This is a genomic window from Streptomyces sp. NPDC059828, assembly GCF_042731955.1.
Lineage (GTDB): Bacteria > Actinomycetota > Actinomycetes > Streptomycetales > Streptomycetaceae > Streptomyces.
Map to the genome: position 1 here is coordinate 81531 of NZ_JBHWIW010000003.1, position 57671 is coordinate 139201.

At 70.0% G+C, this 57671-nt stretch carries 50 protein-coding genes and 1 riboswitch (1 of these 51 only partly in view); of the genes, 36 read left to right on the plus strand and 14 right to left on the minus strand.

Features of this window, described 5'->3' with window-relative positions; translation table 11 throughout:
- Positions 1-108: 108 nt before the first annotated feature.
- Complete coding sequence (locus ACFV6V_RS02695; protein ID WP_385558045.1) at positions 109-1662, minus strand: MFS transporter; 1554 nt, start codon at positions 1660-1662, stop codon at positions 109-111.
- 126 nt (positions 1663-1788) lie between these two features.
- Here ACFV6V_RS02695 and ACFV6V_RS02700 point away from each other — a divergent pair, with 126 nt between their 5' ends.
- From ACFV6V_RS02700 to ACFV6V_RS02710, 3 genes are all read left to right on the plus strand, one after another.
- Positions 1789-2448, plus strand: a complete 660-nt coding sequence (locus ACFV6V_RS02700; protein ID WP_385558048.1) for a TetR/AcrR family transcriptional regulator — start codon at positions 1789-1791, stop codon at positions 2446-2448.
- A gap of 53 nt (positions 2449-2501) precedes the next feature.
- Entirely contained in the window at positions 2502-3212 is a 711-nt protein-coding gene (locus ACFV6V_RS02705; protein ID WP_385558051.1) for a ribonuclease HII, read from the plus strand.
- A gap of 103 nt (positions 3213-3315) precedes the next feature.
- The gene (locus tag ACFV6V_RS02710) at positions 3316-3948 is read left to right on the plus strand and encodes a hypothetical protein (protein ID WP_385558053.1); all 633 of its coding nucleotides are present in this window, start codon (positions 3316-3318) and stop codon (positions 3946-3948) included.
- A gap of 144 nt (positions 3949-4092) precedes the next feature.
- On the opposite strand, the gene ACFV6V_RS02715 is transcribed toward ACFV6V_RS02710, so the two are convergent.
- Together ACFV6V_RS02715 and ACFV6V_RS02720 are read right to left on the minus strand one after the other, a co-directional pair.
- Positions 4093-4719, minus strand: a complete 627-nt coding sequence (locus ACFV6V_RS02715) for a hypothetical protein (protein WP_385558056.1) — start codon at positions 4717-4719, stop codon at positions 4093-4095.
- Between the two features lie 207 nt (positions 4720-4926).
- Positions 4927-7098 (minus strand): RecQ family ATP-dependent DNA helicase, encoded by a 2172-nt coding sequence (locus ACFV6V_RS02720; RefSeq protein ID WP_385558059.1) that lies wholly within the window; start codon positions 7096-7098, stop codon positions 4927-4929.
- Positions 7099-7209: 111 nt separating this feature from the next.
- On the opposite strand from ACFV6V_RS02720, the gene ACFV6V_RS02725 reads away from it, so the two are divergent.
- The 5 genes from ACFV6V_RS02725 (at position 7210) to ACFV6V_RS02745 (ending at position 13716) form a co-directional block, all read left to right on the plus strand.
- Complete coding sequence (locus ACFV6V_RS02725; RefSeq protein ID WP_385558062.1) at positions 7210-8571, plus strand: DUF4192 domain-containing protein; 1362 nt, start codon at positions 7210-7212, stop codon at positions 8569-8571.
- Between the two features lie 88 nt (positions 8572-8659).
- On the plus strand, positions 8660-9421 hold the full coding sequence (locus ACFV6V_RS02730) for an NUDIX domain-containing protein (RefSeq protein ID WP_385558065.1): 762 nt from the start codon (positions 8660-8662) through the stop codon (positions 9419-9421).
- 311 nt (positions 9422-9732) lie between these two features.
- Positions 9733-10689, plus strand: coding sequence for a FadR/GntR family transcriptional regulator (locus ACFV6V_RS02735; protein ID WP_385558068.1), 957 nt, complete (start codon positions 9733-9735; stop codon positions 10687-10689).
- 490 nt (positions 10690-11179) lie between these two features.
- Positions 11180-12739: an RNA polymerase sigma factor gene (locus ACFV6V_RS02740; protein WP_385558071.1), complete on the plus strand. Its 1560-nt coding sequence runs from the start codon at positions 11180-11182 to the stop codon at positions 12737-12739.
- Between the two features lie 146 nt (positions 12740-12885).
- The gene (locus ACFV6V_RS02745) at positions 12886-13716 is read left to right on the plus strand and encodes a S1 family peptidase (RefSeq protein WP_385558074.1); all 831 of its coding nucleotides are present in this window, start codon (positions 12886-12888) and stop codon (positions 13714-13716) included.
- A gap of 148 nt (positions 13717-13864) precedes the next feature.
- Here ACFV6V_RS02745 and ACFV6V_RS02750 read toward each other — a convergent pair whose 3' ends face one another.
- Positions 13865-14095 (minus strand): hypothetical protein, encoded by a 231-nt coding sequence (locus ACFV6V_RS02750; protein ID WP_385558076.1) that lies wholly within the window; start codon positions 14093-14095, stop codon positions 13865-13867.
- A 451-nt stretch (positions 14096-14546) separates the two neighbouring features.
- Between ACFV6V_RS02750 and ACFV6V_RS02755 the strand changes: the two genes are divergently transcribed.
- The 4 genes from ACFV6V_RS02755 to ACFV6V_RS02770 all read left to right on the plus strand — a co-directional run bounded on the left by ACFV6V_RS02755 (position 14547) and on the right by ACFV6V_RS02770 (position 20259).
- Positions 14547-16664 carry a type IIA DNA topoisomerase subunit B gene (locus ACFV6V_RS02755; protein WP_385558079.1) on the plus strand — a complete coding sequence of 706 codons (2118 nt, stop codon included), beginning with the start codon at positions 14547-14549 and terminating at the stop codon, positions 16662-16664.
- Positions 16665-16914: 250 nt separating this feature from the next.
- Positions 16915-17463, plus strand: coding sequence for a DUF485 domain-containing protein (locus ACFV6V_RS02760; protein WP_385558356.1), 549 nt, complete (start codon positions 16915-16917; stop codon positions 17461-17463).
- Positions 17460-19052 carry a cation acetate symporter gene (locus ACFV6V_RS02765; RefSeq protein WP_385558082.1) on the plus strand — a complete coding sequence of 531 codons (1593 nt, stop codon included), beginning with the start codon at positions 17460-17462 and terminating at the stop codon, positions 19050-19052. Before ACFV6V_RS02760 ends, ACFV6V_RS02765 begins: the two co-directional genes overlap by 4 nt.
- A gap of 67 nt (positions 19053-19119) precedes the next feature.
- Positions 19120-20259 (plus strand): CobW family GTP-binding protein, encoded by a 1140-nt coding sequence (locus ACFV6V_RS02770; RefSeq protein ID WP_385558085.1) that lies wholly within the window; start codon positions 19120-19122, stop codon positions 20257-20259.
- 111 nt (positions 20260-20370) lie between these two features.
- On the opposite strand, the gene ACFV6V_RS02775 is transcribed toward ACFV6V_RS02770, so the two are convergent.
- On the minus strand, positions 20371-22824 hold the full coding sequence (locus ACFV6V_RS02775) for a DNA topoisomerase (ATP-hydrolyzing) subunit A (RefSeq protein WP_385558087.1): 2454 nt from the start codon (positions 22822-22824) through the stop codon (positions 20371-20373).
- A 237-nt stretch (positions 22825-23061) separates the two neighbouring features.
- On the opposite strand from ACFV6V_RS02775, the gene ACFV6V_RS02780 reads away from it, so the two are divergent.
- The 4 genes from ACFV6V_RS02780 to ACFV6V_RS02795 all read left to right on the plus strand — a co-directional run bounded on the left by ACFV6V_RS02780 (position 23062) and on the right by ACFV6V_RS02795 (position 28001).
- Positions 23062-24432 carry a M16 family metallopeptidase gene (locus ACFV6V_RS02780; RefSeq protein WP_385558090.1) on the plus strand — a complete coding sequence of 457 codons (1371 nt, stop codon included), beginning with the start codon at positions 23062-23064 and terminating at the stop codon, positions 24430-24432.
- Positions 24429-25832 carry a M16 family metallopeptidase gene (locus tag ACFV6V_RS02785; RefSeq protein WP_385558092.1) on the plus strand — a complete coding sequence of 468 codons (1404 nt, stop codon included), beginning with the start codon at positions 24429-24431 and terminating at the stop codon, positions 25830-25832. The genes ACFV6V_RS02780 and ACFV6V_RS02785 overlap by 4 nt, the downstream gene beginning before the upstream one ends.
- Before the next feature lie 272 nt (positions 25833-26104).
- A riboswitch (cyclic di-AMP (ydaO/yuaA leader) is annotated at positions 26105-26273 on the plus strand.
- Between the two features lie 12 nt (positions 26274-26285).
- Positions 26286-27059 (plus strand): M23 family metallopeptidase, encoded by a 774-nt coding sequence (locus tag ACFV6V_RS02790; protein WP_385558095.1) that lies wholly within the window; start codon positions 26286-26288, stop codon positions 27057-27059.
- Positions 27060-27314: 255 nt separating this feature from the next.
- Positions 27315-28001, plus strand: coding sequence for a GntR family transcriptional regulator (locus ACFV6V_RS02795; protein ID WP_385558098.1), 687 nt, complete (start codon positions 27315-27317; stop codon positions 27999-28001).
- Between the two features lie 128 nt (positions 28002-28129).
- On the opposite strand, the gene ACFV6V_RS02800 is transcribed toward ACFV6V_RS02795, so the two are convergent.
- On the minus strand, positions 28130-28411 hold the full coding sequence (locus ACFV6V_RS02800) for an HPr family phosphocarrier protein (protein WP_385558100.1): 282 nt from the start codon (positions 28409-28411) through the stop codon (positions 28130-28132).
- A gap of 87 nt (positions 28412-28498) precedes the next feature.
- On the opposite strand from ACFV6V_RS02800, the gene ACFV6V_RS02805 reads away from it, so the two are divergent.
- The 4 genes from ACFV6V_RS02805 (at position 28499) to ACFV6V_RS02820 (ending at position 34076) form a co-directional block, all read left to right on the plus strand.
- Complete coding sequence (locus ACFV6V_RS02805; RefSeq protein ID WP_385558103.1) at positions 28499-31516, plus strand: GNAT family N-acetyltransferase; 3018 nt, start codon at positions 28499-28501, stop codon at positions 31514-31516.
- Between the two features lie 39 nt (positions 31517-31555).
- Positions 31556-32152 carry a DUF5998 family protein gene (locus ACFV6V_RS02810; protein WP_385558106.1) on the plus strand — a complete coding sequence of 199 codons (597 nt, stop codon included), beginning with the start codon at positions 31556-31558 and terminating at the stop codon, positions 32150-32152.
- Positions 32152-33363, plus strand: a complete 1212-nt coding sequence (locus tag ACFV6V_RS02815; RefSeq protein ID WP_385558109.1) for an alkaline phosphatase family protein — start codon at positions 32152-32154, stop codon at positions 33361-33363. The genes ACFV6V_RS02810 and ACFV6V_RS02815 overlap by 1 nt, the downstream gene beginning before the upstream one ends.
- Positions 33364-33425: 62 nt before the next feature.
- Positions 33426-34076: a thymidine kinase gene (locus ACFV6V_RS02820; RefSeq protein ID WP_385558111.1), complete on the plus strand. Its 651-nt coding sequence runs from the start codon at positions 33426-33428 to the stop codon at positions 34074-34076.
- A 159-nt stretch (positions 34077-34235) separates the two neighbouring features.
- Here ACFV6V_RS02820 and ACFV6V_RS02825 read toward each other — a convergent pair whose 3' ends face one another.
- Positions 34236-35012, minus strand: coding sequence for a VOC family protein (locus tag ACFV6V_RS02825; protein ID WP_385558114.1), 777 nt, complete (start codon positions 35010-35012; stop codon positions 34236-34238).
- Positions 35013-35250: 238 nt separating this feature from the next.
- On the opposite strand from ACFV6V_RS02825, the gene ACFV6V_RS02830 reads away from it, so the two are divergent.
- On the plus strand, positions 35251-36105 hold the full coding sequence (locus ACFV6V_RS02830; RefSeq protein ID WP_385558116.1) for a sulfurtransferase: 855 nt from the start codon (positions 35251-35253) through the stop codon (positions 36103-36105).
- Positions 36106-36205: 100 nt separating this feature from the next.
- Here the strand turns inward: ACFV6V_RS02830 and sepH are convergent, their stop codons facing one another.
- Positions 36206-37255, minus strand: a complete 1050-nt coding sequence (sepH, locus tag ACFV6V_RS02835) for a septation protein SepH (protein ID WP_385558119.1) — start codon at positions 37253-37255, stop codon at positions 36206-36208.
- Positions 37256-37719: 464 nt separating this feature from the next.
- Between sepH and ACFV6V_RS02840 the strand changes: the two genes are divergently transcribed.
- Positions 37720-38565: a hypothetical protein gene (locus ACFV6V_RS02840; RefSeq protein ID WP_385558122.1), complete on the plus strand. Its 846-nt coding sequence runs from the start codon at positions 37720-37722 to the stop codon at positions 38563-38565.
- A 31-nt stretch (positions 38566-38596) separates the two neighbouring features.
- Here the strand turns inward: ACFV6V_RS02840 and ACFV6V_RS02845 are convergent, their stop codons facing one another.
- The gene (locus ACFV6V_RS02845; RefSeq protein ID WP_385558125.1) at positions 38597-39919 is read right to left on the minus strand and encodes a D-arabinono-1,4-lactone oxidase; all 1323 of its coding nucleotides are present in this window, start codon (positions 39917-39919) and stop codon (positions 38597-38599) included.
- Positions 39876-41120, minus strand: a complete 1245-nt coding sequence (locus tag ACFV6V_RS02850; RefSeq protein ID WP_385558127.1) for an MFS transporter — start codon at positions 41118-41120, stop codon at positions 39876-39878. The genes ACFV6V_RS02845 and ACFV6V_RS02850 overlap by 44 nt, the downstream gene beginning before the upstream one ends.
- Positions 41121-41325: 205 nt before the next feature.
- Between ACFV6V_RS02850 and ACFV6V_RS02855 the strand changes: the two genes are divergently transcribed.
- Positions 41326-42477: a ferrochelatase gene (locus ACFV6V_RS02855; protein ID WP_385558129.1), complete on the plus strand. Its 1152-nt coding sequence runs from the start codon at positions 41326-41328 to the stop codon at positions 42475-42477.
- Positions 42478-42575: 98 nt separating this feature from the next.
- Complete coding sequence (locus tag ACFV6V_RS02860) at positions 42576-43376, plus strand: inositol monophosphatase family protein (RefSeq protein WP_385558132.1); 801 nt, start codon at positions 42576-42578, stop codon at positions 43374-43376.
- A 99-nt stretch (positions 43377-43475) separates the two neighbouring features.
- Here the strand turns inward: ACFV6V_RS02860 and ACFV6V_RS02865 are convergent, their stop codons facing one another.
- Positions 43476-43649 carry a hypothetical protein gene (locus ACFV6V_RS02865; protein ID WP_361281950.1) on the minus strand — a complete coding sequence of 58 codons (174 nt, stop codon included), beginning with the start codon at positions 43647-43649 and terminating at the stop codon, positions 43476-43478.
- Positions 43650-44043: 394 nt separating this feature from the next.
- Between ACFV6V_RS02865 and ACFV6V_RS02870 the strand changes: the two genes are divergently transcribed.
- From ACFV6V_RS02870 to ACFV6V_RS02885, 4 genes are all read left to right on the plus strand, one after another.
- Complete coding sequence (locus ACFV6V_RS02870) at positions 44044-44697, plus strand: response regulator transcription factor (RefSeq protein WP_361281948.1); 654 nt, start codon at positions 44044-44046, stop codon at positions 44695-44697.
- 4 nt (positions 44698-44701) lie between these two features.
- Positions 44702-45943 (plus strand): sensor histidine kinase, encoded by a 1242-nt coding sequence (locus ACFV6V_RS02875; RefSeq protein ID WP_385558137.1) that lies wholly within the window; start codon positions 44702-44704, stop codon positions 45941-45943.
- A gap of 450 nt (positions 45944-46393) precedes the next feature.
- Positions 46394-46690 carry a DUF4193 domain-containing protein gene (locus ACFV6V_RS02880; protein ID WP_338673390.1) on the plus strand — a complete coding sequence of 99 codons (297 nt, stop codon included), beginning with the start codon at positions 46394-46396 and terminating at the stop codon, positions 46688-46690.
- A 13-nt stretch (positions 46691-46703) separates the two neighbouring features.
- On the plus strand, positions 46704-47669 hold the full coding sequence (locus tag ACFV6V_RS02885; RefSeq protein ID WP_385558140.1) for a hypothetical protein: 966 nt from the start codon (positions 46704-46706) through the stop codon (positions 47667-47669).
- A gap of 65 nt (positions 47670-47734) precedes the next feature.
- Here the strand turns inward: ACFV6V_RS02885 and ACFV6V_RS02890 are convergent, their stop codons facing one another.
- Positions 47735-48214 (minus strand): DUF3093 domain-containing protein, encoded by a 480-nt coding sequence (locus ACFV6V_RS02890; protein WP_385558143.1) that lies wholly within the window; start codon positions 48212-48214, stop codon positions 47735-47737.
- Between the two features lie 58 nt (positions 48215-48272).
- On the opposite strand from ACFV6V_RS02890, the gene ACFV6V_RS02895 reads away from it, so the two are divergent.
- The 7 genes from ACFV6V_RS02895 to ACFV6V_RS02925 all read left to right on the plus strand — a co-directional run bounded on the left by ACFV6V_RS02895 (position 48273) and on the right by ACFV6V_RS02925 (position 54936).
- Entirely contained in the window at positions 48273-48848 is a 576-nt protein-coding gene (locus ACFV6V_RS02895) for a PaaI family thioesterase (protein ID WP_361281940.1), read from the plus strand.
- The gene (gene dut, locus ACFV6V_RS02900) at positions 48848-49375 is read left to right on the plus strand and encodes a dUTP diphosphatase (RefSeq protein ID WP_385558146.1); all 528 of its coding nucleotides are present in this window, start codon (positions 48848-48850) and stop codon (positions 49373-49375) included. Before ACFV6V_RS02895 ends, dut begins: the two co-directional genes overlap by 1 nt.
- Position 49376: 1 nt before the next feature.
- A complete protein-coding gene (locus tag ACFV6V_RS02905) occupies positions 49377-50144 on the plus strand; it encodes a DUF3710 domain-containing protein (protein WP_385558149.1) in 768 nt (255 codons plus the stop codon).
- 234 nt (positions 50145-50378) lie between these two features.
- Complete coding sequence (locus ACFV6V_RS02910; RefSeq protein WP_385558152.1) at positions 50379-52928, plus strand: ATP-binding protein; 2550 nt, start codon at positions 50379-50381, stop codon at positions 52926-52928.
- A gap of 67 nt (positions 52929-52995) precedes the next feature.
- A complete protein-coding gene (locus ACFV6V_RS02915; RefSeq protein ID WP_385558155.1) occupies positions 52996-53682 on the plus strand; it encodes a response regulator in 687 nt (228 codons plus the stop codon).
- A 78-nt stretch (positions 53683-53760) separates the two neighbouring features.
- Positions 53761-54168 carry an OB-fold nucleic acid binding domain-containing protein gene (locus tag ACFV6V_RS02920; protein ID WP_385558158.1) on the plus strand — a complete coding sequence of 136 codons (408 nt, stop codon included), beginning with the start codon at positions 53761-53763 and terminating at the stop codon, positions 54166-54168.
- Between the two features lie 3 nt (positions 54169-54171).
- A complete protein-coding gene (locus ACFV6V_RS02925; protein ID WP_385558161.1) occupies positions 54172-54936 on the plus strand; it encodes a DUF3159 domain-containing protein in 765 nt (254 codons plus the stop codon).
- Between the two features lie 187 nt (positions 54937-55123).
- Here the strand turns inward: ACFV6V_RS02925 and ACFV6V_RS02930 are convergent, their stop codons facing one another.
- Entirely contained in the window at positions 55124-55804 is a 681-nt protein-coding gene (locus ACFV6V_RS02930; protein ID WP_385558164.1) for a potassium channel family protein, read from the minus strand.
- Complete coding sequence (locus tag ACFV6V_RS02935; RefSeq protein ID WP_385558167.1) at positions 55804-56472, minus strand: potassium channel family protein; 669 nt, start codon at positions 56470-56472, stop codon at positions 55804-55806. Before ACFV6V_RS02935 ends, ACFV6V_RS02930 begins: the two co-directional genes overlap by 1 nt.
- A gap of 317 nt (positions 56473-56789) precedes the next feature.
- Between ACFV6V_RS02935 and ACFV6V_RS02940 the strand changes: the two genes are divergently transcribed.
- A protein-coding gene (locus ACFV6V_RS02940; RefSeq protein ID WP_385558170.1) for an APC family permease crosses the window boundary here: on the plus strand, positions 56790-57671 show its beginning. 1167 nt of this gene lie beyond the right edge of the window; the window shows 882 of its 2049 coding nt (coding positions 1-882); its start codon is at positions 56790-56792; its stop codon lies off the right edge, out of view.

Sequence of the window (57671 nt, forward strand, 5' to 3'; positions counted from 1 at the left end):
TGTACTCCCCGGGCACGGGAACGTAATGATTCCGCGGCCGTGGGCAGCACCTGGGGTTGCGGTCCGCCACACCTCGGCGGACCGCACACACCACGGGTTCCTGGACCGCTAGGCGACGGGCCCCGCACCACCCGCGGCGCCGCTGAGCGCCTCGAGGTCGCTCTTGCGTACGCGTACCACCACGACAGCCGTCAGCAGGGCAATGAGCACCATCGCCACGGCCGCCACGAACGAGGTGGAGATCCCCTCGGCCAGCACCTCGTGCCCCCACGGCGCCGGCAGGTCGCCCGTCTTGGCGAACTGCGCCTTCTGCTCCGGAGACGACTGCGCGAGGAACGACGGCACCTGCTTCTGCGCCTCGTCCCGGCTCGCCGTACCGAACACGGTGACCAGGATGGACAATCCGAGCGAGCCGCCCACCTGCTGAGTCGCGTTGAGCAGCCCCGATGCCGCACCTGCCTCATGCTGTGCGACACCCGACACAGCGGTCAGCGTGAGGGTCACGAAGTTGAGGCCCATGCCGAAGCCGAAGAGCACCATCGGCCCCAGCACCCCGCTCGGATAGGTGCTGTCCGAGCCGATCAGGGCCAGCCAGAGGACACCGCTGCCGGTGATCGCGGACCCCGCGACCATGAACGGCTTGGGGCCGAGAACGGGCAGCAGCCGCTGGGCGGTTCCCGCGCCGGTGACGATGGCGATGGTGACCGGGAGGAAGGCCAGACCGGCCTTGATCGGGGAGTACCCCAGCACGTTCTGCACGAAGAGCACGATGAAGAAGAACATGCCGAACATCGCCGCAGCCAGGCTCAGCATGATGACGTACGAACTCGAGCGGTTGCGGTCGGTGAACATCCGCAGAGGGATGATCGGCTCCTTTGCCCTGGACTCGATGACCCCGAAGGCGCCGAGCAGGACGACCGCCGCGCCGAAGGACCCGAGCGTGAGCGAATCCCGCCAGCCCTCCTCCGATGCCCGGATGAATCCGTAGACCAGAGAGGCCATACCGGCCGTTGAGGTCAGCGCACCGGATATGTCGAAGCGGCCGGGGTGGCGCTCGGATTCACCGATGTAGCGGGGTGTGAGGAAGGCGATCAGGATGCCGATGGGGACGTTGACGAAGAGAACCCATCGCCAGTCCAGCCACTGGGTGAGCATGCCGCCCGCCAGCAGCCCGATCGCACCCCCGCCCGCGGATACCGCGGAGAACACTCCGAAGGCCCTGTTGCGCTCCGGCCCTTCGGGGAAGGTCGTGGTGATCAGGGCGAGTGAGGTGGGTGAGGCGATCGCCCCGCCGACCCCCTGGAGCGCCCGTGCGGCGAGCAGTTGCCAGGGTTCCTGGGCGAGCCCGCCGAGCAGTGAGGCGAGGGTGAAGACCAGGATGCCCGCCATGAAAACCCTGCGGCGGCCGAGGATGTCGCCCGCCCGGCCACCGAGCAGAAGCAGGCCCCCGAAAGTCAGGGTGTAGGCGCTGAGCACCCAGGACAGATCGGTGGTGGAGAAGTGGAGCGCGCCCTGGATGTGCGGCAGCGCGATGTTCACAATTGTCGCATCGAGTACCACCATGAGCTGGCAGGCCGCGATGACGGCGAGGGCGACTCCCGGACGCCCCTCGCGCCGGGCCTCGCCCGGCTTGTGCTGTTGTTCTAGCTGAGAGGTTGTCACTATGAGTCCCCCACGCATGAGTCAGTGAACGGATGCGTTCACTGTCCCGTCAAACGGTAGTGAGTCCCCAACAGTGAACGCAAGCGTTCACTGGAACTACCGCACCGCTTCAACGGAGAGTTTCCGATGGCTACTTCACGCTCTGCGGCCACCGCTCGGCCGCAGCAGGTGACGCCGCGCCGCCGCGGTTCCGTGCTCGAACAGGCGATTCTCGCCGCCGTGCTCGACCAGTTGAGTACGGTCGGCTGGAACGGGCTGACCATGGAAGGCGTCGCGGCCGGTGCCCAGACCGGCAAGGCCGCCGTCTACCGGCGCTGGTCGTCCAAGGAGGAACTGGTGGCGGACGCGCTGCGCGCGGGACTGCCGAAAGTCGGTGACGCGCCGGATCACGGCAGCGTCCGCGAAGACCTTTACCAACTCTGCCGCCGTATCCGCGCGGCCATGTACTCGAAACCGGGCTGCGCTCTTCGCGCGGTGCTTCACGAGTGCGATGACGAGACCACCGCTGAACGCTTTCGCGCCCTGATCATCAGCGGGGTCGCCGAGCCGGCGACCCGACTCTTCCTCGAAGTGGTCCGCCGTGGAATCACGCGAGGCGATGTGCGGGCGGATGCCACGGGAAGCCTCGTCGGCGATGTGATGCCGGCGATCCTGATGTACCGCTCGAAGGTGTGCGGAAGTGAATGGCCCGATGCCGAGATCGGTGAGATGGTCGACCAGATCATGGTTCCCCTGCTGCGGCCGGCGCCCCCTTCGCGGCTCAGTGGGTCCCGGGACGGCTCGTAGATCGACATCCGGGGTGTCGTCGCCGGCCGGAGCGGCGTACCCTGACTGGCGCCATGCCGTACGAACCACCCACGCACACCGTTGAGCGCTCGCTCCGGGCCACCACCGGTTTCAAGATCATCGCCGGAGTCGACGAGGTCGGGCGCGGAGCCTGGGCCGGGCCCGTCACGGTATGCGCCGCCATCACGGGGCTGCGCAGACCCCCCGTCGGTCTCACCGACTCCAAGCTGATCAGCCCCAAGCGCCGTACGGAGCTTGCGGAGCAGCTGGAGGCGTGGGTCACCTCGCACGCACTCGGGCACGCCAGCCCGCAGGAGATCGACGAACTCGGGATGACCGCGGCGCTCCGGCTCGCCGCGCTGCGTGCCCTGGACGGGCTGCCCGTGCGACCTGACGCGGTGATCCTCGACGGGAAGCACGATTACCTCGGACTGCCCTGGCGCGTCCGTACGGTCATCAAGGGTGACCAGTCCTGTGTGGCGGTCGCTGCCGCCTCGGTGATCGCCAAGGTGCGCAGGGACGCGATGATGGCCGAGCTCGGGATGGATCCGGTGTGTGAAGGCTTCGGATTCGCCGACAATGCGGGCTACCCCTCGCCCGTGCACAAGGCCGCGCTCGAGGAGCGTGGCCCCACGCCGTACCACCGGGTGTCATGGGCATTTCTCGACGGGCTGCCGCAGTGGCGGCACCTGAAGAAGGTTCGCGTCCCGGTGGGGGCGGCTGCTGTTCTGGAGAGCGAGGGCCAACTCGGCTTCGACTTCTGAAGACCGGTCGGTGACCGCTGTGCGGTACGACCGGCCTCACAGATCGCACTCATGTGCCCACCCGCCGATGTCAGTCGCATCGGCATTTGATAGATATCCATACATGCCTCTCATCCCCGAGGAGCCTCAGATTCACGAGAGCGCCCAGGGTCCCCGCGCGACTACGGCCACCGGCCGTACCGCGCCGACCCCCCGTCCCGTACCCGGTCCGCGTAACGCGGCCACGCCCCGTCCCGGACGTCCCGGTCCAGGCCAGGCCAGGCCCACGCCGCCGCCCGCACAGCGCACGCACGGCTCCGCGGCCCCGGCCAGTTCGGTGCCTTCGCCGCAGCTGGAGAATCGTTCCGTGCCGCAGATCCAGCTGATCCCGGCTCCGCCAGCGGGTGCGCTCGATGCCGCGGGTGAAGCGGTCGACCTGCTGCTCGACTCCGGGCGAGCCCCAGAGGACATCCTGGTGCTCACCACCGGCGAGCAGCACCCTTGGGCGGCACACGAGCTGTCCTTCGGTGAAGCCGCCTACTGGGCCCAGCACGACGCCGGTGACGACGTCTTCTACGCGGACGCCGCCTCGGTGGACCGCGCGGACGCCCGGCCGGTGGTCGTGGTCGCCGTCAACGGCGGCACCGACGACGAGACTGCCCGTGCCCTGCCCGGCGCGATGGACCGTGCGGGAGCGCTGCTGATCGTCTGCGGTGATGCGCAACGCATCAACGCCCTCCTCGGCGCGGGCGTCTGAACCCGCGCCGAGAACACGGCGATGCCGGTGCGTCGGGCCGGCCGTGCCAGTCACGGCCGGTCGCCACGTGCGTGCACCGGAAGGGCACCGGAAACGGAAGCAGCGGGGAGATGCGGGCTGCGCGCCGGGTGATGCCCCGTGAGCTCAGCGGGCAGCCGTCCGGCGCAGTATCTCGGCCGCCCCGCTCGCGGCGCGCAGCGGGACCACCTCCGGCTTGGTCGCGGCGTCGAAGCCATCCGGTGGGGACTCGAAGTTGGGCCGCCGCCCGCCGCGCCCTTCCCCCAGCACCTGCCACCCGCCACGTGTGAGCGTGATGTAGGCGCCGCAGCGCAGCCCGTGCAGCGTGCAGGCGTCACGCAGACCCCACATCCAGGCTCCGTCTTCCTCCGTCCACCGTTCGTCGCCGTCACGGCAGTAGAGCAGCACAGCGGTGCGGACCGGGGTGCGCCGACGTAGATCGTGTGGAATCACCCGGCGCAGATGAGCCAGGAGCGCGTTGCGGAAGTCCCAGCCGTCGGCGGGCACGGAGCGCCGGGCGAACGAGGCACTGGCGGTGAGTCTCTCTTCATGGTCGAGCACGGCCACGACCGCCGTCGCGGGTGTGGGCCGGTGGCGGGTGTGAAGGCTGCTGACCACATCACGGGGGCTGCGCAGCAGGGGGATTCCGGCAGCTGCCCATTCAGCGGGCTCCAGCATCCGTGCCAGGCGGCTGGGCGAGCCGGCCGCAGCGCTCACCGAAGAGGCTGCGGACGAGGCGAATCCGAAGGTCACGTTCCTCCCTTCGCATACGCGCGCTCAGAGCGGGCAGGGGTTGGTGGGACGCGCCACGACACAACCCATCAGGACCACGAACGGGCCGCGCGGGGACGGTTCCAATTCTTCCTGGCCTACGGGCGGGCGGCAACGAGCAATTGAGCCCGCTGACTGGAATAGGCAGGTATGACGCTCATATCCTTCGCTTGCCCAGGCCGGGCCCCCTTATGCGGATGTGGCGAGTACCAGCGGAAACACCCCCTTGGCTCCTGCACGACGCAGCAGCCGCGCCGCGACAGCGAGAGTCCAGCCGCTGTCCGAGAGATCGTCCACGAGCAGCACCGGCCCGTCCGCCGACGCGAGCGCCCCGGCCAGAGGGTCGGTCACGATCAGTGTCTCGTGCAGCCCCCGCACCCGCTGGGCGCTGTTGGTGCGTGAGACGGACCTGTTCTCGGACCCGGCGGCGTATTCGACAGTCCCGAGCAGCGGCATCCGGCCGACCTCGGCGATCCGGGCTCCGATTGAGCCGACGAGCGCCGGCCTGCCGAGCGAGGCAACCATGACCACCCCGACCGGGCGCGGCGGAGCGTCCTGGGCGCCCGACGACCAACCCCCGGGACCCTTGGCCCAGTCCGCGAGCACGGACACCACGGCGCTCAGCACATCGTCCGGCACGGGACCGTCCGGAGCCTGGGGAGCGAGCATCGGCCGGAGCCGGTTGCCCCATCCGATGTCCGACAGGCGCCCCAGCGCGCGCCCGGTGAAGGCCTGTTCGCCGACCGGGATACGGCCCTTCAGATCCACCCCCACCGCGGCGAGCCCCGTGGGCCACATCTTGCGCGGCTCGAGTTCCACACCAGGGCGGCCCAACTCCCCACGCGCCGCCTGAAGCGCGGCGTCGGACACACCTGATTCGAAACGGGCCCCAGCGCAGTTGTCACACCGTCCGCATGGCGCCGCCTGCTCGTCGTCGAGCTGTCGGCGCAGGAACTCCATCCGACAGCCCACCGCCGACGCGTAGTCACGCATTGCCTGCTGTTCGGCCGCCCGCTGCCGGGCCACCCACGCGTACCGCTCGGTGTCGTACTCCCAGGGCTGCCCCGTCGAGGTCCAGCCACCCTTCACGCGGTGTACCGCGCCGTCCACGTCGAGGACCTTGAGCATGGCCTCCAGGCGTGTGCGCCGCAGCTCGACCAGAGGCTCCAGGGCGGGCAGCGACAGCGGCCTGCCCGCCTGCGCCAGCACGTCCAGGGTCCGGCGGACGAGCTCTTCGGGGGGGAAGGCGACGGAGGCGAAGTACTGCCAGATCGCTTCGTCCTCCTTGCCCGGGAGGAGCAGCACCTCGGCGTGCTCCACGCCGCGACCCGCTCGGCCCACCTGCTGGTAGTAGGCGATGGGGGAGGAGGGTGAACCGAGATGGACCACGAATCCCAGGTCGGGTTTGTCAAAGCCCATGCCCAGTGCGGAAGTGGCGATCAGGGCCTTCACGCGGTTGGCGAGCAAGTCGTCCTCGGCCTGCTGCCGGTCCGCGTTCTCCGTGCGCCCCGTGTAGGAGGCCACGGTGTGTCCGCAGTGCCTGAGATAGGCCGTGACCTCCTCGGCCGCCGCGACGGTCAGGGTGTAGATGATCCCCGACCCCGGAAGCTCCTCGAGATGGTCCGCCAGCCAGGCCAGGCGGTGGGCGGCATCGGGAAGCCGGAGCACGCTCAGGCTGAGGCTCTCCCGGTCGAGCGGCCCGCGCAGCACGAGCGCGTCCGTGCCCGCGCCCGTGCCCAGTTGGTCGGCGACATCGGCGGTGACGCGGGCGTTGGCCGTCGCGGTGGTGGCGAGCACCGGGACACCCGGTGGCAGGTCGGCGAGCATCGTGCGCAGCCGGCGGTAGTCGGGCCGGAAATCGTGGCCCCAGTCGGAGATACAGTGGGCCTCGTCGACGACGAGGAGCCCGGTCGCACTGGCCAGCTTGGGCAGGACCTGGTCCCGGAAGTCGGGATTGTTCAACCGCTCGGGACTGACCAGCAGCACGTCGACGGCTCCGGACGCGATCTCCGCCTGGATTTCCTCCCATTCTTCCTGGTTGGACGAATTGATGCTCCGGGCTCTGATCCCCGCGCGGGCCGCGGCTTCCACCTGATTGCGCATGAGTGCGAGCAGAGGCGAGACGATCACCGTCGGGCCGGCGCCCCGCTCCCGCAGCAGAGAGGTGGCGACGAAGTACACGGCGGACTTGCCCCAGCCGGTGCGCTGGACCACGAGCGCCCTGCGTTTGTCGGCGACGAGCGCCTCGATGGCGCGCCACTGGTCCTCACGGAGCCTTGCGGCACCGGTGGCGTCCCCGACGAGACGGGCCAGCACGGCATCCGCCGAGGCCCTCAGGTCTGCGTGGTCTGTGTTGGTCATGAGCCCTATGCAACCCGATGGCACGGACATCGCGCGAACGCGCGGTCCCACCTGTGGATAACGTTTTCCACAGGGCTGGCGGCGAGAGCGTGACCACGGGACCGTCGAGGAATGCGAGAGACCAACGAACACAACCAGCCCCCTGCGTCCGGTGGCTCCGGGAGCGATGCCGGCGAGCAGTCGATCACCTTGCGGGGGCCCGCGGAGCTCGTCGACGCCCTCCCGTATCTGATGGGGTTTCACCCGACGAACTCCGTGGTCATGTTGGCGCTCCACGGCAGCCGGGGACGGTTCGGGGGCAGGCTGAGAGTGGGGATCCCCGGCTCGCGGGCCGAGTGGCCGCCGGTGGCGGACCAGCTTGCCGAATGCCTGATCGACGCATGCGGGCGGCGGGGCGCGAAGCCGGACGGGATCATCGTCTTCCTCTGCCGGGATCCTTCGGCCGGACAGACGGCTCGCGAGGTGATGGAGGAGTTGCGACCGCTGGCACAGCGGCTGCGGACCGCCTGCGGCGCTCTCGACGTGCCGGTGTACGAGGCGCTGTGTCTGTCCGACGGCCGCTTCTGGTCCTACTGCTGCCCCGATGTCCGCTGCTGTCCGGCGGAGGGGACGGTCATGTCGATGCCGGGCACTTCCGTGATGGCCGCGGCCGCGGCCTACGCGGGGATCCAGGTGAGGGGTTCGCTGCGGGACATGGAGGCGCGGCTCGAGCCGCTGCGGACGTCCGCAGCGGCCGAGCAGGAGCGGGCACTGGACGGCATCGCGTCGGCGCTGCTGGTCAGCATCGTGGATCAAGGACGCCGGGAGCAGGTCCGCGCGGACACCCTGAGGATGGCACGGCTGCTCATGGAGCGGCTCGCGGCGCAGGCGCCCGTGCGGACCGCATGGCCCGATGCCGACGCACACGACGACAAGCTGATCTCACACGACGAAGCGGCGGCGGTGATCCTCGGACTCCAGGACCGGGACACCCGCGACAAGGCCGCCGCATGGATGGAAGGGCCGGAAGCCCACCACGCATTGCGCCTTTGGCGGGCGCTGTCCCGCCGCTGCGTCGGATCGTACGGCGAGCATTCCGCGGCGCCGCTGGCGCTGACGGGCTGGGTCGCATGGTCGACCGGCGACGAATCAGCGGCGCGGGTCGCGCTCAGCCTCGCGCTGCGGGCGGATCCGGAGTACCTCTTCGCCCGGCTGCTCCATCAGGCGTGCAACGACGGCCTGGATCCTGAAGAGCTGCGACGCTGCCTGCGCGAGCACGCGGCAGCGGACCCCGGTGAGGCAGCGGGGACGGGATCCGCGCACTCGGTGAGCAAAACCGAGCGGAGGCGGGGTGGGCGCAGGAGCGGGACGGCACCTGGCCCGGGCGAGCGGCCCCGGCAGCGGCCCGCACCGGGCACCGGGCGCCGCGACCCGAGGAGCACTTCCGACCGGGGCCGCCGACGGGGCTCCGACATCGAGCCCGGCGGCGGCTGACGACCGGCGACCGGAGCGGCCGAAGAAGTCCCCGGATCTGGATCACGAAGGGAGTGTTTATCGTCAGGAAGACGACTATGATCGCGGCATGCCACCCTACGACCCGTCGGCCTTCCCGCCGTTTGCCGTCACCGTCGACCTGGTCGTGCTCACCGTACGCCGCCATGCCCTCTGCGCACTGGTGGTCCGCCGCGGAGAGCCGCCGTTCCAGGGGCGCTGGGCGCTGCCCGGAGGGTTCGTACGGGCCGATGAGGATCTCGCCGCCGCAGCCGCGCGGGAGCTTGTCGAAGAGACCGGGCTGTGCGTCCACGATCCCGCCTCACCCGACACCGGCAACGGCGCGCATCTGGAACAACTGGCCACCTACGGCGACCCGAAGCGCGACCCCCGGATGAGAGTGGTGAGCGTGGCCCATCTCGCGCTCTCTCCCGACCTGCCCGCTCCGCGAGCGGGCGGGGACGCGAACAGCGCGCGGTGGGCCCCCGTCGAATCGCTGCTGAACCCGGAGAGTGGCGGACGCGAGGACGAGCCGTCCGCCCAGCTCGCCTTCGACCACGCCCGGATCCTCGCGGACGGTGTCGAGCGAGCCAGATCGAAGATCGAGTATTCCTCGCTGGCCACGGCGTTCTGCCCGCCCGCGTTCACGGTGGGCGAGCTGCGGCGTGTGTACGAGGCGGTGTGGGGTGTCGCGCTGGACCCGCGGAACTTCCATCGGAAGGTGACGGGCACGCCCGGCTTCCTGGTGCCGGCCGGAGGCACCACGACCCGTCAGGGAGGTCGTCCCGCGCAGTTGTTCCGGGCCGGTGGTGCGAACCTGCTGAACCCGCCCATGCTGCGGCCCGAAGTCTGAGACGTACCGCTGTCCTCTTCGCGAGCGCGCCTGTTCCCTCCGGCAGGCCGTGGCCTTCCAGAAGAACTCCGGCCGGATCCGCTCCGGTTGGCCGGGTCACCCTCTCCAAGGCGTCGCCCCCGGCCTGGCGTCGTGGACGTGCCTGGAGGGCGAATTCCGGCCCCAACTCTCCGACGCTTCAATGGTGTTGCCACGATCACGTCGGAGCGAGCGTGGCTCCCTGCCGTCGTGTGTCTCGTAACTCCCCCGCAGATGACCGTTTGTGCCTGATAAGCCGTCAATTGTGGCGAGGGCGGTGATCACCCTTTCGTGTGCTTTTCACCAAAGACCTCAAGGGCTGCTCGGGGGACGCCGACAAAGGATGCGTGAGTACCCTTGCGCACACCATGATGACCGCCGCCCGCCCCGCCGAGTCCGGCCTCGTCGGCCCGGGCGAACTCGACCGATACCCCTACCCGGAGGCCCAAGGCGTCGACCGCCCCGAACGCGTGGGACCCCCAGCCGCCTGGGACACTTCGGAAGCCGATCTGGGCCGTGCGGTCGGCCGCCGCGCGGCGGGCAGCCGGGGCCGTGGACTTCACGGCCAACTCGTCCAGCAGCTCGGCCAGATGATCGTGTCCGGCGACCTCGGCGCCGACCGGCCGCTCGTTCCCGAAGAGATCGGGCAGCGCTTCGAGGTCTCCCGGACAGTGGTCCGGGAGTCACTTCGCGTCCTGGAGGCCAAGGGCCTCGTCAGCGCCCGCCCCAATGTCGGCACCCGGGTGCGACCGGTCAGTGACTGGAACCTCCTGGACCCCGACATCATCGAGTGGCGTGCCTTCGGCCCGCAGCGTGACGATCAGCGCCGCGAGCTCACCGAGCTCCGCTGGACGATCGAGCCGCTCGCCGCTCGCCTCGCCGCCGGTCACGGCAGGGAGGACGTGCAGCAGCGTCTCACCGACATGGTCGAGATCATGAACCATGCGCTCACCCAGGGTGACGCGATCACCTTCGCGCGTGCCGACGCCGAGTTCCACTCCCTGCTGATCCAGGTCGCGGGCAACCGCATGCTGGAGCACCTGTCCGGCATCGTCGCCGCGGCACTCCAGGTCTCCGGCGGCCCCGCCGCCGGATGTGAGCGTCCCACCGAGGCGTCCCTGGCGCACCACGCCCGGATCGCCGACGCGCTCGCCGCGGGCGATGCGAACGGCGCCGAGACGGCCATGCGCCAACTCCTTACCGCCCACCCCGAGGTGGACCGCGTCGTGCCCGCTCCGCGCGAGCACTGACCGCGGAGACGGCAGGGGCCCGTGTGCGCCCCATCGTGTGTCGCCGGACCCCCGGGTCCGGCGACACGATCGCGGACGCGAGAGCCGACGCGGAGTCCGGAACGACGACCGGCGCGATCACCGGAAGGGCCGGAAACGGTCGCCCGTGGGGCGTCCGGATGGTTTCCGGCACCGGCTGCGGGGAAGTGGGGGAAGGTGACAGAAGCCCCCGCACACTGTTTCAGACGAGACGATTGCCGGGTGACATACCTTTTCGGTCGTTTTGCCGAAAATGAGGTGTGACTCGGGCCACGCGAAATGGGCGTAACGCTCGTCGAAACAGTGCGATGACCTAAGAGGTGACAGCCGAGGAGGGAATACAGGCGCCGCACACGGCGCTGTTCCCGTCCGAGGTCCAAGCCCGCGCCGCCGGTACATCCCCAGCCGGTGGTCGTCGGCTCCGGCCCGAACATGGGCGGGGCCGGAAGCCGTTTTCCATCGTTCCGAGAGGTTGTTCGTGTCGGCCAGCACATCCCGTACGCTCCCGCCGGAGATCGCCGAGTCCGAGTCTGTGATGGCGCTCATCGAGCGGGGAAAGGCTGATGGGCAGATCGCCGGCGATGACGTGCGTCGGGCCTTCGAGGCTGACCAGATTCCGCCAACCCAGTGGAAGAATGTTCTGCGCAGCCTCAACCAGATCCTCGAGGAAGAGGGTGTGACGCTGATGGTCAGTGCCGCGGAGTCGCCCAAGCGCACCCGGAAGAGCGTCGCAGCAAAGAGCCCGGCGAAGCGCACCGCCACCAAGACCGTCGCGGCCAAGACCGCCACGGCGAAGACCGTCGCCGCCGCCACGGCTCCGACGGTCACCGCCGACGCCTCGGCCGACGAGACCGCGGCGCCCGCGAAGAAGGCGGCGGCGAAGAAGACCGCCACCAAGAAGACCACGGCGGCGAAGAAGACCGCCGCCAAGAAGACCACGGCCGCGGCCAAGAAGACCGCTGCCAAGAACGACCCCGACGAGCTGGCCGAGACCGAAGAGGTCCTCGACGAGGCACAGCCCGGCAAGGGTGGCGACGAGCCCGAGGGTGCCGAGAGCGCCGGCTTCGTCCTCTCCGACGAGGACGAGGACGACGCCCCGGCGCAGCAGGTCGCCGCAGCGGGCGCCACTGCCGACCCGGTCAAGGACTACCTCAAGCAGATCGGTAAGGTCCCGCTGCTCAACGCGGAGCAGGAGGTCGAGCTCGCCAAGCGCATCGAGGCCGGCCTGTTCGCCGAGGACAAGCTGGCGAACTCCGACAAGCTCGCCCCGAAGCTCAAGCGCGAGCTGGAGATCATCGCCGAGGACGGGCGCCGCGCCAAGAACCACCTGCTGGAGGCCAACCTCCGGCTGGTCGTCTCGCTGGCCAAGCGCTACACCGGTCGCGGCATGCTCTTCCTGGACCTGATCCAGGAGGGCAACCTCGGTCTGATCCGCGCAGTCGAGAAGTTCGACTACACCAAGGGCTACAAGTTCTCCACGTACGCCACCTGGTGGATCCGTCAGGCGATCACCCGCGCCATGGCCGACCAGGCCCGCACCATCCGTATCCCGGTGCACATGGTCGAGGTCATCAACAAGCTCGCGCGCGTGCAGCGTCAGATGCTCCAGGACCTGGGCCGCGAGCCCACCCCGGAGGAGCTGGCCAAGGAGCTCGACATGACCCCGGAGAAGGTCATCGAGGTCCAGAAGTACGGTCGTGAGCCGATCTCCCTCCACACCCCGCTGGGTGAGGACGGCGACAGCGAGTTCGGTGATCTGATCGAGGACTCCGAAGCGGTCGTGCCGGCTGACGCGGTCAGCTTCACCCTCCTCCAGGAGCAGCTGCACTCGGTGCTCGACACCCTGTCGGAGCGCGAGGCGGGTGTCGTCTCGATGCGCTTCGGCCTCACCGACGGCCAGCCCAAGACCCTGGACGAGATCGGCAAGGTCTACGGCGTCACGCGTGAGCGGATCCGCCAGATCGAGTCCAAGACCATGTCGAAGTTGCGTCACCCCTCGCGCTCGCAGGTGCTGCGCGACTACCTCGACTAGTCCGCACGGCTGACAACGCCAAGGGCCCGGCTTCCCCCGAAACCGACGGGGAAGCCGGGCCCTTCGGCATGGCGCAGAGGGTGCGGGCCATCGTGGCGTGGCTGACTCTGGGTGGACGGAAGCCCACCGGAGAGTCAGGAGACGTCATGCGTCGCCCCTTCGCCCGAGCACTGACAGCACCCCTGGCCCTGGCGGCGGCGGCTGTCCTGATGCCGTTCGGCCATCCCACCCCGGCGGCCGCCGACAGTGTGATCATCGGCGGCAAACCGGCGCGGTCGGTGGACAGCCCCTGGGTCGTCGCCCTGTCCAGTCGTAGCCTGTTCGGAGGTACGAGGGCCGGTCAGTTCTGCGGCGGCGCACTGGTGGCACCCACGAAGGTGCTCACGGCGGCCCACTGTCTCAGCAGTGAGGTGCTGGGAGGTCCCGTGGAGGAGATCCGCGACCTTCGGGTCATCACCGGGAGGGAGACCCTTCTCGGGCCGGGCGGCCAGGAGATCCCGGTGCGGGAGGTGCGGGTCGCGCCGGGCTACGACCCGAAGACCAACATCTACGACATGGCCGTGCTGACGCTCTCCAAAGCACTGCCCGCTGCGCAGGTGATCACCCCGGCCGCGGCCGGCGACCCCGCGTACACGGCGGGAACCGCCGCGTCGGTGTACGGCTGGGGCGACACCACGGGAGCGGGCAGCTATGCGAGCGCACTGCGTTCGGCCCCGGTGCACGTCCTGGCCGACGACGCGTGCGTCAAGGCGTATCCAGGCGTCCCGATCGGGCGCTACGAGCCCGGCACGATGATGTGCGCGGGTGATGCGAAGGGTGGTCGCGACGCCTGCCAGGGCGACAGCGGGGGGCCTCTGGTCGCGAACGGCCGACTGATCGGGCTGGTGTCATGGGGGAGCGGATGCGGGAGAGCGGACAGCCCCGGTGTCTACACCCGGGTTTCCGCGGTGATGCCCTCACTGGCCGACCGGCTGTGAGGATGCGCACGGTCGCCGAGCGGGCGCAGGGCGTCAGCACATGAGCGGGAGCGAGCGTATGAGAACGGAAGGCCGCCCCTCATCTCGAGGGGCGGCCATCCATCGGCCGGTCCTGGACCGGCCCTTGGCTCGTCGTAGGACGTGAGAGTCAGCGCTCGTCTTCGCCGGTGCTGGCCGGTACAGCCGTAAGCCGGTCGGTCTCGTCCTGTATCTCAACGGCGATCTTCTTGAGTTCCGGCTCGAACTTGCGCCCGTGATGGGCACAGAAGAGCAGCTCACCACCGCTGGTCAGGACGACGCGCAGGTAGGCCTGGGCGCCGCAACGGTCGCAACGGTCAGCGGCCGTCAGCGGGCTCGCGGGGGTCAGAACAGTAGTCACGTCGCCTCTTCTCTAGCTCGACGAGCTGTCGTACCAGGGTCAACATCCAACCAGGCCGAAAACGTTCCCGCTCGGGCCTTTCCCTCGAAACTTTTCTTCAGGGTGCTTCGAGGCGGCTGGCTGCCGACTGGCTGGCGGCGAATGTGCCGTATTGCTTCGCTTTACGGTTTCGCTTGCTTGCTTGTCTGTCTCATGTGCCCTCCCCGGCTGGCTTGCCGGTTTGTTGTTGAGGACGTGCCCGGAGCCTAAATGGTTCATGCGCCGAAGGGAACGTGATGTGCGCGTCACCCGATCGAGGGATCGAACGTGTATGCGACTCTGCACTAGCATGAACCATCACGAGGGTGGCGTTACATCGGCTCTACCAGGCCTCGGTACCCTCTGAGCGGCGAACGACGCCGGGCCTTTACCCCACAGAGGCCAGATCCAAATTCAGCGAGGAGCGAACCGCGTGACCGCCGAAATGTCAGTGCCGTCCAGTGCGCTGCTGACCGCAGACCGTGACGGTTCCAACTACACCGCGCGTCACTTGCTCGTTCTTGAAGGGCTGGAGGCGGTCCGCAAGCGGCCCGGCATGTACATCGGGTCCACCGACAGCCGCGGCCTGATGCACTGCCTCTGGGAGATCATCGACAACTCGGTGGACGAGGCCCTGGGTGGGTACTGCGACCACATCGAGGTGATCCTGCACGACGACGGCTCGGTCGAGGTCCGTGACGACGGCCGGGGCATCCCCGTCGACGTCGAGCCGAAGACCGGCCTCTCGGGCGTCGAGGTCGTCATGACCAAGCTGCACGCCGGCGGAAAGTTCGGCGGCGGCTCGTACGCCGCCTCCGGCGGTCTGCACGGTGTGGGTGCCTCCGTGGTGAACGCGCTCTCCTCCCGTCTCGACGTCGAGGTCGACCGGAGCGGCGCCACGCATGCCATCAGCTTCCGCCGCGGAGTCCCCGGAATCTTCACCGAGTCCGGGCCTGACGCCCCCTTCGACCCGGCCAACGGACTGATCAAGGGCAAGCGGGTGCCCAAGGCCCGTACCGGCACCCGCGTCCGCTACTGGGCGGACCGGCAGATCTTCCTCAAGGACGCCAAGCTCTCGCTGGAGACCCTGCACCAGCGCGCCCGCCAGACCGCGTTCCTCGTGCCCGGCCTCACCATCGTCGTCCGTGACGAGCGCGACCTGGAAGGCGAGGGCAAGTCGCAGGAGATCTTCCGCTTCGACGGCGGCATCAGCGAGTTCTGCGAGTACCTCGCCCAGGACAAGGCCGTCTGCGATGTCCTGCGCCTCACCGGCCACGGCAGCTTCAAGGAGACCGTCCCGGTCCTCGACGACCGCGGCCACATGACGCCGACCGAGGTCACCCGCGATCTCGGCGTGGACATCGCCCTGCGCTGGGGCACCGGCTACGACACCACGGTCAAGTCCTTCGTCAACATCATCGCCACCCCCAAGGGCGGCACCCACATCACCGGCTTCGAGCGCTCCGTCACCAAGACGATCAACGAAGTGCTGCGCTCCGCCAAGCTGCTGAGGGTCGCCGAGGACGACGTGGTCAAGGACGACGCCCTCGAAGGGCTCACCGCGGTCGTCACCGTGCGTCTGGCCGAGCCGCAGTTCGAAGGACAGACGAAGGAGGTGCTCGGCACCTCCGCCGCCAACCGGATCGTGGCCAATGTCGTGGCCAAGGAGCTCAAGGAATTCCTGACCTCCACCAAGCGCGATGCCAAGGCGCAGGCCAGGGCGGTCCTGGAGAAGGCCGTCGCCGCCGCCCGTACGCGGATCGCGGCCCGCCAGCACAAGGAGGCTCAGCGGCGTAAGACGGCCCTGGAGTCCTCCTCGCTGCCGGCCAAGCTCGCCGACTGCCGCAGCGACGACGTCGACCGCAGCGAGCTCTTCATCGTCGAGGGAGACTCCGCGCTCGGCACGGCCAAGCTCGCCCGGAACTCCGAGTTCCAGGCGCTGCTCCCGATTCGCGGCAAGATCCTCAACGTCCAGAAGTCGTCCGTCTCCGACATGCTCAAGAACACCGAGTGCGGAGCGATCATCCAGGTCATAGGAGCGGGCTCCGGCCGCACCTTCGACATCGACGCCGCCCGCTACGGCAAGATCGTCCTCCTGGTGGACGCGGACGTCGACGGCGCTCACATCCGCTGCCTGCTCCTCACGCTCTTCCAGCGCTATATGCGGCCCATGGTCGAGGCGGGACGCGTCTACGCCGCCGTACCGCCTCTCCACCGGATCGAGCTCGTCCAGCCCAAGAAGGGCCAGGACAAGTACGTGTACACGTACTCGGACAACGAACTGCGTTCCACGCTGCTCGAGTTCCAGCGCAAGGGCGTTCGCTTCAAGGACTCCATCCAGCGATACAAGGGTCTCGGTGAGATGGACGCCGACCAGCTCGCGGAGACCACGATGGACCCGCGCCACCGCACGCTGCGCCGGATCAACATCGGCGATCTGGAGTCGGCGGAGCAGGTGTTCGACCTGCTGATGGGCAACGACGTCGCCCCGCGCAAGGAGTTCATCACCAGCAGCGCGGCGACACTCGACCGCTCGCGTATCGATGCCTGACGCCTGACGTCTGTCTCTGGACGTCCGATGCCCGACTCCGTGCCCCGGGGCGGCGCCCATGACGCGCCGCCCCGGCTTCCGAAACCCAGCGGAATCACAGCATCCGTCACCTAATGGGGTGAAGAGAAAGAGAGAAGAGTCAGGGATCTCCCCGTTCTGTCCATTCTGGTCTCGGGTCAGCGACCGCGATGGTTCGCTGACAGGGAGAGAGCTGAGCGTGGAGAAGCAGGAATGCCGGGACGACGGTGCCGTGCGCATCGACGACCCGTGGTACGACGCACTGGCCTTCGGATGGGGCGAGCTGGACGGGACAGGCATGCCCGCACCGACCCCGCTTCCGGGGGCCGCGTACCCGGAGCACCGGCAAGGGCCGTCCGACATCTATCGGGAAGTGCAACGCAGCGCGGCCTTCCAGGAGGTACGCAGCCGCTATCGGCGATTCGTCGTCCCGGCGACGTTCGCCTTCTTCACCTGGTACGTGGCGTATGTCGTCACCGCCACCGCCGCACCCGCGCTGATGGCGAAGCCGGTCGCCGGGGCGATCAACGTGGCGATGGTGGCCGGCCTCGGCCAGTTCCTCACGACCTTCCTCCTCACCTGGGCCTACGCCCGCCACGCCCGGCTGCGAAGGGACCGCGCGGCGCTCGATCTGCGCTGGACGGTCTTCGACCAGACCAGGGACGCGGGGTCTCAGGGCCTGCTGGAGCCCCGGCCCCCCGACGGGGCGGCATCCTGCCCCGTGGACCGGACGGAAGAGGTCCAGGGCGGCGCGGAGCCTTCGCGGGGGGCCGAGCGTTGAGCGGCGATCACCAGACGCTGGCGCTGCTGCTGTTCAGCGCCTTCATCGCGGTCACCCTGGGCATCACCACCTGGGTGAGCCGTCACCGGCACGGCTCGGCGGAGGAGTTCTACGCCGGCGGCCGGCTGTTCTCGCCCATGGAGAACGGCTTCGCCATAGCGGGCGACTACATGTCCGCGGCCTCGTTCCTGGGTATCTCCGGGGTCATCGCCCTCTATGGCTATGACGGGATGCTCTACTCCGTCGGATTCCTGGTGGCCTGGCTGGTCGTACTGCTCCTGGTCGCCGAACTCGTCCGCAACTGCGGCCGGTTCACCCTTGCCGACGTCGTCGCCGCCCGGATGAGGGAACGTCCGGTACGCATAGCGGCGGGCACGTCCTCGGTCACCGTCTCCGTCCTCTACCTGGTGGCGCAGATGGTGGGAGCCGGCAGTCTGGTCGCATTGCTGCTGGGCGGGACGAGTGAGACCGCGCGCTCCTGGACCGTCATCGGGGTCGGTGCCCTGATGGTGATCTATGTGTCGTTCGGCGGGATGCGGGCCACCACCTGGATCCAGATCGTGAAGGCCGTGCTCCTGATGACAGGCGCGACCGCGCTCACCGTGCTCGTACTGGCGCGCTTCCACGGAGACTTCAACGCGCTGCTCGAATCCGCAGCCCGGCAGAGCGGTCATGGAAGGGACTTCCTCGCCCCCGGGCTGCGGTACGGCGGGGACTGGACCGCACGCGTCGACTTCATCAGCCTCGGGCTTGCCCTGGTACTGGGGACCGCGGGACTGCCGCACATCCTGTCCCGCTTCTACACGGTGCCGACCGCGCGCGCCGCGCGCCGCTCCGTCGTCTGGTCCATCGGCCTGATCGGCAGCTTCTACCTGATGACGATAGTGCTGGGGTTCGGCGCTGCGGCGATCCTCGGCACGGACCGGGTGCGCGCTTCGAACCCCGCGGGGAACACGGCGGTTCCGCTCCTCGCTCAGGAACTAGGCGGGGGCGAGGGCTCCACCGGAGGCACCGTGTTGTTCGCCGTCGTTGCGGCGGTGGCGTTCGCGACCATCCTGGCCGTCGTCGCCGGGATCACCCTCGCGTCCTCCGCCTCGGTCGCCCATGATCTGTACGCCTCGTTGCGACGGAGCGGGGCGGGCCAGCGCAGCGAGGTCGCGGTGGCCCGGATCGCGGCGGCGGGTATCGGGGCGGTCGCGATCGCACTCGGACTTGTCGCCCGTGATCTGAATGTGGCGTTTCTGGTGGGACTGGCCTTCGCCGTCGCCGCATCGGCCAATCTTCCGGTCCTGCTGTTCTCGCTGTTCTGGCGGAACTTCACCACACGCGGCGCGGTCTGGTCCGTCTACGGCGGTCTGATCCCCGCGGTGCTGCTCGTGGTGCTCTCCTCGGTGGTGTCCGGAAGCCCGGAAGCGCTGTTCCCCCACGTGGACTTCCATGTGTTCCCGCTGCAGAACCCCGGGGTGGTCTCCATCCCTCTGGGCTTCCTCGCGGGCTGGATCGGCACAGTCACCTCGTCCGAGCTGCCGGACGAGGCCAAGCACGCGGAGACGGAGGTGCGGGCGCTGACCGGGGCGGGCGCGGTGTGAGCGCCGCGTCCCGGGTCGCACGAGGACCGCCCCGTATCCTGGGTGGCTCGATTGGTGCCGAAGCCTCATGGGAGCCGCGTTGAGCCAGCCTCAGATCCCCGTCGTCGTCCTCGCGGGATTTCTGGGATCCGGCAAGACCACGCTGCTCAACCATCTGCTGAGAGCGAGCGGCGGGACCAGGATCGGCGCGATCGTCAACGATTTCGGCTCGATCGAGATCGACGCCATGACGGTGGCAGGTCAGCTCGGTGATTCCACGATGTCGCTGGGCAACGGCTGTCTGTGCTGTGCGGTCGACGCAAGCGAGCTCGATGCGTTCCTGGACAAGCTCACCCGGCCCGCGGCGCGGATCGATGTGATCGTGATCGAGGCGAGCGGTCTCGCCGAGCCGCAGGAGCTGGTTCGTATGCTCCTGGCCAGCGAGAATGAGCGGATCGTGTACGGCGGTCTGGTCGAGGTCGTCGACGCGGCCGAATTTGAGGCGACGCGGGAGCAACACCCTGAGATCGAGCGGCACGTCGCCATCGCCGATCTGGTCGTCCTGAACAAGGCGGACCGCGTCGGTGACGAGACGGGGGAGCGGCTGCGGCAGCGGATCACCGCTCTGGCCGACGGCGCAGCCGTGCTCCCGGCGGCCTACGGGCGCATCGATCCGGATCTGCTCTTCGAGTGCCGCCCGCGCGGAGAGCGCGTGGGACAGCTGTCGTTCGAAGACATCCTCGACGACATCCATGGCGATGACTCCGCACAACCCAGTCATGACCGTGACGACGCCCACGGTCATGGCACCCATCTCCATGCCGCCTACGAGACCGTCTCCTTCACCGCTGCCGAGCCGCTCCACCCACGCAGACTGCTGGACTTCCTCGACGCACGGCCCGAAGGGCTCTACCGGATCAAGGGTTTCGTGGACTTCGGCCCCGCCGACCCCGCCCACCGCTACTCCGTCCACTCCGTCGGCAGATTCCTGCGTTTCTACCCGGAGCCCTGGCCGGGGACCGAAGCCACCGGTCGGGGCACCCAGTTGGTCCTCATCGGGTCCGGAATAGATACGGGGTCCCTGATCGAGCAACTCGAGGCCGCCCGCGTGCGCGGTCCTGAGGACTTTCCGGAGGAGCACGCCCTGTGGGGCGTGCTCCGGTACGTCCCCAGCCCGGCGAGCGACTCCGAAGCCGAGGAAGGCGAACCGGACGACTACCTGACGTAATCCGTTGCCCGCTGCCGTGCGAAGCGCGCCCGCATCGCGGCGGGCGCGCTGCACCGGTTTGCACGAGGGGCTGCTCCGGGCTGAACCAGATGCCCGTGCGGGGGACCGTGGCTAGGACACAGGACCTGCCAGCGCCGCCACCGGCTTTGCCAGGGCCACACCGGAGCCGTCGCGTCGGGGATCGGTGTCCGGCAGCTCGGATGGGCTGCCGTTCTTCTGCGCTGCACGGGCGGGTGCCGGGCCGGCCCAGGCCAGCAGCAGCACGTCCTCACCCTTGAGGAAGCGCTGGCATCGCACACCGCCGGTCGCCCGGCCCTTGCGCGGGTACTGGTCGAACGGTGTCAGCTTCGCCGTGGTGACCGAGTCGTCCAGCGCGCCCGTCGAGCCCGCCGCGGTGAAGACCACCGCGTCGGCCGCCGGGTCCACCGCGGTGAACGAGAGCACCTCGGCGCCCTCGGTGAGCTTGATGCCCGCCATGCCGGCGGCGGCTCGGCCCTGTGGCCTGACCTGCGCGGCCTGGAAGCGCAGCAGCTGGGCGTCGGAGGTGATGAAGACCAGGTCCTCATCGCCCGTGCGCAGCTCGATGCCGCCGACGATCCGGTCGCCTTCCTTCAGGGCGATGACCTCGAGCTCGCCCTTGTTGGCCGGGTAGTCCGGCACCACACGTTTGACCACTCCCTGGAGCGTGCCGAGTGCCAGCCCCGGTGATGCCTCGTCGAGGGTGGTCAGGCAGATCACCGACTCGTCGGGCTCGAGGGACAGGAACTCCGACAGCTGCGCCCCGCCCGCAAGGGTCGGCGCGGACGCCGAGTCGGGCAGCTGCGGGAGGTCGATCACCGCGAGCCTCAGCAGCCGTCCGGCCGAGGTGACCGCCCCCACCTCGCCGCGCGCCGTGGCGGGGACCGCGGAGACGATCAGATCGTGCCTGGCGCGCTTGCCGTCGTCCTGCGGCAGCGGCTCGGCCGTGACCGTACGGGCCAGCAGCCCCGTCGACGAGAGCAGCACCCGGCAGGGGGCATCGGCCACCTGGAGGGAAACGGCGGCGGGAGCGGGCGCGCCCGCGGATTCCAGCAGGACCGTGCGCCGCTCGGTGCCGAACTTCTTGGCCACCGCCGCCAGCTCCGAGGAGACCAGCTTGCGCAGCTCCGCGTCCGATTCCAGGATCCGGGTCAGCTCCTCGATCTCCGCATTCAGCCGGTCGCGCTCGCTCTCCAGCTCGATCCGGTCGAACTTGGTGAGCCGGCGCAGCGGCGTGTCGAGGATGTACTGGGTCTGCACCTCGCTGAGCGAGAAGTGCGCGATGAGGCGCTCCTTCGCCTGCGCGGAGTTCTCGCTGGAGCGGATCAGCCGGATGACCTCGTCGATGTCGAGGAGTGCGACGAGCAGGCCCTCGACCAGGTGGAGCCGGTCGCGCTTCTTGCCGCGCCGGAACTCGCTGCGCCTGCGCACCACGGTGAAGCGGTGGTCGAGATAGACCTCCAGGAGCTCCTTCAGGCCCAGGGTCAGAGGCTGACCGTCGACCAGCGCCACGTTGTTGATGCCGAAGGACTCCTCCATCGGCGTCAGCTTGTAGAGCTGCTCCAGGACGGCTTCCGGGATGAAGCCGTTCTTGATCTCGATCACCAGCCGCAGTCCGTGCTCGCGGTCGGTGAGGTCCTTGACGTCCGCGATGCCCTGGAGCTTCTTCGAACCGACCAGATCCTTGATCTTCGCGATCACCTTCTCCGGGCCCACGGCGAACGGGAGTTCGGTGACGATCAGGCCCTTGCGGCGCGCGGTGACGTTCTCGACCGTCACCGTGGCACGGATCTTGAAGGTGCCGCGGCCCGACTCATAGGCGTCCCTGATCCCGGAGAGCCCCACGATCCGGCCACCCGTGGGCAGATCGGGACCCGGGACATAACGCATCAGAGTCTCGAGGTCAGCGCCGGGATGCCTGATCAGATGGCGTGCGGCGGCGATGACTTCGCCGAGGTTGTGCGGCGGCATGTTCGTCGCCATGCCGACGGCGATGCCTGACGCGCCGTTGACCAGCAGATTGGGGAAGGCGGCGGGCAGCGCGACCGGTTCCTGCTCCTGCCCGTCGTAGTTCGGTGAGAAGTCGACCGTGTCCTCGTCGATCGACTCGGTCATCAGGCTCGTCGCGTCGGCCATCCGGCATTCCGTGTACCGCATGGCGGCCGGGGGGTCGTCATTGCCGAGCGAGCCGAAGTTCCCGTGGCCGTCGACCAGCGGGAGCCGCATCGAGAAGGGCTGGGCCATCCGCACCAGGGCGTCGTAGATCGACGCGTCGCCGTGCGGGTGGAGCTTGCCCATGACCTCGCCGACGACCCGGGCGCACTTCACGTACCCGCGGTCGGGGCGCAGCCCCATCTCGTTCATCTGGTACACGATCCGGCGGTGGACGGGCTTCATGCCGTCTCTGGCGTCGGGCAGGGCACGGGAGTAGATCACCGAGTACGCGTACTCGAGGAAGGAGCCCTGCATTTCGTCGACGACGTCGATGTCGAGGATCCTCTCCTCGAAGTCGTCGGGCGGCGGCGTCTTCGTGCTGCGGCGGGCCATCGCTGCTGCGGCTCCTTCACCAACATGAACATGAACATGAACGGGAACTGATGCGGACCATTGTGGACCGTACCTCCGACAACGCGGACCGCGACCCGGGGCAGAGGCCCAAGCGGGCTTCGCGACCACACGCCGTAACCGGGACGGAACCGCCGGGAACTTCGCCAGGTGTCGGTGGCCTTGCATACAGTGGCAGGACAACCGGCAGGACTACCGAAACGCGATCGAAGGGACCACATGCCCATGGGTCACACGGCCACAGCGCAGGCCGGCTCCGGCGGCCTGACAGCGACCGAGCACCGCCTGGCCAACGGCTTGCGGGTGGTGCTCTCCGAGGACCACCTGACCCCGGTCGCCGCGGTGTGCCTCTGGTACGACGTCGGCTCCCGCCACGAAGTCAAGGGACGCACGGGACTGGCTCACCTTTTCGAGCACCTGATGTTCCAGGGCTCCGGGCAGGTGTCGGGCAACGGTCACTTCGAGCTGGTGCAGGGGGCCGGCGGCTCGCTCAACGGCACCACCAGTTTCGAGCGCACCAACTACTTCGAGACCATGCCGACCCACCAGCTGGAGCTCGCGCTCTGGCTGGAGGCGGACCGCATGGGGTCGCTGCTCGCCGCGCTCGACGAGGAGTCCATGGAGAACCAGCGGGACGTCGTCAAGAACGAGCGCCGCCAGCGCTACGACAACGTCCCCTACGGCACGGCCTTCGAGAAGCTGACCGCCCTGGCCTACCCCGAGGGCCACCCCTACCACCACACCCCGATCGGCTCGATGGCCGACCTGGACGCGGCGACCCTCGAAGACGCGCGGCACTTCTTCCGTACCTACTACGCGCCCAACAACGCCGTGCTGTCGGTCGTCGGCGACATCGACCCCGAGCAGACCCTCGCCTGGATCGAGAAGTACTTCGGCTCCATCCCGTCCCACGACGGCAAGCAGCCGCCGCGCGACGGCTCGCTGCCCGAGACCATCGGTGAGCAGCTGCGTGAGGAGATCGTCGACGAGGTTCCCGCCCGCGCCCTGATGGCCGCCTACCGGCTGCCGCACGACGGCACACGGGAATGCGACGCCGCCGACTTGGCGCTCACCGTCCTCGGCGGCGGGGAGTCGTCCCGGCTGCACAACCGGCTGGTGCGCCGCGACCGCACGGCGGTCGCCGCGGGCTTCGGCCTGCTGCGACTGGCCGGGGCGCCGTCGATGGGCTGGCTGGATGTGAAGACCTCCGGTGGTGTGGAGGTTCCCGAGATCGAGGCCGCCGTGGACGAGGAGCTCGCCCGGTTCGCCGCCGACGGGCCGACGTCCGAGGAGATGGAGCGCGCCCAGGCTCAGCTGGAGCGCGAATGGCTGGACCGGCTCGGCACCGTCGCGGGCCGCGCCGATGAACTGTGCCGGTACGCCGTGCTGTTCGGCGACCCCCAGCTGGCGTTCAGCGCCGTCTCGCGGGTCCTGGACGTCACCGCGGACGAGGTGCGGGCCGTCGCTCAGGCCCGGCTGCGGCCGGACAACCGCGCGGTGCTGGTGTACGAGCCCGCAGCCGCTGCCGCCGCGGCAGAGGACAACGACGACGCCGATGACGCCGACGACGCAGAGGGGGCCGGACAGTGACCGAGGCTGCCGTGACCATGGACTTCCACCCGCAGCCGCAGCCCGGGCAGGCCCGGCCGTGGGCCTTCCCCGCGCCCGAGCGCGGCGCACTCGGCAACGGGCTGACGGTGCTGCGCTGCCACCGCCCCGGCCAGCAGGTCGTGGCCGTTGAGATCTTCCTCGACGCCCCTTTGGACGCGGAGCCCGAGGGACTCGACGGCGTCGCCACGATCATGGCCCGAGCGCTTTCCGAGGGCACCGACAAGCACACGGCGGAGCAGTTCGCCGCCGAGCTGGAGCGCTGCGGCGCGACCCTCGACGCACACGCCGACCACCCCGGCGTCCGCCTCTCGCTCGAAGTGCCGGTCTCCCGGCTGCCGAAGGCCATGGGCCTGCTGGCCGAGGCCCTGCGGGCGCCGCTGTTCGCGGACAGTGAGGTCGAGCGGCTCGTACGCAACCGGCTTGACGAGATCCCGCACGAGACGGCGAATCCGGCTCGCCGCGGAGCCAAGGAGCTGGCCAAGCAGCTCTTCCCGGCGTCCTCGCGGATGTCGCGCCCGCGTCAGGGCAGCGAAGAGACCGTGGCACGCATCGACTCCGCTGCCGTCAGGGCTTTCTACGAGGCCCATGTGCGGCCCGCCACCGCCACGGCTGTGATCGTCGGTGACCTCGCCGACGTCGACCTGGACGCGGTGCTGGCCGACACCATCGGCGCGTGGACCGGCAGCGCGGGTGAGCCCCGCGTCATGGCGCCGATCACCGCCGACGACACGGGCCGCGTCGTGATCGTCGACCGTCCGGGCGCGGTCCAGACCCAGCTGCTCATCGGCCGCATCGGGCCGGACCGCCATGACAGCGTCTGGCCGGCCCAGGTCCTCGGCACCTACTGCCTGGGTGGCACCCTCACCTCGCGCCTGGACCGCGTCCTGCGCGAGGAGAAGGGCTACACCTACGGAGTGCGGGCCTTCGCCCAGGTGCTGCGCTCGGCCGCCCCCGCGGCCCCGGGTGGTGCCACCGGGGCGGCCACGCTCGCCATCAGCGGCTCCGTCGACACCCCGAACACCGGCCCGGCGCTCCAGGATCTCGTCACGGTGCTGCGCACGCTCGCCGCCGAGGGCCTCACGGACGCCGAGCGCGACGTGGCTGTGCAGAACCTGGTGGGTGTCGCCCCGCTGAAGTACGAGACCGCCGCCTCCGTCGCGGGCACCCTGGCCGACCAGGTGGAGCAGGGCCTCCCGGACGACTTCCAGGCACAGCTGTACGCCCGGCTGGCCGCCACCGGCACCGTCGAGGCGACCGCCGCGGTCGTCAGTGCCTTCCCGGTGGACAGGCTTGTCACGGTCCTCGTCGGTGACGCCGCGGAGATCGAGGAGCCGGTCAAGGCGCTCGGAATCGGCGAAGTGACTGTTGTCACCGGCTGATTGACGGTATGTGAGCCGAAGGTCCGTGGAGCCGGGAGGTGTCCGAGGGTGGGGACCTGGAAGGGCCCCGTTGGCGCATGGCCAACGGGGCCCTTCTCTTTGCCCGTTTGCCGCTCTCTACACCTGCCCGTTTGTCCGTTTTGTTGGAGAGGCTGCCTGTCTGCCCTGTGGGATGTACGACAAAATCCCGTGTTCGTTTGGTGATTGGCGGAAGATCGGCTTAGCGTCTTCTGCGCTGTCCGCCCGTTGTTATGCGCCGCACCTGCGGCAACGGACAGCTATCGCCGAGTCCCCGTCGGGCGCAAGCCTGGGGAGCCGGGGACCCACAAGTCCCGTGGGGTGAATCGGTACGCCTTCGCGCATCCGCGTGGAGGGGGACCGTAGGAGACCTTCCTGCTCCGAACCCGTCAGCTAACCCGGTAGGCGAGAAGGAAGGAAAGGACAAGCCACTTCATGGCGTTCACCCGTGCCACCGGGAAGCATCGTGGTCCGAGCCGGCTGACGCGCAAGCGTGCGGGCATCGCCGGAGCCGCGGCCCTGGCCACCACCGGCGTCGTCGGAACCCTCGCCTCACCCGCCCTCGCCGCCGAGCCGGAGAGCCCCTCCGTCGAGGACACCGGCCTGAATCAGGTGGTCATCGCCGGCGACACACTCGCCAAGCAGGTCGGTGCCCAGGCTGACATCCAGCAGGAAGAGGCCGACCTCGCCGCGTCCAAGGCCAAGGCCGAAGCCGACGCGAAGCGCAATGCCGAGCTCCGGGTCAAGGCCGCCCGGGACGCCGAGGAGCGCGCCGCCCGTGAGGCCGAGCGCAAGCGCCTGCTGACGTACAACCTCCCCGTCGCCGGGTCCTATGTCAGCACGGACTACCACTCGGGCGGGGCCATCTGGTCCTCGGGCAGCCACACCGGCATCGACTTCCACGCCTCCTCCGGGTCCAAGGTCGTCGCGGTCGGCACCGGCACCGTCGTGGAAGCCGGCTGGGGTGGCGCGTACGGCAACAACGTCGTGATCAAGATGAACGACGGCACGTACACCCAGTACGGCCACCTCTCGTCCATCAGCGTCTCCGTCGGCGAGCGGGTCACACCGGGCCAGCAGCTCGGACTGTCCGGCTCCACCGGCAACACCACCGGCCCGCACCTCCACTTCGAAGCTCGTACGAGCCCCGAGTACGGCTCGGACATCGACCCGGTGGCTTATCTGCGCGGCCACGGCGTCAAGGTCTGACCGACCCGCAACGCGGCACACAACGCTCCGATCCGCGCGCGGTCCCACGGCGCGCGGAGGACGAAGGCTCCGGCCCGGTCATCGAGACCGGCCGGAGTCTTCGGCATTTTCCGGCCAAAAGATATCCAGGGACAGGGGCAGGCCATCGGAAATTCCGGCCCATTGTCATAGAGTCACCGAACAGACGTCGCTCGACTGATCGACTGGGTCTCGCGCGGATTGAGCGGATGCAGCGGATTAAGGCGGAGGTTCGGTATGCGCATTCCTGCGCGGTCGGTATGCACGGCAATCCGCGATGACATCGTGTCCGGGGTTCTGGAGCCCGGCAGCCGGCTCGCCGAGGAGCAGTTGGCCCGTCGCTACGGCGTCTCGCGCGTCCCTGTGCGCGAGGCGCTGCGCACCCTGGAGTCCGAGGGCTTCGTGGTGTCCCGCCGGCACGCCGGCGCGTGTGTCGCCGAGCCGACCGGGCAGGAGGCCGCCGACCTTCTGGAGACCCGCATGCTGCTGGAGCCACTCGGTGCGGCCCGGGCCGCACAGCGGCGTACCGAGGCCCATCTGAAGGTGCTGCGCGGCCTGGTCAGACTGGGCCGGGAGCGGGCTCGCGGCGGCCAGGGCGAGGATCTGCGGTCACTGGGCGGCTGGTTCCACGAGACCCTGACCCAGGCGTCCGCCAGCCCCGGGCTCATCACCTTGCTCACCCAGTTGCGGCACAAGATCGCGTGGATGTACGCGGTCGAGCAGCCGGTCCAGCCGATGGAGTGCTGGTCCGAGCATGCGGCGATCGTGGACGCGGTGGCGCGCGGGGACGCGGAGCGGGCGCGGGCGCTCACCGCGATGCACGCGGAGCGGACGGCCAGGGCGCACCGGCTGCGTATTCCGCCGCCGCGCCCGGCGGTGAGGGTTTCGCAACATCCCGTAAACACAGCGAGTGTGCGTGATTAACACAGGTGCCGTATACAAAAGAGGTTCAATAAGCGATTTCCGGGGTGTGTGCCCTCCGGCATGAATTGCTGCGCCTTGGTGCCCCGGTTTTCCGGTGGCGACCATTCTTCATGAATGCTGCGCCAAATTCACACGGTCTCGGGCAGTTCCTCGAGTCCTTCGGCCACCAGCTTCGCCAGCCGGTCCAGTGCCACCTCGGCGCCGTCCGCGTCGGAGGCGAGCACGATCTCCTCGCCGCCCTCCGCGCCGAGGCCGAGCACCGCCAGCATCGAGGCGGCGTTGACCGGGTTGGCGTCGGCCTTGGCGATGGTGACCGGAATGCCCGCGGCCGTGGCGGCGCGGACGAAGATCGAAGCGGGGCGGGCGTGCAGGCCCTCGGCCCAGCCGACATGGACGCGGCGCTCAGCCATGGTGATGCCTCCTGAGTCTGGGGGTGACCTCAGACTGCACCCGGCTCACGGGCTTCGCGACCGGGGCCCGGGTCGTAGTCTGGGCCCATGCAGACCCCGTCGGACCACGCGTACCCCGACCACTGGGAAGCCGACGTGGTGCTGCGTGACGGCGGCACCGCGCGCATCAGGCCGATCACCACGCAGGACGCCGAGCGGCTCGTGAGCTTCTACGAACAGGTCTCGGACGAGTCCAAGTACTACCGCTTCTTCGCGCCCTACCCCCGGCTGTCCACCAAGGACGTCCACCGGTTCACCCACCACGACTACGTGGACCGGGTGGGCTTGGCGGCGACGGTGGGCGGCGAGTTCATCGCGACCGTGCGCTACGACCGGATCGACGCGAACGGCAGGCCGGCCTCGGCGCCCGCCGACGAGGCCGAGGTCGCCTTCCTCGTCCAGGACGCGCACCAGGGGAGGGGCGTCGCGTCCGCGCTCCTCGAGCACATCACGGCGGTCGCTCGTGAGCGGGGGATCCGGCGGTTCGCGGCGGAGGTGCTGCCGGCGAACAGCAAGATGATCAAGGTCTTCACGGACGCCGGCTACACCCAGAAGCGCAGCTTCGAGGACGGAGCCGTCCGGCTGACGCTGGACCTGGAGCCGACCGCCAGGTCACTTGCCGTCCAGCGGGCGCGCGAGCAGCGCGCCGAGGCGCGCTCCGTGCAGCGCCTGCTGGCCCCCGGTTCGGTGGCGGTGATCGGGGCCGGCCGGGCCCCGGGCGGTGTGGGTCGTGCCGCACTGCGCAATCTCGTGGAATCCGGTTACACCGGACGGCTGTACGCGGTGAACCGGGCCCTGGCGCAGGACGCGAAGGGTGTGCAGCGCGCGGAGGCCACTCAGGACCCGCAGGGCATGCACGATCCGGGCCACGTGCCTGGCCTGGACGGCGTGCCCGCCTTCCGGACGCTCGCGGAGATCGGGGAGCCCGTCGACCTCGCGGTCGTGGCGGTACCCGCCGAGCGGGTGCCGGAAGTCGTCGCGGACTGCGGCGAACACGGGGTGCAGGGCTTGGTCGTGCTGACCGCCGGTTACGCGGAGAGCGGCGCGCAGGGGCGCGAGCGACAGCGTGAACTGGTGCGCCAGGCACGCAGCTACGGCATGCGGATCATCGGTCCGAACGCCTTCGGGATCATCAACACCGCGGACGCCGTCCGGCTGAACGCGTCGCTCGCCCCCGAGTCGCCGAACCGGGGCCGGATCGGTCTGTTCACCCAGTCGGGGGCGATCGGGATCGCCCTGCTCAGCGGACTGCACCGGCGTGGCGCCGGACTGTCGTCCTTCATCTCCTCGGGCAACCGGGCGGATGTGTCCGGGAACGACTTCCTCCAGTACTGGTACGAGGACCCGGGCACCGATGTGGTGCTGCTGTACCTGGAGTCGCTCGGCAACCCCCGCAAGTTCGCCCGTCTCGCGCGGCGCACCGCCGCCGTCAAACCCGTGGTGGTCGTACGGGGCGCCCGGCACAGCGGCAGCGCGCCGCCCGGGCATGCGGTGCCGACCACCCGCATCCCTTATGCCACGGTCTCCGAGCTCCTCGCGCAGGCGGGCGTGATCCGCGTCGACACCGTCACGGAGCTCGTCGACGCGGGGCTGCTGCTCGCGGGACAGCCGCTGCCCGCGGGCCCTCGGGTGGCGATCCTCGGCAACTCCGAGTCCCTCGGGCTGCTCACCTATGACGCCTGCCTGGCGGAGGGCCTGCGGCCGCTCCCGCCGCGCGACCTGACGACGGCGGCCACCCCGGACGACTTCCGCTACGCGCTGGCCGAGGCGATGAAGGACCCGGCGTGCGACGCGGTCGTCGTCAACGCGATCCCCTGGGTGGGGGAGGGCGGTGCGATCGAGTCGGGTGACGGCGAGGTGCTGGCGGGGGCACTGCGCCAGGCGGCGGAGGCCGCCCCTCCCAAGCCGGTCCTCGTGGTCCACGTCGAACTGGGCGGTCTGGCGGACGCGCTGGCGGCGGCCACGAGTTCGGCGCCCCCGCGGGCGTCCACCGCGCCCGGCGCCGACGCGGCTCCCGGGGACCCGGCACCCGACGGGACAGGGCCGGCACGTCCGTTCGGTGCCCTACGACGCGACGCCCTGCGACAGGACGCCGCCGAGGTACGAGAGGACGCCGCCGCCGTCCGGGGAGACGCCGCCGTCCGGGACGGGGCGCAGGCCCCGGAAGCGGCCGCCGCGCAGGCGCTTCCCGCCATGCCCCGCATCCCCGCGTACCCCGCGGCCGAGCGCGCCGTACGCGCCCTCGCCGAAGCCGTGCGGTACGCGCAGTGGCGCCGGGAGGCCGCGCGTCCCAGCAAGGTGCCGGAGTTCGACGACATCGACGAGGCCGGTGCCGCGGCGCTCGTCGGCCGGGTGATGGACCAGACACGCGGGGCACACGGCGTCACCCTCACCGATCACGACACGCGCGCACTCCTCGCCCGCTACGGCATCGACGTACTGGCCACCGCCCCCGCGCCGAGCCCCGATGCCGCCGTACGCGCGGCCGCGCAGCTCGGGTATCCCGTGGCGCTCAAGACGATGGCGCCGCACCTGCGGCACCGCTCGGACCTCGGGGGCGTCCGGCTCGACCTCGCCGACGAGCACCAAGTCCGGCAGGCCTATGCGGAGTTGACCGCGGCACTCGGCGGTCCGGCCGAGCTCAGGCCGGTCGTGCAGGCCATGGTCCCGCGCGGTGTGGACACCGTCGTACGCGCCGCCATCGATCCGGCCGTCGGGGCCGTACTGTCGTTCGGGCTTGCCGGACCCTCCACGGAGCTGCTCGGGGACACGGCCCACCGGCTGGTCCCCGCCACCGACCGCGATGCCGCCGAGCTCGTACGCTCCATCAGGACGGCTCCCATCCTCTTCGGCTGGCGCGGCTCGGCTCCCGTGGACAGCGACGCCCTCGAGGAACTGCTGCTGCGGGTGTCGCGACTGGTCGACGACCATCCGGAGGTGGTCGGGATCAACCTGGAACCGGTTGTCGTGGCCCAGCAGGGTCTCTCCGTGCTCGGGGCCACCGTCCGGCTCGCCCCGCCGCCGCCCCGCAGCGACCTGGGGCCGCGGACGCTCCCCCGTTACTGAGCGCACTCCAGGGTCCCGCGGCCCCGTAGGATGGAGCCCATGGCGAAGACCGGTACGACGACCCAGGGGCTGCGCACGGCGATCGAGCGCAGCGGCTACTACCCGGCTCTCGTGGCCGAGGCGGTGGAAGCCGCCGTCGGTGGTGAGCAGATCGCGTCGTACCTGGTCCACCAGGAGACCACGTTCGACTCGAACGAGGTCCGCCGCCATGTCACCGTCCTGGTACTCACGGCCACCCGGTTCGTGGTGAGCCACACCGACGAGCAGGCCGCTGACAACAGTTCCCCGACGCCGTACGCCACGACCTCCACCGAATCGGTCAAGCTGGACCGTATTTCCTCGGTCGTCGTCAGCCGTGTCGTCGCCAACCCGGAGGCGTACACCCCTGGCACCCTGCCCCGCGAGGTCGTTCTCACCATCGGCTGGGGCGCCGTCTCCCGCATCGACCTCGAGCCCGCCGCTTGCGGAGACCCCAACTGCGACGCGGACCACGGCTACACCGGCAGCTCCACCGCGGACGACCTCAGCCTGCGCGTCAGCGAAGCGGGTGACGGCCCGGACGCGGTCCGGCAGACCCTCGCCTTCGCCCAGGCGCTGTCCGAGGCCACGGCCGCCACGACGGCCGCCGCACGCTGATGGTCCTGCCCGACTCCGCCCTGCCCGGTGACGCCTGGCACGGCGATTTCCACCCCCTCGCACTCGACACCGCCGCCGTGCCGGCATACGGCTCCGGATCCCTCGCCGATCTGCTGCCGACCATCACCGCGGGCCAGGGCGTGCCCGGAACACACCCCACGCTCACGGAGCTGGAGCCCGCCGACCGGAACTGCGTCTTCCTGATCGACGGCCTCGGCTGGGAGCAGCTCAAGGCGCACCCCGCCGAGGCGCCGTTCCTGACCTCCCTGCTCGGCTCGTCCCGCGGCGGCACGGGTGCACCGATCACCGTCGGCTTCCCCTCCACCACCGCCACCTCGCTCGCCTCCTTCGGCACCGGCCTGCCACCCGGCTCGCACGGGCTGCCCGGCTACACCGCCCGCAACCCCGAGACCGGCGAGCTGATGAACCAGCTCCGCTGGACGCCATGGACCTCCCCGCACGTCTGGCAGCCGTACCCGACGGTCTTCCAGCTCGCGGACGAGGCCGGTGTGCATACCGCTCAGGTGTCGTCGCCGGCTTTCCAGGGCACCCCGCTCACCAAGATCGCCCTGAGTGGTGGAACGTTCCACGGCAGGCTCAGCGGCGAGGAGCGGATGGACTTCGCAGCCCAGCAGCTCGCCGCCGCCGACCGGTCGCTCGTCTACACCTACTACAGCGAGGTCGACGGCAAGGGCCATCGTTTCGGCGTGGACTCCGACGCCTGGCGCGGCCAGCTCATGTACGTCGACCGCCTGGTGCAGCGCCTCGCCGAGCTGCTTCCGCCGCGCACCGCGCTCTATGTGACCGCCGACCACGGCATGATCGACATCCCGTTCGACGAGGAGTCGCGCATCGACTTCGACGAGGACTGGGAGCTGCGTGCCGGTGTCGCCCTGCTCGGTGGCGAGGGCAGGGCCCGCCATGTGTACGCGGTGCCGGGCGCCGAGTCCGACGTGCTCGCCGTCTGGCGGGAGGTGCTGGGCGACCGCTTCTGGGTCGCGAGCCGTGACGAGGCGATCGCGGCGGGCTGGTTCGGCGGCCGGGTCGACGAGCGTGTGTACGGCCGTATCGGCGATGTCGTCGCGGCGGCGCACGCGGATGTGGTGATCACCGCGTCCGTGAACGAGCCCCGGGAGTCGGCGATGGTCGGCATGCATGGTTCGATGACGCCCGTGGAGCAACTCGTTCCGCTGATCGAAGTACGCTCCTGAACCACGCGCTCGCGCGCCTCACCGTCCGTCCCGTCCAAGACCTGAAAGGTCGTCGCTTTCCCATGCCCGAGCTGGTGTTCTTCTCCGGAACAATGGACTGCGGAAAGAGCACCCTCGCTCTTCAGATCGAGCACAACAGATCCGCACGCGGCCTCCAGGGCATGATCTTCACCCGTGACGACCGGGCGGGCGAGGGCAAACTCTCGTCGCGGCTGGGGCTGGTGACCGAGGCGGTGGAGGCCACACCCCGGCTCGACCTCTACGCCTACGCGGTGGACCACATGTCGCGGGGCGGCAAGGTCGACTACGTCATCGTGGACGAGGCCCAGTTCCTGCCGGTGGACCAGATCGACCAGTTGGCCAGGATCGTGGACGACCTGGCTCTCGACGTGTTCGCCTTCGGCATCACCACCGACTTCCGCACCAAGCTGTTCCCCGGCTCCCAGCGGCTGATCGAACTGGCCGACCGGGTGGAGACGCTCCAGGTCGAGGCCATGTGCTGGTGCGGGGCCCGTGCCACCCACAACGCGCGCACGGTGGGCGGCGAGATGGTCGTCGAGGGCGAGCAGGTCGTGGTGGGCGATGTGGGCGGGGCCGCGGAGATCGTCGGGTACGAGGTGCTGTGCCGCCGGCACCATCGCAAGCGGATGACGAGCGCGGCGGCGCGAGCGGCAGCTCTGTCGCCTGACGTGCTGCCGGTGACGCCGGGCTGACCGGCGCCGTTCGGCGTCGCGGAGTCATGACCATGCCCTGCATGTCCGTTCTCCGCGGGTGCGGTGGGGCAGCACGCCGGTCACCACGGCCGCCGCAGGCCGTGCCGGTGGCGGTGAACCGTTCCGGCACGGCACTGGACCGGCCGCCACCGGCGCGCGTCAGCGCTCGGCCGACCTCACGATCGTGAACACCGCTCCCTCGGGGTCGGCCACCGTCGCCAGCCATCCGCTGCTGCCCTCGCGGGGCTCGTGCAGCACATGGCCGCCGAGGTCCCGCACCAGGGCCGCGGACTCCTCGGTGTCCTCGACCTCGAAGTACGTCATCCAGTGCGAGCCCCTGTCCCGGGGCAGGGCGTGGCCGACCCCGTGCAGGGAAGCCACCGCGCGGCCCTCCAGGTGCAGGGTCGCGTAGTCGAACTCCGTGGAGACCACCGGCTCCACGTCGTATCCGAAGACGGACTGGTAGAACTTGCTGACCGCCGACGTCTCTCTGGTCACCAGTTCGTTCCAGACCGGTGTGCCATGGGTGCCGAACAGGGCGGTGCCGGTGTGGGCGGCGGCCTGCCAGATGCCGAACACACCACCCTCCGGGTCCGATGCGATCGCCATACGGCCCGCGTCTGCCGCGTCCAGCGGACCGACGCCGACGGTCCCGCCGCAGCATCTGATCTGCTCGGCCGTCTCGTCGGCGTCCTCGGTGGCCATGTACGGGGTCCAGGCGATCGGAAGATGGCGATCGGGCGGGAGCTGGCCGATGCCTGCCACCTCCTTGCCGTCGATCATGGCTCGGACGTACGGGCCGAAGTGCTGCGGTCCGGGGATGAAGTCCCAACCGAACAGATCCCGGTAGAACTCCTGCGTCGCGGAAAGCCCGTGCACCATCAGGCTCACCCAGCAGGGCGTGCCGGGCGTGCGCCGAGTCGCCTCGGTCGTCATCGTCACCCTTTCCTCGGACCATCGTCGTGGCCGTGCGGCGTGGGGCCGGGAACGAGCAGCCCTGCCGGGCAGCAGCCCAGTGCCCCCTCCAGATGCTTGCACCACCCGGTGCGCGGCGTGGCCCGGCCGCGCCGCGTTTCCGGGGATCTCCCTGGAGGATGCCCGTTCTGCCATGGCTCATCCCCTCCGTCGCCGATGGGGGCATGCCGTACCCATGCCCTACGCGAGGATGGCTGCTATGAACCCCATCATCACCGCATCAGAACTGCTGAGCGAGTCGGCCGGTCAGCGGCCGCCCGTGCTCCTCGACATCCGCTGGCAGCTCAGCCTGGCCAAGGCGGCGGGCGCCCCTCCCTTCGACGGGCGGGTCGCGTACGAGGCCGGGCACATTCCCGGTGCTGTCTACATCGATCTCGATACCGAGCTGGCCGGTCCGCCCGGAGCGGGCGGCAGGCATCCCCTGCCGGACGTGGCGGCCTTCGGAGCGGTGATGCGCCGTGCGGGCGTGTCGGAGTCCACTCCGGTCGTGGTGTACGACGGAGGCCAGGGCTGGGCAGCCGCCCGGGCCTGGTGGCTGCTCCGCTGGACGGGGCACGGGGACGTACGCGTACTGGACGGCGGGCTCGAGGCCTGGAACGGTCCGCTGACCACGGAGATCCCGGCGCCCGAGGCGGGCGACTTCACCCCGGCACCGGGTGCCGTGCCCCTGCTCGACGCTGACGGGGCCGCGGCGCTGGCGCGCCAGGGGCTGCTGCTGGACGCGCGGGCGGGTGAGCGCTACCGCGGTGATGTCGAACCGATCGACCGGGTCGGCGGCCATATCCCCGGCGCTGTCTCGGCGCCGACGACGGAGAACGTCACCCCGGGGGCCGCGACCTTCCTCCCGGCGCAGGAACTGGCCACCCGCTTCAAGCGCCTCGGTGCGGTGGAAGGCGCGGAGGTCGGCGTCTACTGCGGATCGGGTGTCTCCGGCGCCCATGAGGTCCTGGCCCTGTCGATCGCCGGGATTCCGGCAGCGCTCTACGCGGGCTCATGGTCGGAGTGGTCCTCTGACGCGAGCCGGCCGGTGGCCACGGGGCCCGACCCACAGTAGCCGCGAACCGCGGACCTGCGGAGAGGGCCCGTACGGAACGTCGTACGGGCCCTTCGGGTGGCGCCGAGGGTGCGAAGGGCACGGAAGAGCCGAGGTGGTGCTACTCCTGCTTCTTCCGCCGTGTCCCGAAGACGATCTCGTCCCAGCTCGGCACCGCCGCGCGGCGGCCGGGGCGGACACCGTCGGCCTCCGCCTGGCGGTCGGTCGTACCGGTGAGCCGATCACGGTGCCCGCTCACCGCGCGGGGCATGAGGACATCTGCGTAGGCCGCGCCCGCGCCCGCCGATGCGGCGGGAGCCGGGGGCTCCTCTGCCACCGCCTCATCGTCGGGGTCGGTGGCGGGGGGGTCGACCGGAGTCGGACGGTCGGGCACGACCATGTCGCCACGGAAGCTGGGTACCGCCTCCAGCAGACTGGTCAGGGAGTCGCGCTCGCTCTCCTCGGACTCTGCGGCGGCGGGTACCGGAGCGGGCCGGTCCAGGGCGCGCTCGGGAACCCGGTCGAGCGGCCGGTCGCGGGGCAGCCGTGCGATGCGCGGGACGAAGGGGAAGGTCGGCTCCTGCGCGACGGCGAGCGCGTCGTCGGTCTCACCGATCAGCGCGCGTCCCTCCTCGTCCACGGCCTGTACGAGCCGCCGCGGCGGGTCGTACATCCAGCAGGCCGAGTGCGGTTCACCCGCGACCCGGTAGACGAGGAGTACCTCCCAGGTGCCGTCGTCACGGCGCCAGGAGTCCCACTGCACGGAGTCCTTCTCGGCGCCGCGCAGCAGCAGCCGCTCCTGCACCGCCTCGCCGAGCTGGGGGCCGGCGTTCTCCCCGGGGCGTCGTACGGGAGTCTTGCGGGCCCGCTCCGCCATGAACGCACGCTCGGCCAGCACGGGGCCCTCGAAGCGCCGCACGCGGTCGACCGGGATGCCGGCGAGCTGGGCGACCTCCTCGGCGGAGGCACCGGCCCGTATCCGGGCCTGGATGTCGCGCGGCCGAAGGTGGCTCTCCACCTCGATCTCGATCTGGCCGAGGCGGGCGCGGTCATTGCGGACGGCGGCACGCAGCCGCTCGTCGATCGGAAGCGTGTACTCCGTGCTGTCCGCAGCCTTCAGCACCAGTCGTGTGCCGTCGTTGGAGACGGCCACGACACGCAGTTCGGGCATGGGGACCTCCCGGGTGGTGCCTGCCGACGTCACGTACGTCGCTGCTTCCGCTAGTCGAGTGTGGCCTGCCCGGGTGCAGCCTGCCACAACCTTGCCGAGTTGCCCGGCGTGTCGGGCAAGGGCCCTGGATCGCCGTTATGGCACGGTTACCTATTTACAACGCAGCGTGACCGGCTTCGTCACGCTGGGCCGCAAGGCGCCGTGCGGTGCCGCGGCGCCGCCGGTTCGAGTGCCGCTTTTCGGCCCCCTCCCGCAGTCCGAACGCCCATGAGGCGACCGGTCTCCGGGCTCGCCACAGTACTCCATTCGGGCCACGGGGGTGGACCGCCGCGCCGCCGAACTTGTGGCGGAGTGCGGGAGTTGAGCCCGTACCCCAAAACGGGAGGTATCAATCTTCACGAAATTCCCTGAAGTGGAATCATCCACTTCGCCTTTATGTCCCGACTTGGTGCATGGTGGGACAGATGGGTAAGCAGAGGTCGAACACGGATCCGCAGCCGGGCAGTGACGAGCTGGGCACGGCACAACAGGACGAGCTCAAGACGGCACAACACAAGGACCAGCGCCTCGATCTGAGCGTTCCCCAGGTGGCGGGCAGCACCCTCGCGGCGATCGCCGCGGCGGTGCTGGCGTCCCGGCTCGGGGTCTACGGAACCATCATCGGCGCGGGTGTGGTGAGTGCAGTCGCCACCTGTGGCGGCACCGTGCTCCAGCACCTGTTCCGGCGAACCGGCGAACAGATCCGCGATGCCGCCGTCCAGGCCGGACCCGGGCCCGGTCGGTCGCCCCGTCCCCCTTGCGAGGCGCGCCCCGAAGGGGAGTTCGGCGAGCCGACCGTCCATGGCAGTCGGCTCCGTGGCTGGAAAAGGCCCCTTTCGGCCGCGGTGGTGGTGTTCGCCGTGGCGATGATCGGCATCACCGGGTACGAGGTGGCCACGGGTCGGGAGCTGAGCGGCGGTACGGGGACGACGGTGGGCTCGGCCGTCTCGGGCGGTGGCGTCGGCGGGGGAGGTGCGGACGACGGCACCTCTCCGGCAGGCGGGACGGAGCAGCGCGAGCACAGTCCCTCGCCCGGCCGTGGTTCCGGCGACGGTACGGGACCCGGTGCGGACGGGCGGCAGGGGCAGCAGGGTGAGGACGGCGACTCGCGCCCGGCGCCGGACCGCGACGCCGGTTCCGTACCGCCGTCCCCGTCCCCGTCCCCGTCTCCGACTCCGACCTCTTCCGACGCGCCCCCGGACGGTGAGGGTTCCTCCCCGCCGCCCGGTGGGCCCCCGGCGGACGGGTCCGGTGGCCCGGGGTCCCCATGACCCCGGGTGCCGGCCGCTGGGCGGGGCCGGATCAGTCGCCCAGCACCCGCCGCAGGTAGTCGTTGCCGAACACCCGCCCGGGGTCCAGCCGGTCCCGAAGGGCGGTGAACTCGCCGAACCGGGGGTACACACCCTCGAGGTACTCCGCGTCCCGCGTGTGGATCTTGCCCCAGTGAGGACGGCCGCCGTGCACGGTCATGATCTGCTCGACCGCGGTGAAGTAGGAGCGGTACGGCGTGCCCTTGTACATGTGCACGGCGATGTACGCGCTGTCGCGCCCCGACGCCGTCGACAGCGTGATGTCGTCGGCCGGGGCGGTCCGTACCTCGATGGGGAAACTGACACGCAGGGGTGAGCGCTCGATCATCGCTTTGACCTCGCGCAGCGCCGTGACCACGGCCGCCCGTGGAAGCGCGTACTCCATCTCGACGAAGCGCACTCGGCGGGGGCTGGTGAAGACCCTGTACGCGATGTCCGTGTAGGTGCGGGCGGACAGGGCGCGGCTGGCCACCTTGGCGATCGGCGGGATCGTCGCGGGTACCGTCCTGCCGAGGGAATTGATCACCTGGAAGAGGCCGTTGGACAGCAGCTCGTCCTCGACCCAGCCGCTCAGCGCCCCGGGCGGCGCGGCGGGACCGGTGCTGCGGTTGTTGCGCTTGGTGTTGCAGTTGTCCGTGTGAGGGAACCAGTAGAACTCGAAGTGCTCGTTCTCGGTGCTCAGTTCGTCGAAGTCGGCCGTGACCCGGTCGAAGCTCATGGGCTCCTCCCGGGCCGTCAGCAGAAAGAGCGGCTCCACGGCGAAGGTGATCGCGCTGACGACACCGAGGGCGCCGAGGCCGATCCTGGCCGCGGCGAAGACCTCCGGATTCTCCTTCTCCGAGCAACGCAGCAGCGAACCGTCCGCCGTGATGAGCTCAAGCCCCCTGATCTGCGCGGCGATCGAACCGGAATCGCGCCCCGTGCCGTGCGTGCCCGTGCTGGTCGCGCCGGCCACGGTCTGCTCCATGATGTCGCCCATGTTCGTGAGGGACAGATCCTCACGGGCGAGCGCGGCGTTGAGCCGCTTCAGAGGCGTGCCGGCCTCGACCGTCACCGTCATCGCCGCACGGTCGATCTCGCGGATACCGGTGAGCAGGTCCGGGCGTATCAGCACCCCGTCGGTCGCCGCTATCGCGGTGAACGAGTGACCCGTGCCGACCGTCTTCACCCGCAGTCCGTCCTCCGCCGCCGTGCGGATGACGGCGGCGAGTTCATCGGCCGTGGCCGGGGTGACCTCGCGCACCGGGCGGGACGTCACCGTCCCCGCCCAGTTACGCCACGCGTGCCCCGCCCTGGTCGTGGATGTGCCCGTCATCCTGCCCCTCCCGCGTCGGCACCGGCCCTCGCAGCCGGCGGTACCCCAGGAACGCGATCACGACCGCGAGCACTCCCGCCACGGCGGGCACCGCGTACGCCGCACCGGCCCCGTACTCGTCCACCATCCACCCGGAGGCCGACAAGCCGAGTGCTACACCGACCGCGAGCCCGGTACCCGTCCAGGACATGCCCTCGGTTAGCTTGGTGCGTGGTACGTGCGCTTCGACGAGGGCCATCGTGGTCACCATCGTCGGTGCGATGGCCAGGCCCGCGACAAAGAGCGACACGGCCAGGGTCGCGAGATTCCCGGCCAGTTGGAGGGGGATCATACTCACGGTCATCGCACAGACGCCCAGTACCCACCTGCGGGACGGCTCGCCCTTCAGCCGCAGCAGCCCGAAGACCGCTCCGGCGAGGCAGGAGCCCAGCGCGTAGACCGCGAGTACGAGGCTGGACGCCGCCTTGTTGCCCCGTTCGTCGGCGAAGGCGACCGTCACCACGTCCACCGAGCCGAAGATGGCGCCCATCGCCACGAACGTCGCGACCAGCACCTGGAGACCGGGGGAGCGCAGTGCCGAGCCGGGTGTGTGCGCGTCGCGCGGATGCACCGGGGGCTCGGTGGCGCGCTGCGCCGTCAGCCAGAGCACACCGATCACCAGGAACACCCCGGCGAGCAGCGGACCCGCCTCCGGGAACCAGGCGGTGGACAGCCCGATGGAGACGATCGGGCCGACGATGAAGCACAGCTCGTCGACGATCGATTCGAAGGCGTACGCCGTGTGCAGCCGCTCCGGCGCGCCCTCGTGGATCGCGGCCCAGCGGGCCCTGGTCATCGCTCCGACACTGGGGATGCAGCCCGCACAGGCCGTGAACACGAAGAAGACCCAGTCGGGGGCGCCCTGCCGGGCGCTGACCAGCAGACCCGCCACCGCCGCGCCCGAGGCCAGCAGGGCGGGCCGCAGCACCCGCCGCTGGCCGTGCCGGTCGACCATCCGGGAGATCTGCGGGCCGAGCACCGCCGCCGAGAGCGCGAGCGTCGCGGAGAGCGCGCCCGCAATGCTGTAACGCCCAGTCAGCTGGGACATCATGACCACGATCCCGACGCCCATCATGGACAGCGGCATACGGCCGAGGAACCCGGCCGCTGAGAACGCCAGGGCGCCGGGGGTGGCGAATATCGCGCGGTAGGGGCTGGGCAAGGGGCGCTCCGTCGGGCACGGGGTGGACGGGCGCGGGAGCGCTCCGTAAGGCGTGTGGATAGCCCGAACAGCTTACGGGTTAGGTAACCCTAACTCCACTGCGGGTCCCGGCCCGACTCGGCCCCTCGGCGCGGGCCCCTGCCGCGGGGCCAGAAGAGGAAGAGGGACGGGAGAGCAAGGAGCGAACAGTGGGAGGATCGGCACCATGGCCGAACAGCTGGACACCCGCGACACCGCCCCGACCGACTCCGCGCCTTACGACGCCCTGCTGCTGCTGTCCTTCGGCGGCCCCGAGGGACCGGACGAGGTGGTCCCGTTCCTGGAGAACGTGACGCGGGGCCGCGGTATCCCCAAGGAGCGGCTGAAAGAAGTCGGCCAGCACTACTTCCTGTTCGGCGGGGTCAGCCCGATCAACGACCAGAACCGGGCCCTGCTCGCCGCGCTCCGCGCGGACTTCGACGCCGCGGGCCTCGCCCTGCCGGTCTACTGGGGCAACCGCAACTGGGCGCCGTATCTGACCGACACTTTGCGCGAGATGGTGCTCGACGGGCGCAGGCGGGTCGCGGTGCTCGCGACCAGCGCCTACGCCTCCTATTCGGGCTGCCGGCAGTACCGGGAGAATCTGGCCGACGCGCTCGCGGCGCTGGAGGCGGAGGGCCTGCCGCTGCCCCGGGTGGACAAGCTGCGGCACTACTTCAACCACCCCGGCTTCGTGGGCCCCATGGTGGAGGGCGTGCTGGCCGCGCTCGCGGACCTCCCCGAAGAGCTCAGGGCCGGGGCGCAGCTCGCGTTCACCACCCACTCCATCCCGGACGCCGCGGCGGACGCGTCGGGCCCCGTCTGGGAACACGGGGAGGGCGGGGCGTATGTGAAGCAGCACCTCGACGTGGCGCGTGTGATCGCCGACGCGGTGCGCGAGGAGACGGGGACCGAGCATCCCTGGCGGCTCGTCTACCAGTCGCGCAGCGGGGCGCCGCACATCCCCTGGCTGGAGCCGGACATCTGCGACCACCTGGAGGAGCTGCACGGGGCCGGGGTTCCGGCCGTCGTGATGGTCCCGATCGGGTTTGTCTCGGACCACATGGAAGTGCTGTACGACCTGGACACCGAGGCCACCGCCAAGGCCGCCGAGCTGGGCCTTCCGGTGCGCCGCTCGGCCACGGTGGGTGCGGACCCCCGGTTTGCGGCGGCGGTACGGGACCTGGTGCTGGAGCGGGCGGCAACCGAGCGGGGCACGGCGGTCGCGCGGTGCGCGCTGGGGGCGCTCGGGCCGTCGTACGACCTCTGCCCGATCGGCTGCTGTCCGCCGCGCTCGGAGCGGCCCGCGGCGGCGGGCGCCGACAGCCCGTACGCATAAGCGCCCCGTGCATGCCGGTATCCGAGCGCCCGCGCGGCCATGTGCATCCGTGATGCGTTGACGTACGTCCGCGACCCGTACCGACGAGGGAGCCCCCTGTGACCGACCCCCTGCTCGACGAACTGCTGTCCCTGGCCCAGGAGGCCGGACGACGAGCGGGAGCGCTGCTCCGTGACGGACGGCCCGACGACCTGGCTGTCGCCGCGACCAAATCCAGTCCGATCGATGTCGTGACCGAGATGGACATCGCGGCGGAGAAACTGATCACAGGATTCCTCGCCGAGCGGCGCCCCGATGACGGGATCCTCGGCGAGGAGGGCGGATCGGCGCCCGGCACCAGCGGGGTGCGCTGGGTGATCGATCCGCTGGACGGCACGGTGAACTACCTGTACGGGCTGCCCACCTGGGCCGTGTCGATCGCCGCCGAGCGGGACGGCGAGACCGTGGTCGGGGTTGTGGACATGCCGATGCGCGGTGAGACCTACCACGCGGTGCGCGGCCGCGGTGCCTACTGCGGCGAACGACGGTTGCGCTGCCGCCCGGCGCCGCCGCTGGACGAGGCCCTAGTGGCGACCGGCTTCAACTACGTGCACTCCGTCCGCAGTCACCAGGCGGAGATCGCCCACCGGCTCATCCCCCGGGTGAGGGACATCCGGCGCAGCGGATCGGCGGCCGTCGACCTCTGCGATGTCGCCGCTGGCTGCCTGGACGGCTACTACGAGCGCGGACTGCACGCCTGGGATCTCGCGGCCGGCGACCTCATCGCCCGCGAGGCCGGGGCTCTCACCGGCGCCCGCCCGGGCGAGCGGCCCTCCGGCGATCTGACGATCGCCGCCACCCCGGGGGTCTTCGAGCCCCTGCAGCGCCTGCTCGACGAGCTGGGCGCCTGGCACGACTGACACGCACCCGGATTCCGGACACGACCGGCGCGCACGCACGAGGGCCCGACACCGCTCAACGGGCGGTGCCGGGCCCCTCGTGCATGCGATGCGCGGCTGTCAGACGCTCGCGGCGCCGACCTCCACGCCATGCTCGGCGGCGAGGCGGTGCAGGTCGTCCAGCTCGGCCTGCTCGACCTCCGCCAGGAATTCGTCGCCCGTCTCGCGGGCCCGGGTGAGGTCGGTCTCCGTGGTCCTGATGCGATGCAGGAGTCCTGTGGTGAATGCGTCCATGGTTGCGCCCCCTCGTCGTCGTGGGTCGATGGCACGGGGGTGTGCCTACGGCGGGTTGATCACGCCCCCTCCCTGGGGGACAGAGAGCGGGGTGTGGCAGGCCACATACATGGCGTGATCGCGGGTGTGCCCTCGTCCTCCCCAGGCACGCCCACCGGGAAACCTCAACTCTTCAGGGAATCCCATGAATTCCCGGTACCCCTTCCGAGTGCCCGCGGGCACCACCGTGACTTACATCCGGTTTACGCGCGTAAGGGGCAGGATGGAGGCACACAGTCAGTGCATCCACTACGACAGCCCTGCCCTGAACATGTCTGAACACGCCTGGTCATGCCCGATCGCGCGTGATCACGAGGTGGGGCCGCGACCAGGATCCAGAGGAAGGACCAGCCACGTGCGCGTACTCGTGGTCGAGGACGAGCAGCTGCTCGCCGATGCGGTGGCCACCGGGCTGCGCCGGGAGGCCATGGCGGTCGACGTCGTGTACGACGGCGCCGCGGCCCTTGAGCGCATCGGGGTGAACGACTACGACGTCGTCGTGCTCGACCGGGACCTCCCGCTCGTCCACGGCGACGACGTCTGCCGCAGGATCGTGGAGCTGGGCATGCCCACCCGGGTTCTGATGCTCACCGCGTCCGGTGACGTCAGCGACCGTGTGGAGGGCTTGGAGCTGGGTGCCGACGACTACCTTCCCAAGCCGTTCGCCTTCACCGAGCTGACCGCCCGGGTACGCGCTCTCGGCCGCCGTACCACCGTGCCGCTGCCGCCGGTACTGGAGCGCGCCGGAATCAAGCTGGACCCGAACCGTCGCGAAGTCTTCCGCGACGGCAGGGAGGTCCAGCTCGCCCCCAAGGAGTTCGCCGTACTGGAGGTGCTCATGCGCAGCGAGGGCGCGGTCGTGTCGGCCGAGCAACTGCTCGAGAAGGCCTGGGACGAGAACACCGACCCGTTCACCAACGTCGTGCGGGTCACCGTCATGACGCTGCGCCGCAAGCTCGGCGAGCCGCCCGTGATCGTCACGGTCCCCGGCTCCGGCTACCGGATCTGACCCCGTGGCGGCTGCACCCGCGCCTCCCACGGCGCCCCCGAAGCCCACCTGGACCCCCGGTGAACCGGCACGCCCCTGGTTCCGGCCGACCATCCGGATAAGGCTCACGCTGCTCTACGGCGGGATGTTCCTGATCGCCGGGATCCTGCTGCTCTCGATCATCTATCTGCTGGCCGCGCAGGCCGTGCAGGTGGGCAGCGAGCTGCCGTTCAAGATCGACAAGGGCCAGGTGAGCAGTGATGTGTGCACCTTCCCGGACACCCCGCCCAACTCGACCGAAGCCTTCAACCGGCTCGTGAACTCCTGTGTGAACCAGCAGCGCCAGCATGCCCTGGACGAGCTCCTCACCCGCTCGCTGTTCGCCCTCGTCGGCCTGAGCGTGATCGCGTTCGCCTTCGGCTACGCGATGGCAGGCCGGGTGCTCTCCCCGCTCGGGAAGATCACCCGCACCGCGCGCCGCGTGGTGGGCTCCGACCTCTCCCGGCGAATCGAGCTGGACGGCCCGGACGACGAGCTGAAGGAGCTCGCCGACACCTTCGACGAGATGCTCGAGCGGCTGGAGCGGGCCTTCACGGCGCAGCAGCGGTTCGTCGCCAACGCCTCCCACGAGCTACGTACACCCCTGGCGATCAACCGCACCCTGCTGGAGGTGCACCTCTCCGACCCCAAGGCCGGAGAGGAGCTCAGACAGCTCGGCAAGACCCTCCTGGCCACCAACGAGCGCAGCGAACAGCTCGTGGAGGGGCTGCTGCTTCTCGCCCGCAGCGAGAACCAGATCATCGAGCGCAAACCGGTGGACCTCGCCGAGGTCGCCACCCGAGCTGTCGACCAGGCGCGCAGTGAGGCGGAGGCCAAGGGCGTGGAGTTCCGCGGGCGCAGGGCACCCGCACTCGTCCAGGGCAACGGGGTCCTGCTGGAGCGGATCGCCCTGAACCTGGTGCAGAACGCCGTGCGGTACAACGTCCCGGCGGGCGAGCGTGGCGGCTGGGTGGCGGTCACCACCGAGGTCGCGCACGGTCAGGCGGTGCTGCTGGTGTCCAATACGGGCCCGGTGGTCCCGGCGTACGAGATCGACAACCTCTTCGAGCCCTTCCGGCGGCTGCGCCAGGAGCGCACCGGCAGTGACAAGGGAGTCGGACTCGGCCTGTCGATTGCCCGATCCGTGGCACGTGCCCACGGGGGCCGTATCATCGCGGAGCCGCGCGAGGGCGGCGGCCTTGTGATGCGGGTGACCCTGCCCGTCTGACGTGGCCGTTCCGGGGCGGCCGGGCATGCCCGGAGCCGTCCTTCCCTCGTCGGTCAGCGCGTTGCTGGACGAGAAAACATCTCTGTTCGCTTTACGCGGAATTCTCCGGACTCGACACCGTGAGTTCTCTGTGTGATCGATCACAGTGGTGGATTTCCGGCCATCTACGCTCCGTGAGCGGAAGTCGGTGGAAAACCAGGAAAAGTCCGGGTTTTCAGGGGCCCGTATCACGGGAAGTACACGGGGTGGCGCCTGTGCAGTGCGACATTCGGACCGTGTACGGTCCCGATCGCCATCCAACCTGATCACTCTTGAGGGGTCCGGTTGGGTGTCGATTGAGTAACAGACCTTGATGTGAGGCAAAATCTCCGCCTCAGGTCGGGCACAAGTCCGGCCTCTCACGCGTTACGTGCGCTGAGACACCGCAGACACCCAGAGGGGGAGAGCGACATGGCAACCGATTACGACACCCCACGTAAGACCGATGACGATCTCAACGAGGACAGCATTGAAGAGCTCAAGGCTCGTCGGAACGACAAGTCGACGTCGACTGTCGACGTCGACGAGTTCGAGGCCGCCGAGGGCCTGGAGCTGCCCGGAGCCGACCTCTCGAACGAGGAACTGGCCGTCCGGGTGCTGCCCAAGCAGGCTGACGAGTTCACCTGCATGAGCTGCTTCCTGGTGCATCACAGGAGTCAGCTGGCCCGTGAGAAGAACGGCCAGCCGATCTGCCGCGACTGCGACTGAGGCACGAGCGGCCGTGGCTGGCGGGACACCGTTCGGGAAGCCCTTCAGGAAGCCACGCTTCCGGCGCAAGGGCTCTCCGGGGACTCCTGAGCCCGGGCATGCCCGGAGCGCCCCGGAGCCGTGGCACGGCGCCGAGGCGCCCCACGGAGCGGGTCAGGGGCATGCCGGCCACCTGCCCTCTCCGGGCGACGCACGTGACGACGAGCGAGGCCTCCCGGCCTCGCTCGAGGCCACCGGACAGCCGGTGCCTCCGGACAGGCACCGGCGGCTCGACGCCGTCAAGAGCGGCGTCCGCAGAACCGGCGAGGCCGGCAAGGCCCTGCTGGGTCTGCTGACCGATCGCGTCATCGACATCGCCCCGCGCGTCCCGGTGCGCGATCTCGCGACACTCCGCGCGCACTTCCCCGGTCTCGGCCCCGAGGAGCTCGCCGACAAACTGATCGCGGGAGCGGCCAACGCCAGCTCCACCGTCGGCGCCGGAATCGGTGCGGCGGCGATGCTGCCCGTGCCTCCCGCTCTGCCCGCCGAGCTGGCCACGGAGATCGTCTGTGTGGCCGCGGTCGAGCTGAAGCTCATCGCCGAGCTCCACGAGGTCTACGGCATGCGGCCCCCGGGCAACGCCAAGGAGCGCGCCACCGCCTATCTGACCTCGTGGTCCGAAGAGCGCGGAATCGACGTCACCAAGCCCACGACGATCAACGCCGCGCTCGGCGGCCAGATGAAGCGCGAGCTGCGCCAGCAGATCATGAAGCGCATGGTCCGCAACCTGCCCAACGTGATGCCGTTCATGGTCGGCGCCGCCGTGGGCGCGGTGATGAACCGGCGAGACACCAGAAAGCTCGCCGAGCGCATCAGGAAGGACCTGCGCAAGCGGCAGATCCCCTGGGACGCGCTGCCCGACCTGCCGCGGCTGGAGCAGCCCACGGGCGAGCTGCCCCCTGAGCTTCCGCCGGAGCTGCGCAGGGAGCTGGAGAACTGAGGAGAACTGACTGGACGGGGTCGTAGCGCCCTGCCCGGTCGCCGGGCAGGTTGTGTCCTGCCGGGTCAGGCCCGTACGGCGTCCAGCGCCGCCACCAGCGCCCGGGGATCCCGGGTCGAGACATACACGTACGGCGTCGGGTCCTCCAGGTCCGTGACCATCACCCGTACCGCTGTCGGGACGTAGCTGCGCAGCAGCATGAACGCCCGCGGATCCGCCTTGTACGAACGCCAGGCCCGGGCTTCCTCCGCGTCCAGCACCTCCGCCTCGCCGAGCGCCGACACCGGGATCCGCGCGTCACCGGCGACCAGCGAGCCGGCCACCACCCGGACCCGGGCAGAGCCGTAGGAGCTCACCGCGGCGGCCGCCAGCGCACCCGCCCCGATCAGCCCCGCCAGCATCGGCACCGGACCCAGCGGAAGCAGCACCAGACCCCCGGAAAGAGCCGCCAGGGCGGCGATCAGCCACCACGAGCGAGGCGCGGTGAGGCGCTCGTCGTAGGACGGCGCGGAGGGCGATCCGGAGGAGGCGGCGGAAGGCTGCATGAATCCAAGCTTGGCACGGCGCGACCTGCGGCTTGCCGCGCGGGTAAGGTCTGCGCCTGTGAGTACTGCACTGACCCCTCCCGCCGACGCCATACCGCCGGTACGGCACCCCGACGCGCCCGCCCCCGGCGAGCTCCTCGGCGCGCACTACGACCACTGCTTCGGCTGCGGCGGCGGACAGCCCCACGGGCTGCACCTGGAGGCGAAGGCCGGGGAAGGCGTCAGTCTCACCGCCGAGTTCACCGTCGCCCCGGCCCATCAGGGCGCCCCGGGCCTGGCCCACGGCGGCGTGCTCGCCACCGCGCTCGACGAGACGCTCGGTTCGCTGAACTGGCTGCTGCGCGTGATCGCGGTGACCGGGCGGCTGGAGACCGACTTCGTCCGCCCTGTGCCGGTGGACACCGTGCTGTTTCTGGAGGCCGAGGTCACCGCGGTCAGCGGCCGGAAGATCTACTCCAGGGCCACCGGCCGGATCGGCGGCCCGGAGGGGCCGGTCGCCGTCCGGGCCGAAGCCCTGTTCATAGAGGTCAAGGTCGACCACTTCGTCGACAATGGCCGCCAGCAGGAGATCCAGGCCGTCATGGCGGATCCCGACCAGGTCAGGCGCGCCCGCGCCTTCGAGGTGAACCCCTGATGCGCAACCCCGTCGACGTACTGATCCGGCGGCTGGACCCCGAGGTGCCGGTTCCGGCGTACGCACATCCGGGCGACGCCGGTGTCGATCTGGTGACCACGGAGGGTGCCGAGCTCGCCCCCGGAGAGCGCGTGGTCCTGCCCACGGGACTGTCCATCGCCCTCCCGGACGGATACGCGGCCTTCGTGCATCCGCGCTCCGGCCTCGCCGCCCGGTGCGGTGTCGCCCTGGTCAATGCCCCAGGGACGGTGGATGCCGGGTACCGTGGGGAGATCAAGGTGATCCTGGTCAATCTGGACCCGCGCGAGAGCGTGCGGTTCGAGCGGTACGACCGGATCGCCCAATTGGTCGTCCAGCAGGTCGAGAAGGTGCGCTTCCACGAGGTGGCGGAGCTTCCCGGATCGGCCCGGGCCGAGGGGGGCTTCGGGTCCACCGGTGGTCACACCGCTGTGGGCGGGTCAGGCGTGGACGGCCTACAGGGTGGGAATCGATACGCTTCGGTCGTATCCGACCGGGAAGGACAGTGACGTGTTCGGACGTCGCAAGAAGAGCGGTTCCGCCGACGATGTGGCGGGCGAGGCCGAGCAGGTCGTCGACGAGCTCGACACGGAGGACGCGGCGGAGGAAGACGCGCCGCGCCGGGTGAACCTTCCGCCGGCGCCCCGGCCCGACGGGCCCTGGGACGTCTCCGAGGTCTCCCAGCCCGGCGACGGCCGGGTGGACCTCGGCGGTCTCTGCGTGCCCGGAGTCGAGGGCATGGAGCTGCGGGTGGAGGTCGCGGGCGACGCGATCGTCGCGGCGACGGTCGTGCTGCGGGACAGCGCGGTCCAGCTTCAGGCGTTCGCCGCGCCCAAGAAGGAAGGCATCTGGGGCGAGGTCCGCGAGGAGATCGCCTCGGGCATCACCCAGCAGGGCGGCGTCATCGACGAGGTCGAGGGTCCGCTGGGCTGGGAGCTCCGGGCGCAGGTGCCCGTCCAGCTCCCGGACGGCACCGGGGGCGTCCAGCTCGTCCGCTTCGTCGGCGTCGACGGGCCGCGGTGGTTCCTGCGTGGAGTGATCTCCGGGCAGGGCGCGGTCCAGCCCGAGGCGGCCGGACTGCTGGAGCAGATCTTCAGGGACACGGTCGTGGTGCGCGGCGAGGGCCCGATGGCTCCGCGCGATCCCATCGTCCTCAAGCTCCCGAACGACGCTCAGATGGTGCCCGAGGGCATCCAGACGGAGGAGCAGGAAGGGTCCCGCTTCTCCGGAGGGATGGGGCAGCTCCAGCGCGGACCTGAGATCACCGAGGTGCGCTGACGTCAGCTTTCCGTGATGGGGGTCGTACACCGTGCGTGGTGTACGGCCCCCGTCGGTGTTTCCGTGCCCCGGGGCGCTGCTGCTCGCTCGCCGTGCTCGCGTCAGAATCGCATCAATACGTCCATCGCCACCGAATGATGTCCGTTTTGGCGGATTTGATGGATGTAGCTTCAATGAGTGTCCGCTGTGGACACAGCCGCCCACCGGGGGTGGCCATCGAAGGACAATGAGGCCATGGCACGCGGCAAGCTACGCATCTACCTCGGCGCGGCTCCGGGCGTGGGCAAGACCTACGCGATGCTCTCCGAGGCACACCGCCGGGTGGAGCGTGGCACCGACTGCGTGGTCGGCTTCGTGGAGCACCACGACCGGCCCCGCACGGAGGTCATGCTGCACGGTCTCGAGCAGACCCCGCGCCGCGAGATGGCCTACCGGGACACCGTGTTCACGGAGATGGACGTGGACGCGGTGCTCCGGCGCCGGCCCGCCGTCGCCCTGGTGGACGAGCTGGCCCACACCAATGTGCCGGGCGCGCGGAACGCCAAGCGCTGGCAGGACGTCGAGGAGCTGCTGGCCGCGGGCATCGACGTCATCTCGACCGTCAACATCCAGCACCTGGAGTCGCTCGGAGACGTCGTCGAGTCGATCACCGGGGTGCGGCAGCGGGAGACCGTGCCCGACGAGGTCGTGCGCCGTGCCGACCAGATCGAACTGGTCGACATGTCGCCCCAGGCGCTGCGCCGCAGGATGGCGCACGGCAACATCTACCAGCCGGACAAGGTCGACGCGTCGCTGTCCAACTACTTCCGCCTGGGCAACCTCACCGCGCTGCGCGAGCTCGCGCTGCTGTGGGTCGCCGACCGGGTCGACGAATACCTCCAGCAGTACCGCGGCGAGCACAACATCCGCACCACCTGGCAGGCCCGCGAGCGGATCGTCGTCGGACTCACCGGCGGCCCCGAGGGCCGCACCCTGATCCGCAGGGCGGCCCGGATGGCGGCCAAGGGCTCCGGAAGCGAGATCCTCGCCGTCTATGTCGCGCGCAGTGACGGGCTGACCTCGGCGTCTCCGAAGGAGCTGGCGGTCCAGCGCACCCTTGTGGAGGACCTCGGCGGCACCTTCCACCACGTCATCGGTGACGACATCCCAGCAGCGCTGCTCGACTTCGCACGCGGGGTCAACGCCACCCAGATCGTGCTCGGCTCCTCGCGCCGCAAGACCTGGCAGTACGTGTTCGGGCCCGGCGTCGGCGCGACTGTCGCCCGGGAGTCGGGACCCGACCTCGACGTACACATCGTGACGCACGAGGAGGCCGCCAAGGGGCGCGGTCTGCCCGTCGCACGCGGCGCCCGGCTGGGCCGTTCCCGGATCATCGCGGGATGGTTCGTCGGTGTCCTGGGCCCCGTGCTGCTGGCCCTGGTCCTCACGAGGATCCAGCAGGGCGGGACGGAGCTCGGACTCGCCAATGACATGCTGCTGTTCCTGGCGCTGACCGTGGCGGCGGCGCTGATCGGCGGGCTGCTGCCCGCGCTGGCCTCGGCCGCCCTGGGCTCACTGCTGCTGAACTACTACTTCACCCGGCCGCTGCACCTCTTCACGATCGCCGACCCCCGCAACATCGTCGCGATAGTGATCTTCGTGGCGGTCGCCATCTCGGTGGCCTCGGTCGTGGACCTCGCGGCCCGCCGCACCCACCAGGCCGCCCGGCTGCGCGCCGAGTCCGAGATCCTGTCGTTCCTCGCGGGCAGTGTGCTGCGCGGCGAGACCACCCTGGACGCGCTCCTGGAGCGGGTGCGGGAGACCTTCGGTATGGAGTCGGTGGCGCTTCTGGAGCGCACCAGCGACGTGGAGCCCTGGGAGTGCGCGGGCAGCGTCGGTCCCTCGCCCGCCGCCCGCCCCGATGACGCGGATGTGGACATGCCGGTCGGCGACCACATGGCGCTGGCTCTGTCCGGGCGGGTGCTGCCCGCCGCCGACCGCCGTGTCCTCGGTGCCTTCGCGGCTCAGGCGGCCGTGGTCCTGGACCGCCAGCGACTCGTGGACGATGCCGAGGAGTCCCGCAAGCTCGCCGAGGGCAACAAGATCCGCACCTCGCTGCTGGCCGCCGTCAGCCACGATCTGCGCACCCCGCTGGCCGGTATCAAGGCGGCCGTCAGCTCGCTGCGCTCCGACGACGTCGAATGGTCCGACGAGGACCGCGCCGAACTCCTCGAAGGCATCGAGACCGGGGCCGACCGGCTCGACCACCTGGTCGGCAATCTGCTGGACATGTCCAGGCTCCAGACCGGCACGGTCACGCCCCTCATTCGCACCATCGACCTCGACGAGGTGGTGCCCATGGCGCTCGTCGGGGTCCCCGACTCCGCTGTCGGCCTCGACATTCCGGAGACGCTCCCGATGGTGCGCGTCGACAAGGGACTGCTGGAGCGGGCCGTGGCCAACATCGTCGAGAACGCCGTCAAGTACAGCCCCGACACGAGCCCCGTCCTGGTGTCCGCGAGCGCGCTCGGCGACCGTGTCGAGGTGCGGGTCGTGGATCGTGGCCGGGGCGTGCCCGACGAGGCGAAGGACCGGATATTCGAACCCTTCCAGCGCTACGGTGACGCCCCGCGCGGTGCGGGCGTGGGACTCGGTCTCGCCGTGGCCCGGGGCTTCGTGGAGTCCATGGGCGGCACGCTGACGGCGGAGGACACCCCCGGTGGCGGCCTGACGATGGTGCTGACCCTCCAGGGGGCGCCCGGCAGCCCCGTCGGCTCCGAGCTCCCCGCCCAGGTCACCACCTGACCGGGGCCCACCGTCCCGCGCCACCCTCCGCACGGACGAGAAGACGAGAGACGAAAGGCAGGGACTCATGACCCGAGTGCTCGTGGTCGACGACGAGCCGCAGATCGTACGTGCCCTCGTGATCAACCTGAAGGCGCGCAAGTACGACGTCGACGCGGCCGCCGACGGCGCGACGGCGCTCCAGCTCGCCGCCGCCCGCCACCCCGACGCCGTCGTCCTCGACCTCGGACTGCCGGACATGGACGGCGTCGAGGTGATCAAGGGCCTGCGGGGCTGGACGCGCGTCCCGATCCTGGTGCTCTCCGCGCGGCACACTTCCGACGAGAAGGTCGAGGCACTGGACGCGGGCGCCGACGACTACGTGACCAAGCCGTTCGGGATGGACGAGCTGCTGGCACGGCTGCGCGCCGCGGTGCGCAGGGCCGAGCCGGTCGGCGGCGGTGACGACGCGGTCGTCGTCGTCGAGACGGAGGGGTTCACCGTCGACCTCGCCGCGAAGAAGGTCAACCGCGGTGGCAAGGACATACGCCTCACCCCGACCGAATGGCACCTGCTGGAGGTCCTGGTGCGCAACACCGGACGCCTGGTCAGCCAGAAGCAGCTGCTCCAGGAGGTGTGGGGGCCCTCGTACGGCACGGAGACCAACTATCTGCGGGTCTACATGGCCCAGCTTCGGCGCAAGCTGGAGGCGGACCCCTCGCACCCCAGGCACTTCCTCACGGAGCCCGGAATGGGATACCGCTTCGAACGCTGACCCGCGGTGGGCACCGGCCCGAAACGGCCATGATCGGTTCGTGACCGGGCCGGGGTAGCGCCCCGGTACGCTTTCGGTATGAGTGCTGCATCTCGATCCGGGAATGGCGAGAAACCGGCCGGCCGCTTCCGCCGGATGCTCGACCGTCTGTCCAGCTCCCAGGAGGACCTCGAGTCCGAGGAGCTCCAGGAGGACTCACAGGCATCGGGTTGCACGCGTATCTCCGACTGCGGGGACCGCCAGATCGTGAAGGTGACTGGTACCTTGCGCACGGTCACCCTGCGCCCGAGGGCCGGAGTCCCGGCCCTGGAGGCGGAGCTGTTCGACGGCTCCGCCGCTCTGGACGTGGTGTGGCTGGGCCGGCGCTCGATCGTGGGCATAGAACCGGGCCGCAGGATGATCGCCTCGGGCCGGATCGCCATGAGCCACGGCCGGCGTGTGCTGTTCAACCCCAAATACGAGCTGCGACCGCTCGGACAGGAGTAGCCGGTGACCTCCCTCGACAAGCCGACCGCGCAGGATCAGGAAGACCGTGGCCCCGAGCACAACAGGGCCGTCACGGAAGCGGCCCTGTTCGACGCCTTCGGCGGGATCCGGGGCATGGTGGAGACGGTCCTGCCCGGGCTGCTCTTCGTCACGATCTTCACGATCAACAAGGACCTGCACATCTCGGCGATCGCCGCACTCGCGGTCTCGCTGCTGCTGGTCGCGGTACGGCTGATCCGCCGGGACACCGTGAAGCACGCGTTCAGCGGTGTCTTCGGGGTGGCCTTCGGTGTGGTCTTCGCGATGATGACCGGCAACGCGAAGGACTTCTACCTGCCGGGCATGCTGTACACGCTGGGCCTCGGGCTCGCGTACATCATCACCACCCTCGCGGGCGTGCCGCTGATCGGCCTCATCCTCGGCCCGGTCTTCAAGGAGAACCTCTCCTGGCGCACCCGCAACCCGGGCCGCAAGAAGGCGTACGCGAAGGCCAGCTGGGCATGGGGCCTCATCCTGCTGGCCAAGTGCGCCATCCTCTTCCCGCTTTACTGGTGGGCGGACACCACCCAGTTCGGCTGGGTGCTGGTGGCCCTGAAGATCCCGCCGTTCCTGCTGGCGGTCTATCTGACCTGGGTCTTCCTGGCGAAGGCACCACCGCCCATCGACGTCTTCGCGGAGATGGAGGAGCAGGAGCGCGCGGAGCGCGCCAAGGAGGAGCGAGCCGAGGAAGAGCGCAACGCAGCCGCGCGGGGCGACCACGAGGCGTAGCCCAGCCCTCTTTCGCATGAACGATGCGCGTGAGTCCGCGTGCACGAACGGCCCAGGACCAGAAGGTCCCGGGCCGTTCGTATGCCCGCGACGCCGCGCAGCGCGAGCCAACCGGCCCGTCACACGCAGCACGGCCCGGGGAACGTGGTTCCCCGGGCCGTAGCGACAACGCGACGGCTGACTCGCGTCAGCTCTCCGCAGGGTCCCCCCGGCGTACCGACAGCAGGTCCTCCAGCTGCTCCTCGCGGGCCTGGGCCGCGACGAACAGCAGCTCGTCTCCCGGCTCCAGCGTCTCCTCGCCGTGCGGGGTGAGGACCCGGGGACCGCGGATGATGGTCACCAGCGAGGTGTCCTCCGGCCAGGCCACATCCCCGACCTGGGTGCCCGCGAGCGCCGACTCGGGCGGCAGCGTCAGCTCCACCAGGTTGGCGTCGCCGTGGCTGAAGCGCAGCAGCCGGACCAGGTCGCCGACGCTCACCGCCTCCTCGACCAGCGCCGACATCAGACGCGGCGTGGACACCGCGACATCCACGCCCCAGGACTCGTTGAAGAGCCACTCGTTCTTGGGGTTGTTCACCCGGGCGACCACGCGCGGCACGCCGTACTCGGTCTTCGCCAGCAGTGACACGACCAGATTGACCTTGTCGTCACCGGTCGCCGCGATCACGACGTTGCAGCGCTGCAGCGCGGCCTCGTCGAGCGACGTGATCTCACAGGCGTCGGCCAGCAGCCACTCCGCCTGCGGCACCCGCTCCACCGAGATCGCGGTGGGTGCCTTGTCGATCAGGAGCACCTCGTGCCCGTTCTCCAGCAGCTCGCCCGCGATGGAACGCCCCACCGCGCCGGCCCCGGCAATCGCGACCCGCATCAGTGACCGTCCTCCTCAGGACCCTGGGCGAACGCCGCCTCGACCTTCTCGATCTCGTCCGTGCGCATCATCACATGGACCAGATCGCCTTCCTGCAGCACCGTCTGCGACGTCGGAAGCACCGCCTCGCCCAGCCGCGTGAGGAACGCGACACGCACGCCCGTCTCTTCCTGCAGCTTGCTGATCTTGTGGCCGATCCAGGCCGCCGACGTGTGCACCTCGGCGAGCTGCACACCGCCGCTCGGGTCCCGCCACAACGGCTCCGCACCGGACGGGAGCAGCCGCCGCAGCATCTGGTCGGCGGTCCACCGGACGGTGGCCACGGTCGGGATCCCGAGACGCTGGTAGACCTCGGCGCGCCGGGGGTCGTAGATCCGCGCGGCCACGTTCTCGATGCCGAACATCTCGCGGGCGACCCGCGCGGCGATGATGTTCGAGTTGTCGCCGCTGCTCACGGCGGCGAAGGCGCCGGCCTCCTCGATGCCCGCCTCGCGCAGCGTGTCCTGGTCGAAGCCGACACCGGTCACCCGCCGCCCGCCGAACCCGGAACCCAGCCGGCGGAAAGCCGTGGGGTCCTGGTCGACCACGGCGACCGTGTGCCCCTGCTGCTCCAGGGTCTGCGCGAGCGCCGCTCCCACCCGGCCGCAGCCCATGATGACAATGTGCACCTATCTACCCCGCAGTCCTGGTCATCCGGCTGACCTGCGCAAACACCCTGGTCACTCTTCTCTCTCGGCTCTGCTGGGCAGTGGAGGGGGGACGAGCGCCCGGCGCTGCCCTTGACGAGCTTATGACGCGGCTACCAGCTTGCCCTCATCCGCGGTACCGATTCGAACGCACTGACGTGCCGCCGCCCGTGGATCACGTGGATCCCCATAGCCCTCCGTACCCGCGTATCACCACAACGTGGCGACAAGATGCCGATACACGGCACGGAGGGACCGCGGGTGGGCTTCGCCCGTACAGAGCCCTTACGATCCTCTCCGTGTCCAAACTGACCGACCCGCTCAAACGGATCCTGATCGGCCGGGCCCTGCGTAGCGACAGGCTGGGAGAAACGCTCCTGCCGAAGCGCATCGCACTCCCCGTCTTCGCCTCCGACCCGCTGTCCTCGGTGGCGTACGCCCCGGGAGAAGTCCTGCTGGTCCTCTCGATCGCGGGTGTGTCGGCCTACCACTTCAGCCCATGGATCGCCGTGGCCGTCGTGGTGCTGATGTTCACGGTGGTCGCCTCCTACCGCCAGAACGTCCACGCGTACCCCAGCGGCGGCGGCGACTACGAGGTGGCGAACACCAACCTCGGCCCCAAGGCGGGTCTCACCGTCGCCAGCGCGCTCCTCGTCGACTACGTGCTCACCGTCGCCGTGTCGATCGCCTCCGGCGTGGAGAACCTCGGCTCCGCGATCCCGTTCGTGGTCGAGCACAAGGTGTTCTGCGCCATCGGCATCATCGTGCTGCTGACACTGATGAACCTGCGCGGCGTCAAGGAGTCGGGCAAGCTCTTCGCCATCCCGACCTACATCTTCGTCGCCGGTGTCTTCATCATGATCGTGTGGGGCGCCTACCGGGGGCTCGTCCTCGACGACACCATGCGCGCCCCCACAGCCGACCTCGAGATCAAACCCGAGGCGCAGGGACTCGCCGGCTTCGCCCTGGTCTTCCTGCTGCTGCGTGCGTTCTCCTCGGGCTGTGCGGCGCTCACCGGCGTCGAGGCCATCAGCAACGGCGTGCCCGCCTTCCGCAAGCCCAAGAGCAAGAACGCCGCCACGACGCTGCTCCTCATGGGCGCCCTGGCCGTCACGATGTTCTGCGGCATCATCGGCCTCGCCATCGCCACCGACGTCAGGATGGCTGAGAACCCGGCCCAC

Bases quoted from the DNA above. Each gene is read 5' to 3' on its own strand.
- dut (WP_385558146.1), top strand. From the start codon at position 48,848: ATGCGCAACCCCGTCGACGTACTGATCCGGCGGCTGGACCCCGAGGTG.
- ACFV6V_RS02725 (WP_385558062.1), top strand. From the start codon at position 7,210: ATGCGAGAGACCAACGAACACAACCAGCCCCCTGCGTCCGGTGGCTCC.
- ACFV6V_RS02915 (WP_385558155.1), top strand. From the start codon at position 52,996: ATGACCCGAGTGCTCGTGGTCGACGACGAGCCGCAGATCGTACGTGCC.
- ACFV6V_RS02930 (WP_385558164.1), bottom strand. From the start codon at position 55,804: ATGCGGGTCGCGATTGCCGGGGCCGGCGCGGTGGGGCGTTCCATCGCG.
- ACFV6V_RS02730 (WP_385558065.1), top strand. From the start codon at position 8,660: ATGCCACCCTACGACCCGTCGGCCTTCCCGCCGTTTGCCGTCACCGTC.
- ACFV6V_RS02770 (WP_385558085.1), top strand. From the start codon at position 19,120: ATGGGAGCCGCGTTGAGCCAGCCTCAGATCCCCGTCGTCGTCCTCGCG.
- ACFV6V_RS02800 (WP_385558100.1), bottom strand. From the start codon at position 28,411: ATGGCTGAGCGCCGCGTCCATGTCGGCTGGGCCGAGGGCCTGCACGCC.
- ACFV6V_RS02700 (WP_385558048.1), top strand. From the start codon at position 1,789: ATGGCTACTTCACGCTCTGCGGCCACCGCTCGGCCGCAGCAGGTGACG.
- ACFV6V_RS02710 (WP_385558053.1), top strand. From the start codon at position 3,316: ATGCCTCTCATCCCCGAGGAGCCTCAGATTCACGAGAGCGCCCAGGGT.
- ACFV6V_RS02880 (WP_338673390.1), top strand. From the start codon at position 46,394: ATGGCAACCGATTACGACACCCCACGTAAGACCGATGACGATCTCAAC.
- ACFV6V_RS02890 (WP_385558143.1), bottom strand. From the start codon at position 48,214: ATGCAGCCTTCCGCCGCCTCCTCCGGATCGCCCTCCGCGCCGTCCTAC.
- ACFV6V_RS02830 (WP_385558116.1), top strand. From the start codon at position 35,251: ATGAACCCCATCATCACCGCATCAGAACTGCTGAGCGAGTCGGCCGGT.
- ACFV6V_RS02865 (WP_361281950.1), bottom strand. From the start codon at position 43,649: ATGGACGCATTCACCACAGGACTCCTGCATCGCATCAGGACCACGGAG.
- sepH (WP_385558119.1), bottom strand. From the start codon at position 37,255: ATGCCCGAACTGCGTGTCGTGGCCGTCTCCAACGACGGCACACGACTG.
- ACFV6V_RS02810 (WP_385558106.1), top strand. From the start codon at position 31,556: ATGGCGAAGACCGGTACGACGACCCAGGGGCTGCGCACGGCGATCGAG.
- ACFV6V_RS02825 (WP_385558114.1), bottom strand. From the start codon at position 35,012: ATGACGACCGAGGCGACTCGGCGCACGCCCGGCACGCCCTGCTGGGTG.
- ACFV6V_RS02775 (WP_385558087.1), bottom strand. From the start codon at position 22,824: ATGGCCCGCCGCAGCACGAAGACGCCGCCGCCCGACGACTTCGAGGAG.
- ACFV6V_RS02780 (WP_385558090.1), top strand. From the start codon at position 23,062: ATGCCCATGGGTCACACGGCCACAGCGCAGGCCGGCTCCGGCGGCCTG.
- ACFV6V_RS02745 (WP_385558074.1), top strand. From the start codon at position 12,886: ATGCGTCGCCCCTTCGCCCGAGCACTGACAGCACCCCTGGCCCTGGCG.
- ACFV6V_RS02795 (WP_385558098.1), top strand. From the start codon at position 27,315: ATGCGCATTCCTGCGCGGTCGGTATGCACGGCAATCCGCGATGACATC.
- ACFV6V_RS02910 (WP_385558152.1), top strand. From the start codon at position 50,379: ATGGCACGCGGCAAGCTACGCATCTACCTCGGCGCGGCTCCGGGCGTG.
- ACFV6V_RS02820 (WP_385558111.1), top strand. From the start codon at position 33,426: ATGCCCGAGCTGGTGTTCTTCTCCGGAACAATGGACTGCGGAAAGAGC.
- ACFV6V_RS02920 (WP_385558158.1), top strand. From the start codon at position 53,761: ATGAGTGCTGCATCTCGATCCGGGAATGGCGAGAAACCGGCCGGCCGC.
- ACFV6V_RS02845 (WP_385558125.1), bottom strand. From the start codon at position 39,919: ATGACGGGCACATCCACGACCAGGGCGGGGCACGCGTGGCGTAACTGG.
- ACFV6V_RS02815 (WP_385558109.1), top strand. From the start codon at position 32,152: ATGGTCCTGCCCGACTCCGCCCTGCCCGGTGACGCCTGGCACGGCGAT.
- ACFV6V_RS02840 (WP_385558122.1), top strand. From the start codon at position 37,720: ATGGGTAAGCAGAGGTCGAACACGGATCCGCAGCCGGGCAGTGACGAG.
- ACFV6V_RS02855 (WP_385558129.1), top strand. From the start codon at position 41,326: ATGGCCGAACAGCTGGACACCCGCGACACCGCCCCGACCGACTCCGCG.
- ACFV6V_RS02705 (WP_385558051.1), top strand. From the start codon at position 2,502: ATGCCGTACGAACCACCCACGCACACCGTTGAGCGCTCGCTCCGGGCC.
- ACFV6V_RS02720 (WP_385558059.1), bottom strand. From the start codon at position 7,098: ATGACCAACACAGACCACGCAGACCTGAGGGCCTCGGCGGATGCCGTG.
- ACFV6V_RS02805 (WP_385558103.1), top strand. From the start codon at position 28,499: ATGCAGACCCCGTCGGACCACGCGTACCCCGACCACTGGGAAGCCGAC.
- ACFV6V_RS02790 (WP_385558095.1), top strand. From the start codon at position 26,286: ATGGCGTTCACCCGTGCCACCGGGAAGCATCGTGGTCCGAGCCGGCTG.